29 protein-coding genes (1 of these 29 only partly in view) are annotated in these 57,671 nt (G+C 71.1%); 17 read left to right on the top strand and 12 right to left on the bottom strand.

Annotation, left to right across the window (positions count from 1 at the left end; genetic code table 11):
- Positions 1 to 63 precede the first annotated feature (63 nt).
- From ENSA7_RS19330 to ENSA7_RS19310, 5 genes are all read left to right on the top strand, one after another.
- Positions 64 to 1,152 carry an ABC transporter ATP-binding protein gene (locus ENSA7_RS19330; protein ID WP_106090786.1) on the top strand — a complete coding sequence of 363 codons (1,089 nt, stop codon included), beginning with the start codon at positions 64 to 66 and terminating at the stop codon, positions 1,150 to 1,152.
- Positions 1,146 to 3,320 (top strand): extracellular solute-binding protein, encoded by a 2,175-nt coding sequence (locus ENSA7_RS19325; protein ID WP_106090785.1) that lies wholly within the window; start codon positions 1,146 to 1,148, stop codon positions 3,318 to 3,320. Before ENSA7_RS19330 ends, ENSA7_RS19325 begins: the two co-directional genes overlap by 7 nt.
- Entirely contained in the window at positions 3,320 to 4,183 is an 864-nt protein-coding gene (locus ENSA7_RS19320; RefSeq protein ID WP_106090784.1) for a sugar ABC transporter permease, read from the top strand. Before ENSA7_RS19325 ends, ENSA7_RS19320 begins: the two co-directional genes overlap by 1 nt.
- A gap of 88 nt (positions 4,184 to 4,271) precedes the next feature.
- Positions 4,272 to 5,267: a class I SAM-dependent methyltransferase gene (locus ENSA7_RS19315; RefSeq protein WP_106090783.1), complete on the top strand. Its 996-nt coding sequence runs from the start codon at positions 4,272 to 4,274 to the stop codon at positions 5,265 to 5,267.
- 13 nt (positions 5,268 to 5,280) lie between these two features.
- Entirely contained in the window at positions 5,281 to 6,240 is a 960-nt protein-coding gene (locus ENSA7_RS19310) for a Rieske 2Fe-2S domain-containing protein (RefSeq protein ID WP_106090782.1), read from the top strand.
- On the opposite strand, the gene ENSA7_RS19305 is transcribed toward ENSA7_RS19310, so the two are convergent.
- The 12 genes from ENSA7_RS19305 to ENSA7_RS19250 are packed head-to-tail and all read right to left on the bottom strand — an operon-like array spanning position 6,237 to position 20,012.
- Entirely contained in the window at positions 6,237 to 7,223 is a 987-nt protein-coding gene (locus ENSA7_RS19305) for a Rieske 2Fe-2S domain-containing protein (protein WP_106090781.1), read from the bottom strand. The two genes, ENSA7_RS19310 and ENSA7_RS19305, sit on opposite strands and share 4 nt — an antisense overlap.
- A 32-nt stretch (positions 7,224 to 7,255) precedes the next feature.
- A complete protein-coding gene (locus ENSA7_RS19300; RefSeq protein WP_146157871.1) occupies positions 7,256 to 7,786 on the bottom strand; it encodes a hypothetical protein in 531 nt (176 codons plus the stop codon).
- Positions 7,787 to 7,812: 26 nt separating this feature from the next.
- Positions 7,813 to 8,658, bottom strand: a complete 846-nt coding sequence (locus ENSA7_RS19295) for a lysophospholipid acyltransferase family protein (RefSeq protein WP_106090779.1) — start codon at positions 8,656 to 8,658, stop codon at positions 7,813 to 7,815.
- Between the two features lie 33 nt (positions 8,659 to 8,691).
- Positions 8,692 to 10,017, bottom strand: coding sequence for an acyltransferase (locus tag ENSA7_RS19290; protein WP_106090778.1), 1,326 nt, complete (start codon positions 10,015 to 10,017; stop codon positions 8,692 to 8,694).
- Positions 10,014 to 12,203: a molybdopterin-containing oxidoreductase family protein gene (locus tag ENSA7_RS19285; RefSeq protein WP_106090777.1), complete on the bottom strand. Its 2,190-nt coding sequence runs from the start codon at positions 12,201 to 12,203 to the stop codon at positions 10,014 to 10,016. The genes ENSA7_RS19290 and ENSA7_RS19285 overlap by 4 nt, the downstream gene beginning before the upstream one ends.
- A 2-nt stretch (positions 12,204 to 12,205) precedes the next feature.
- Entirely contained in the window at positions 12,206 to 12,961 is a 756-nt protein-coding gene (locus tag ENSA7_RS19280; RefSeq protein WP_106090776.1) for a thioesterase II family protein, read from the bottom strand.
- Entirely contained in the window at positions 12,958 to 14,313 is a 1,356-nt protein-coding gene (locus ENSA7_RS19275; RefSeq protein WP_181233902.1) for an ABC1 kinase family protein, read from the bottom strand. The genes ENSA7_RS19280 and ENSA7_RS19275 overlap by 4 nt, the downstream gene beginning before the upstream one ends.
- Before the next feature lie 2 nt (positions 14,314 to 14,315).
- Positions 14,316 to 16,151, bottom strand: coding sequence for an AMP-binding protein (locus tag ENSA7_RS19270; RefSeq protein ID WP_106090774.1), 1,836 nt, complete (start codon positions 16,149 to 16,151; stop codon positions 14,316 to 14,318).
- Entirely contained in the window at positions 16,148 to 17,815 is a 1,668-nt protein-coding gene (locus tag ENSA7_RS19265) for an amino acid adenylation domain-containing protein (protein WP_106090773.1), read from the bottom strand. The genes ENSA7_RS19270 and ENSA7_RS19265 overlap by 4 nt, the downstream gene beginning before the upstream one ends.
- The gene (locus tag ENSA7_RS19260; RefSeq protein ID WP_106090772.1) at positions 17,812 to 18,951 is read right to left on the bottom strand and encodes an acyl-CoA dehydrogenase family protein; all 1,140 of its coding nucleotides are present in this window, start codon (positions 18,949 to 18,951) and stop codon (positions 17,812 to 17,814) included. Before ENSA7_RS19260 ends, ENSA7_RS19265 begins: the two co-directional genes overlap by 4 nt.
- 1 nt (position 18,952) lies before the next feature.
- Positions 18,953 to 19,234 (bottom strand): hypothetical protein, encoded by a 282-nt coding sequence (locus ENSA7_RS19255; RefSeq protein ID WP_146157870.1) that lies wholly within the window; start codon positions 19,232 to 19,234, stop codon positions 18,953 to 18,955.
- Positions 19,235 to 19,247: 13 nt separating this feature from the next.
- The gene (locus ENSA7_RS19250) at positions 19,248 to 20,012 is read right to left on the bottom strand and encodes an SDR family NAD(P)-dependent oxidoreductase (RefSeq protein WP_181233901.1); all 765 of its coding nucleotides are present in this window, start codon (positions 20,010 to 20,012) and stop codon (positions 19,248 to 19,250) included.
- A gap of 200 nt (positions 20,013 to 20,212) precedes the next feature.
- Between ENSA7_RS19250 and ENSA7_RS19245 the strand changes: the two genes are divergently transcribed.
- The 12 genes in view from ENSA7_RS19245 to ENSA7_RS19190 are tightly spaced (at most 42 nt apart) and all read left to right on the top strand, a layout consistent with a single transcriptional unit that may run on beyond the window.
- Positions 20,213 to 22,024: a condensation domain-containing protein gene (locus tag ENSA7_RS19245; RefSeq protein WP_106090769.1), complete on the top strand. Its 1,812-nt coding sequence runs from the start codon at positions 20,213 to 20,215 to the stop codon at positions 22,022 to 22,024.
- A gap of 11 nt (positions 22,025 to 22,035) precedes the next feature.
- Positions 22,036 to 23,211, top strand: coding sequence for a zinc-binding dehydrogenase (locus tag ENSA7_RS19240; protein WP_106090768.1), 1,176 nt, complete (start codon positions 22,036 to 22,038; stop codon positions 23,209 to 23,211).
- A gap of 3 nt (positions 23,212 to 23,214) precedes the next feature.
- A complete protein-coding gene (locus tag ENSA7_RS19235) occupies positions 23,215 to 32,211 on the top strand; it encodes a hybrid non-ribosomal peptide synthetase/type I polyketide synthase (protein WP_106090767.1) in 8,997 nt (2,998 codons plus the stop codon).
- Positions 32,208 to 38,759, top strand: a complete 6,552-nt coding sequence (locus ENSA7_RS19230) for an SDR family NAD(P)-dependent oxidoreductase (RefSeq protein WP_106090766.1) — start codon at positions 32,208 to 32,210, stop codon at positions 38,757 to 38,759. The genes ENSA7_RS19235 and ENSA7_RS19230 overlap by 4 nt, the downstream gene beginning before the upstream one ends.
- Positions 38,756 to 44,389 (top strand): type I polyketide synthase, encoded by a 5,634-nt coding sequence (locus tag ENSA7_RS19225; protein ID WP_106090765.1) that lies wholly within the window; start codon positions 38,756 to 38,758, stop codon positions 44,387 to 44,389. The genes ENSA7_RS19230 and ENSA7_RS19225 overlap by 4 nt, the downstream gene beginning before the upstream one ends.
- Entirely contained in the window at positions 44,386 to 49,377 is a 4,992-nt protein-coding gene (locus tag ENSA7_RS19220) for a type I polyketide synthase (protein WP_106090764.1), read from the top strand. The genes ENSA7_RS19225 and ENSA7_RS19220 overlap by 4 nt, the downstream gene beginning before the upstream one ends.
- Complete coding sequence (locus ENSA7_RS19215; RefSeq protein ID WP_106090763.1) at positions 49,374 to 52,112, top strand: condensation domain-containing protein; 2,739 nt, start codon at positions 49,374 to 49,376, stop codon at positions 52,110 to 52,112. Before ENSA7_RS19220 ends, ENSA7_RS19215 begins: the two co-directional genes overlap by 4 nt.
- A complete protein-coding gene (locus ENSA7_RS19210) occupies positions 52,109 to 53,128 on the top strand; it encodes a patatin-like phospholipase family protein (protein ID WP_181233899.1) in 1,020 nt (339 codons plus the stop codon). The genes ENSA7_RS19215 and ENSA7_RS19210 overlap by 4 nt, the downstream gene beginning before the upstream one ends.
- Positions 53,129 to 53,138: 10 nt before the next feature.
- The gene (locus tag ENSA7_RS19205) at positions 53,139 to 55,664 is read left to right on the top strand and encodes a cytochrome P450 (protein ID WP_106090761.1); all 2,526 of its coding nucleotides are present in this window, start codon (positions 53,139 to 53,141) and stop codon (positions 55,662 to 55,664) included.
- Positions 55,665 to 55,687: 23 nt separating this feature from the next.
- Positions 55,688 to 56,626 carry a hypothetical protein gene (locus ENSA7_RS19200; RefSeq protein ID WP_106090760.1) on the top strand — a complete coding sequence of 313 codons (939 nt, stop codon included), beginning with the start codon at positions 55,688 to 55,690 and terminating at the stop codon, positions 56,624 to 56,626.
- 42 nt (positions 56,627 to 56,668) lie between these two features.
- Entirely contained in the window at positions 56,669 to 57,649 is a 981-nt protein-coding gene (locus ENSA7_RS19195; RefSeq protein ID WP_219908016.1) for a class I SAM-dependent methyltransferase, read from the top strand.
- Positions 57,650 to 57,667: 18 nt separating this feature from the next.
- Positions 57,668 to 57,671, top strand: partial view of a Rieske 2Fe-2S domain-containing protein gene (locus ENSA7_RS19190; protein WP_106090759.1) — the 5' end (the start) only. Its footprint extends 995 nt past the window's final position; only the first 4 of its 999 coding nucleotides appear in the window; it begins with the start codon at positions 57,668 to 57,670; its stop codon lies beyond the right edge, outside the window.

Genomic DNA, 57,671 nt, shown 5'->3' with positions numbered 1-57,671 from the left:
AGGATATGTCCGCGACACCCGAGCGGCTCGAGCTTGTGGCACACTCTCCCAGCCCCCCTGCGCATGGTCAGCGTTCAAGCCAAGCAGTTGATCAAGCGCTTCGGCGAGACCACGGTTCTAGCTGGCGTGGACCTCGACATCCCGGATGGCGAGTTCGCGGTGTTGGTGGGGCCCAGCGGCTGCGGCAAGTCGACGTTGCTGCGCTTGCTGGCCGGACTCGAGCGCGTCAGCGCGGGCACGATCCAGTTCGGGGACCGCGACGTCACCACGCTCGAGCCCCGCGAGCGGGACATCGCGATGGTGTTTCAATCCTACGCTCTGTACCCGCACATGAGCGTGCGCAAGAACCTCGAGTTTGGGCTGCGCCTGCGCAAGACCGACGCCGCGACCATGACCGCGCGGGTCGAAGAGGTCGCCAAGATGCTGGACATCTCGCACCTGCTCGAGCGACTGCCCCGCGCGCTCTCGGGTGGCCAGCGCCAGCGCGTGGCCATGGGCCGGGCGATCGTCCGCAGGCCCGCGCTGTTCTTGTTCGACGAGCCGCTGTCCAACCTCGACCCGGCCCTGCGCGCGCAGGTCCGGGTCGAGATCCGCAAGCTCCACGATCAGCTCGGGGTCACGAGCGTGTATGTGACCCACGATCAGGTCGAGGCCATGACCCTCGCCGACGTGCTGTTCGTGCTCGACGGGGGCGAGGTCCAGCAGCGCGGGCGGCCGATCGACATCTACCGCGAGCCCGCCAACTGCTTCGTCGCCAAGTTCTTGGGTAGCCCGGCGATGAACCTGAGCCCGGTCGAGCTGCGCCGCGAGTCGCCCGACCAGCGGTGGTTCGCGGGCCAGTTTCCTGTCGCGACCCCGACCGCGTTCGCGGGCCTCGAGACCGGCCGCCGCGTGGTCGCGGGCGTGCGGCCTCACGATCTGGTGTTGGCGAGCGAGGGCGCGGGGGACCTCGAGCTCGACGTGGAGGTCGTCGAGACGCTCGGGCCCGAGCTCACGGTCCACGGCACGCTGCGAACACAGGCTGGTCCCGGGCAGGCCTACGTGGCTGTGCTCCCGGCCGAGCATCGGGTCACGCGGGGAGACACGCTCGCGCTGAAGCTCGAGCACCTGCACTTGTTCGACGCCGACACCAAGCGGACGCTGCGATGCTGAGGGGCGTCCGCGCGGGCTTGGCCGGCGTGGTCGCGCTGCTCGCTGTGTTGCTGACCAGCGCGATCGCCCACGCCGAGCGGCCGGTCCGACTGTGGCACGCCTACCGCGGCGCCGAGCAGCAAGCCCTCGAAGAAATCATCGCTAGCTTCGACGGCGAGGTCGAGCTGCTCGCGGTGCCGTATGACGCGTTCGCGTCCAAGCTCGAGTCGACCGTCCCGCTCGGCAAGGGGCCGCACGTGTACATCGACGCCCACGAGCGGCTCGGTGACTTCGCCGAGCGGGGGATCGTCGCTGCGGTTCCGTTCGAGCTCGAGCCCGGCGCCTACGCGAGTAAAGCCGTGGCGGCGGTCACGATCGACGGGCAGCTGCTCGCGGTCCCGCTCTCGCAGAAGTGCTTGGCGCTCTACATCAACACGGATCTGAGCACGAGCGCGCCCGCGACCCTCGAGCAGATCGCCGCGCTCGCGCCTTCGCTGCCGTCTGGCTCGTTCGCGCTCGCCTACGAGGCCCGCGGCGCCTACGCCCACGCGGCCGTGCTCGCGGCGTTCGGTGGCGCGCTGCTCGACGTCGAGACCGACGACTTTGGGTTCGAAGGTCCCGCGGCCGCGCGCTCGCTCGAGCTCGTCGCGTCGCTGATCTCGACCGGCGTGGTGCCCGAGGACGCCGACGGTGCGCTGGTCACCAACCTGTTCGCGGCCGGGCAGGCGGCGACCGCGATCAGCGGGCCGTGGCTGGCGGCTGACCTTGGCGACGCGGTCCCCTATCGCGTCACGCTGCTCCCCACGATCGACGCCACGGGCGAGCGCATGCGTCCGCTGCTGACGGTCGAGGCGGTGATGCTCTCACCCAGGGGCGCGGCCGATCCCGACGCGGTGCGCCTGGTCCAACACCTGACCAGCCCCGCGGCCGCGCAGATCCGGGCCCGGGTCGCGCGCAGCGTCAGCGCCCGCGCCGACCTGCCGGTCAGCGAGGATCCAGTGCTCGCCGCCTTCGCTGCCCAGGCCGAGCTGGCCGAGCCCACGCCCTCGACCGCGGCCATGCGCGCGGTGTGGGAGCCAGCCAACCGGGCGATCCGCAAGTTCTTGCGCGGGGACGTCAGCGCCGACGCTGCGCTGGCCGAGGCCCGTCGGCGCTTCGACGATGTCCGCCGCCCGCCGCCGCCCCCCGCAGAGCCAACCCCGGTGTTGATCCTGCTCGGGTCGCTCAGCCTGTTCGGCGCGGGCTTGTTGGTCCACCGCGCGCGGACCCGCGACGGCTTGGCGGCGATTCGCCGCTCGCTGCCAGCGTACCGCTATGTCGCGCTTGGGGTGATCGCGGTCGGCGTCCTCGTGATCCTGCCCATTTTGTTCGGGGCTGGTGCCGCGTTCTTCGCTGGCAAGCCGCACGACATGTACTACGTCGGGCTCGCCAACTTTCGCGAGATCCTGACCGCCCGCGGGGCCCCGCTGCTGTCGAGCGGATCATTTTATGTGGTGCTTGCCGTGACGGTGCTGTGGACCGTCGTCAACGTCGCGTTCCACCTGGGGATCGGCGTGGCGCTGGGCTTGGTACTGTCGCGCCCGGTCATGCGCCTGCGTGGGCTGTATCGAGTGCTGCTGATCGTGCCGTGGGCGGTCCCCAGCTACGTGACCGCCCTGGCCTGGCGCGGCATGTTCCACCGCCAGTTCGGCGCGATCACGGGGCTGATCCACGCGATCAACAATTTGCTCGGCACCAACATCGAGCCGATCGCCTGGTTCGCCCGGTTCTCGACCGCGTTCGCCGCCAATGTTGCGACCAACGTGTGGCTGGGCTTTCCGTTCATGATGGTCGTGACTTTGGGTGCGCTCGCGGCCGTGCCCAAGGACGTGCTCGAGGCCGCCGAGGTCGACGGGGCCTCGCGCTGGCAACGGCTCAGTCGCGTGACCTTGCCGATCATCGCGCCGAGCATGATCCCCGCCGTCACGCTCGGCGCGATCTGGACCTTCAACATGTTCAACGTGGTGTTCTTGGTCTCGGGCGGCGACCCCGACGGCACCACCGACATCTTGGTGTCCGAGGCCTACCGCTGGGCGTTCACCCGTGAGGCCCAGTACGGCTACGCGGCCGCCTATGCCGTGCTCATCTTCTTGCTGCTGCTGGTGACCAGCCGCGTGACCGATCGGCTGATGAATCGAGGCAAGGCGTGATGACGCGCCGCGCGGACCTGCTCGAAGCGATCGCCGCCCACGCGGTGGTGATCCTCGCGGTGTGCTTCTCGCTGTACCCGATCTTGTGGGTCGTGAGCCTGGCGTTCTCGGGCTCGACCAGCCTCGAGCCCCAGGTGCTGCCGATCCCGATCGAGCCCACCCTCGAGCCCATGCGCGAGGTCGTCGGCGCGACCCGGATCGAGCCCGACGGGTCCGAGATCTGGTTATTTGGACGCCAGCTGCTCAACTCCGTGGTGGTCTCGATCGCGACGGCCGTGGTCGGGATCAGCGTCGCGATCCCAACCGCCTACGCGTTCGCCCGCTTCGAGTTCGTGGGCCGCCGCGAGGGCATGCGCTTGCTGCTGGCCACGCAGATGTTCCCGGCCGTGGCCAGCGCGGTGCCGCTGTTCATGATCCTCGAGGCGCTCGAGCTGCTCAACACCCGTACCGGCCTGGTGCTCTGCTACGCGAGCACCTCGGTGCCATTCGCCGTATTTCAGCTGCGCAGCGCGTTCGAGGCGATCCCCATCGACCTCGAGGAGGCCGCGATGGTCGACGGCGCGACCCGGTTCGAGGCGTTCGTGCGCGTGGTGTTGCCCGTGGCCCGACCGGCGATCGCCGTGACGTTTCTGTTCGCGTTCATGACCGCGTACAACGAGTTCATCCTCGCAGCCACGCTGCTCGATGACGAGCGCGCGTTCACGCTGCCGGTCGTTCTCCAGCGCTTCATTGGGGAGTATGACGCGCGCTGGGACCTGTTCGCGGCCGGGGCGATCGTCGTCTCGCTGCCGGTCATGTTGCTGTTCTATCAAGTCCAACGGCACATGGTCGCCGGGCTCGGAGCGGGCGGGGTCAAGGGCTAGCCGTCGGGCCAGGGTTGAACGAGACGCGGCGGGCACGTAGAGTTCGCGCGACCGCGGGCTTTGCCGCCTGCGGGCTCCAGAATCCACCATGAAACTCAGGACGCTGGTCCACAAGTCAATGTTTGGAGGCCCGCCAGCGTGGCGCCGGCCGGTCTCGAAGGTCGCCTACGATCTGGTGTCCCGGGGGCTCAATCGCGCCGTTCGACGACCAGACGCGCGGTGGGCCGCCGACGCGACGCCGCTCGCAACCTCGTTCTTGAACTACGGCTACCTCGACGACGCCCTCGAGCGCGAGCCGCTCGATCTCCCGCCGGACTTCGAGCTGGCCCGCTATTCGATCAACCTCTACCGAGCCCTGCTCGCCGAGGTCGAAGTCGCTGGCAAGCGCGTGCTCGAGGTCGGCTCCGGTCGTGGCGGCGGTTCACGCTATATCGCCGAATTTCTCGACGCCGAGCACGTGACGGGTCTCGACCTCGCCCCCGCATCGGTGGATTTCGCCACCAAGACGCACGGTTCGACGCGTGTCCGGTTCGTCGAAGGCGACGCCCAGAACCTGCCGTTTGCCGACGCGTCCTTCGACGTGGTGCTCAACCTCGAGTCATCACACTGCTATCCATCATTTGACAAATTCCTGGCCGACGTCCGCCGGGTGCTGCGTCCGGGCGGCGTGTTGTGCTGGGCCGACTTTCGCCTCGACGAGGCCATGATCGACACCGAGCGCTCGTTCGCGCACGCCGGCCTCGAGCTCGTCAGCAGCAGCGACGTCGGGCCCAACGTCGTCCGATCGCTGACCGCCGTGGCCGAGCATCGGCGGTCCTCGTTCGACAAGATGCCACAGGCGCTGCGCTCGTTCTTTGGCTCGGGTCTGGCCTTGCCGGGCAGCTGGATGTTCTACGCGTTCGACGTCGGGATGATGCGCTACCCCCTGCGGGTGCTGCGGAAGCCCGCCGCGGGATCCAGCCCCGCACCCTATCCATTCGACTGGGGCGCCGCCGATCGAATCGAGGCCTCCGAAGGCAAGCTCAGTCGCCAGGCGCGGATGCTCAAAGAGTGGCTCGCGTCGCTGCGCCCCACCCACAACTAAGGAGAATTGAGCCGTGATCCCCAACGAATGGTATGCGGTCGTCGAGTCGAGCCGGGTGCGCAACCAGCCGCTCGGGCTCGAGCGCCTCGGTCAGAACATCGTGCTGTTTCGGCGGCCCTCGGGTGAGATCGCGTGCCTCCCCGATCGCTGCCCCCATCGCGGCGCCAAGCTGAGCCCGGGCCGGATCTCGCAAGGCTGCATTCAGTGCCCGTTCCACGGGTTCTTGTACGACGGCGACGGCGTCTGTCGCCACGTGCCGGCCAATGGCGCTGATCGGCCGGTCCCGAAGGGCCTGCGTCTCGATCCGTTTCCGACCCGCGAGGCGCATGGACTGATCTGGATCTGGTGGGGCGAACGACGCGACGTCTACCCAGAGGTGCCGTGGTTCCCGCAAGACGACGAGGCGTCCGCCGTCGAGGGCTCGCGCGTGTACGACTTCAACTATTCACGCTTCATCGAGAACACGATGGACGCGCACCACATCCCCTTCGTCCACGGCGCGCTGCAGTACGTCGGCAAGCTCATCGATCCGTTCGAGGCCTCGTTCGACGGTGACGTCATTCGGGTGCTCACCGGGCTCAAGCGCGATCGCGCCCAGCCGGACGAGGAGGCGATGACCTTTGACATGCGCTTCAAGTTCCCCAACGTGTTCTTCACCACCTACCTGCGGGCCGGTGAGCCCAAGCTCAGGCTCATCCAGGTCTCGACGCCGGTCGACGAGCAGCGAACCTGGCTCTACGTCCGCATGTACCAGCGCCTGTCGAGGCTGCCGATCGTCGGCCGGACCCTGTCGCGCATGATCATGCGGGTCGACGGCAAGATCGCCCAGGAGGTGCAGGACTTCGCGATCTTCCGCACCCAGACCCCCGCGAAGCCGAGCCTCGACTGCGACTACACGCTGATCGTCGCGGATCGCGGTATCTACTATTATCTCGCCGAGCGAGAGCGTCGGATCGCAGCCGCCGCAACTTAGTCAGTCGCGCGCGATTGCTGGATCGGTAGCGAGGACGCGCAATTGCGATCGTAGTAGTCACGATACGCGCGGACCGACTGATCTGGCTTGACCCACACCGGTTGGGTCACGCGGTTGATCGACTTGAGCACGTCGATGTCGGCGTACAGGTTCTTGAGGAAGTACGCGCGCATCACCTGCGCGTAGGCGACGTTGAGGGGCGTGAACAACCGGCGGGACACCAGCTTGCGCAGGACCGCGCGCCAGCCAAACCGGGTCTTGCCGGGGCGGATCGGCGTGGCGCCGAGCACCAGTGACACCAACGGGCTCGCAGGGGTTGCCCCAGCGACGCCGTGGAGCCGAGCCAGGGCCGCGCATGGCCCGGCGTACTCGACGTGGATCTGACCGTCGAACTCCGCGAACAGGACCTTCTTGGTCTCGCTCGAGCGCTGGTTGAACATGAAGTTCGGACCCTCGTTGATCAGCTCTTCGTAAAGCTGCTCGGGCAGGTCGTGGTTGTGCTCGACGTGATAGTTGTCGGCAAGGTGCTCCATGACGGTGCGGGGGTCGCCGCTGCTCTCGAAGCACTCGCCGCGCACGCCGACGTAGGCGTCCGACTCGAGCACGCCCGCGTCGAGGAACGGACGGGGCGAGCCGCGCCCGTACCAGCACCAGATGTTGCCCAGCCGCTCCACGACCTCCAAGCTGGCCTGACGGGCTCGAATCGGGATCTTCTTCACGCGCGGCGCGACGGTGCACTGGCCCGAGCACTCGTACTCCCAGGCATGGTAGGCGCAGCGAAGCCGCTCCCCGACCACCGCACCGGTGGTGCTGAGGTCCGCGCCCAAGTGACAGCAGGTCGACGCCAACAGCCCGACCTTGCCCGTGTCGGTCCTAAACAGCGCCCAGCTCTCGCCAAACAGCTCGACGGGCTTGACCTGGCCCCGGCGCAGCTCCTCACCAAAGGAGACGAAGTACCAGCTATCGGGATAGATCTCGGGCATGGGTTGGGTCCTCCTGGCTGTCGCGCACCCGCTCAGTTGGGGCGCTGGTAGACCTGGATGTGATAGTCACGACGGATCTCGTCGAGCGGCACATCGAGGTAGCGCTCGTAATCACCAATAATCCACTTGCGTCGCATGGCCCGAGCCCTGCGCGCGACCTCGATCACGCCGGGCAAGGTCGCAAACACCAAGAAGGTCATTCGCCCATATCCGACGCCGCCGACGATCTCGCCCATGAGCCGCGATCGCTGATCGGGCCGGGTCCCCTCGGCGATGAAATCGGCCACCTGCCAGTCGGTCCCAAACATGGTCCAGGTGCTCGTCAAGGCCTCTTGCTCGGGCGTGGTGTTGCAACCGAACAGCACGTGGGTGGCGTCGTGCGAGCGGAACCACTGAGCGGACGCCTCCGTCATGTCTCCAGCGTCGTAGACTCCGCCGTCCACGTGATACTCGTCCAAGCCCTCCCGCAGCGTCTGGGTCGTGTCGGTCCGTTGGTAGTCGCAGGTGATCGTGCGCATGTCGACCTGCACGTCACGTAGTGCCCGTCCGATCTTGATCAACATTGTCTTTGCCCTTGGTTATTTGCCCGTCAGTCGGTCAGTAGTTTGCGGAGGAATCCGATGTTCTCGTCGGTTGATCGACGCCGCTCGAGCCGCTCGAACTCGGCCTCGAGCGTGCCTGAGACCTGGTCGCGCAGGGCCATCATGGCGTCGCGATCGTCCACGCGGTCCTTGTACTCGGCGGTCTCGATCGGCGCGCAGATCGAGAAGTAGCAGCGCTCGGGACGAGGGATCGGCGACAGGCCGATGCCGCGAGCGAGCGGCGAGATCGGCAGCTCGTTGATGTCCACACCGTAGGCGTCGGCGACGCGGCCGAGCACGCCCATGCGCGCGAGCATGCGCATGGGCGCCATGTTGAGCATGTCGTTGGCGTCCCACATGATCGTGAACGCGTGCTCGGGGCCGAACACGGCGATCGGGGTGATCGTGCAGCCGTGCTCGACCGCGATCCTGACCCAGCCGACGTGCTCGCCCCACATCAACTTGTAGGCCTCGCCCTTGCGCTTGGCGAGCTCGCGCAGGCCACCTGGGAACGTGAACGGGCTCTCGCCAGCGTTTAGCAGGGCCTCCATGTTTGCCCGCGAGGCCGCGACCGCGCCGAGGTATTGCATGAACTTGCGCCAGCCCGGGATCTGCAGGTGAAAGTCGGCCAGCAGCCCGCGTGGACGCACCCCCGTCTCTTTGAGGATCGCCGAGCCAACCAGCATCTCGAACAATCCGTAGAGCGCATGGTTGGCGACAAACACGGTTGGCCGGTTCGGCGTGATGTGCTCGAGGCCGAGCAGCTCCGGGCTGAAGTAGGCCCGTGCTGGTGCGAGGGCGCGCCAGAACGTGTCGGCGGGAATCAACTGATCCGAGGTTGGGATGGTGACCATCTGTAAATTTCCTACCGCCGCGGCGACGCGGCGTCAATTAGAGGCCTTCGGTTGGCGAGCGCGGCCGGGAGCCAACATGAGCTGACCTTCAGTCGAGCTGAGCCATCGCGCCTGGTCTGGCGGAAGCGAGACTCGCATGTGATAGCGACCAACAGTTGGGCTCGGGGACCAGAGCACGAACCCGGGTATTGGAAAGTCGGGTCGCACGACCCAGACCGGACGGCCGGCGCCGAAGTCCACGTCGTACAGTGGGCTACCGACCTCACTGTTGAAACACACGCCGCCGCGCAGACATTGATCGGAGGTCTTGTCGCGCAGCAGCAGCCCCGTCCCTTGCTTCCAGTCGACGCAGTGCGCGGCGTGGGCCGCCTGAACGCTCTCGGAGTCGAGGCCGCGGCGGACGTCGCGAATGCTGGCCGCGACCTCGGCCACCGAGCGGTCGTGCAGCTCGGCGCGGGTCAGCCGACATACCGCGTGACCAACGGCGTTGCCGACGTAGTCGCGCGATACCAGCGGCGCGAGCCGGCTGCGCAGGTTCAACACCGAGGTGAGCTCGAGCTCGGGCCGCTGATCCGTGGCCGTGAGCGTGCGCCACACGTGCGCGCTGATCAGATCGTGGGCCAGCTTGGGCGCGCCCGCTTCGAGCACCGGGGCGAGATCCTGCTCGTCGATCTCGAACACGTGAGAGCTGACCCGGGGCAACCTGGACAGGACCCGCGCGACGAACCGGACGCTGCGCAGCTCGGCCCGGGCGAGCTGGACCCACGAGCGCGAGAGCCCGCCCGCGGCCTCGCGCTCGAACGCGATCAGGGCCCGACGGTCTTCGCACAGCGGCGGGCACGGCTCGCCGCGATGCAGCAGCGACCACGCGTGCATGAGCCGCGAGAGGGTGCCTGCGTCCGCGAGCAGGTGCGGAGCGGCGAGCCCCACGATGGTTCCGCCCCCCGCGAACACGGTGATCTGCAGTCGCAGCAGCGGCTCGCGCTCGCCGGTCACCGCGTTGGCGCGGCCCCCCGCCCACTCGCTCAGCCGCGAAGAGCCGGTGTCGTCGAGATCGAAGTGGGGCATCGCACCGGGGGCCTCGACGACCATGAGCTCGAGGCCTTGGTCGGCGCAGACGATCCGCAGACCGCCATCTCGCCCGCTGACCAGGCGCCCGGCCAGGCGCGGGAGCCGACGGATCAGCAGTCGCAGCGAGCGCCGCAGCGCCTCGGGATCGAGGGTCGCGTTCCAGGCGTAGGCGCGGCGAGTGATCTGCATGCCGTACTCCTGGTCGAACACGCTCAGCGGCACATCTTCGCCGCACACGCCTGCGTGGATCAGCTGACAGCTGGGCTTGGTCTTGAAGTGAGCGCTCATGAAACCAGCTCCTCGGCCGCCTCACAGCGACGCACGCGAATGGGGATCGCCGTCATGATCGCCTGTCCGCTGACGGGCTCGAGGTGTGACGATCCGCCGGGGATCAGGGTGTTGCTGTTGGCGCCGACCGGCGCGGCGGCGACCGCCTGCCCCGGGGCGCTGCGTGAGTGTCCCCAGCCGTGCGGCACGACCACGACGCCGCGCCGAACGTCTTCGCTGAGGCTCACGGGCAACCTCGCGGTCCCGCTCTCGCTGCGCAGCTCGGCGCGCTGGCCCTCGCACAGACCGAGGCTGGCGGCGTCGCCCGGGTGCAGCAGCGCGACGTTGCTCGGCGGGTGCTGCAGCTGCGAGTTGTTGAGCATCCACGAGTTGTGGGAGCGTCGCTCCCGGCGGCCGATGAGCAGCAGCGCCAGCTCGCCGTCTTCGACCTGGCCCTCGACCGCGATGCGCTCGCGCAGCGCCGGCTCGGCCGCGGCGAGGCGATCGAGGTCGGCGAGCAGCGGCGCGGGAGCCAGGTCCACGCGTCCGTCTTTTGTCGCCACCCGTGAGCCCAAGAAGCTGCCCGGCTCGACCTCCGGCAGCGCCAGCCCGCGCGGGTTGGCGCGAAGCTGACGCAGGCTCGTGGCCCCGAACGCCGCGAGGGCGACCGCGAGCAAGTGGTCGGGGTCGGCGCGACGGCGCGAGACCTTGCCGAGCCAGCGATTGATCTGGGGGACCGACCCACACAGGTTGCCGAGCGGCGGGCGGACGCCACAGGCGGGGAGCAGGTCGCCGAAGATCTGCCACTCTTCGCGCCGCTCGAACGCGGGAGGGACCACCGCCTCGGTGAACTGCACGTGCGCGCCGATCTGCGAGAGCATGGTTCCAAGCGGGAAGTCCGAGCGCTCGAGCATGTCGGTCGCGGGCAGCAGATAGTGGGCCCGGCTGGCGGTCTCGCTGACGAACAGATCAATGCAGACCAGGGTGTCGAGGCGCTCGAGCGCGGGGCGAAGCTGACCGCCGGGGATCGAGTGCGCGGGGTCGCCAGCGCACACGATCAGGTTGCGGATCCCGTCGCGTCGCTCGTCGATCTCCTCACTGAGGGCGCCGGCCGGCAGCGCGTCGAACACCGACCGCCAGCGACCGTCACGCGAGCGCGCAGGTCGACGACCGCGGCGTCCGGCGAACGCCAGCAGATCCAGGGCGCCGCGCGGCACCAGGCTGCCCCCGCGGCGATCGAGGTTCCCCGTCGCGAAATTGAGGACCTGCGTGATCCAGTAGGCCAGCGAGCCGAACGGGCCCATGTTCACGCCGGTCGACATGTAGACGGCCGCGCCATCGGCCTTCGCTAGATCCCGCGCGAGCGCGACGATGCTGGCCGCTGGGACGCCCGTGAGCGCGGCCGCCCGCGCGGGCGTCCACGTGACCAGGGCCGCCCGCAGCGACTCGAGGCCGTGCCCGTGACGCCGCAACAGCGCCTCGTCGGCCAGACCCTCGGCGAACAGCACGTGCGCGAGCGCCAGCAGCAGCCACGCGTCGGTGCCCGGGCGAATGAACAGGTGCTCACCGACCCGGGCCGCGGTCTCGGTCCGACGCGGGTCGATCGTCACGACCCGGCCGCCGCGCTCGACCACGCCGCGCAGGCGCGCGAGCGCGTTGGGGGCCCGCACGAAGCTCATCTGGCTGATCGCGGGGTTCGAGCCCAGACACACCAGCAGCTGGGTGTGGTCGAGGTCGGGCACCGGGTTGATCATGCCGAGCCCGTACATGTGCTCGGCGACGAACAGCTTGTTGTTGCAGTCGATCGAGTGCGAGGCGAACAGGTTGGGCGAGCCGAGCGCGGCCATGAAGTCCTGCGCGAACAGCATGGCCTTGTAGTTGAAGAAGGTCGGGTTGCCCAAGTACATGGCCACCGAGCGCGGGCCTCGGCGCCGAAGATCGCCGCCGATCCGCGCCCCGATCTCGCGCAGCGCCCGGTCCCACGAGATCCGCCGCCAGCCGGTTGGCGTCCGCCGCATCGGGTAGTTGATGCGATCGGCGGCCGCGTGAATGCCCGCGTAGCGCGTGCCCTTGACGCACGCGTATCCACGCGAGATCGGGTGCAGCTCGTCGGGCCGAATCGCGGTCACCCGGCCGCCCTCCGTCTCGACCTCGAGGCCGCACAGGGCCTCGCAGATGCGACAGAAGGTCTGAACGCGCTCGGCCATGGTCAGGGGTGCGGCCGGTCCAGCGCGGCGCCGATCCGCTCGAGCACGGCTGCCCGCTCGGGGTGGATGAAGAAGTGATCGCCGGGTAGCTCGCACAGCTCGAACGCCCCGGTCGTCAGCTCGCGCCAGCGCGCGACGTCGGTCGCGGGCGCGTGCGGATCACTGCGGCCCGCGAACGCGAGGATCGGGCAGTCGAGCGCCAGCTCGGGGGTATAGGCCCAGGTCTCGAGCATCTCGAAGTCGGCCCGCAGCGCCCCGAGCACGAAGCTCGCCATCGCCGGATCATCGAGGACCTCGCGCGGCGTGCCGCCGAGCCGCCGCAGGTACGCGACGAGCTCGACGTCGGGTCGATCGTGGAGCCGCGTCGGCTGGACCTCGTAGACGGTTGGCCCGCGCCGAGCCGAGACCACCAGCAGCTCGGGGCCGCGGCCGCCGACCCGCCGCAGCCCGCGGGCGAACTCGAAGGCCAACACCGCGCCCATGCTGTGGCCAAACAGCGCGTAGGGACGATCGAGGTGGCCGCTGAGGGCCTCGACCAGCGCGTCGACGAGCGCGGGGATCCGTCGGAACGGGGCCTCCGCGACTCGGCTCTCGCGCCCAGGCAGCTCGATCGGCCAGACCCCCACGTGCGCGGGCAAGCCCTGCGACCAGCTGCGATAGCCGAGCCCGCCGCCGCCTGCGTGGGGAAAGCACAGCAACGGCAGGCGCGCGGCGGTCATCGAGTCGGCGCGGACCCAGGCGTCCAATTGTTTGCTCATCGGCTGACCTCGGCCTGGTCTTGCATCGCGCGAAAGAACTCGACGTCCGGCACCAGGCGATTGAGCTCGACCTCGGCCTTCATGGCTCGCAGCGTGCGGAACAGCCCGACGAAGGCCCGGGTCACGAACATGACACCAGGCATGCTGCGCTTGAACGCCGGACTCAGCGCCATCGCGGCCTCGCGCATCTTGCTCAGGATCTCCTGGCACGCGCCGAAGTCGACGCGCTGCGGACCGAGCGTCAGCGCGACCCACTCGCGCGAGCACTCCAGGCGCCCGTGGATGTCGGCTCGGGTCGCGGCGTCCATGTCGGTCTCCAACAGCCCGAAGCGCTGGTACTGGGCGATGACCCCGTCGAGATCGCCGACCATGTAGGCGCGCATGCACAGGCCGAAGAAGCTCGCGACCGCGAGCGAGACCTCGTCGGTGCAGCCAAAGTCGATCAGCCCGATCCGACCGTCGGGCAGCAGCAGGTAGTTGCCCGGGTTGGGATCGGTGTGGATCCGACGCACGTGGAACATGCTGGAGAAGAACAGCTCGGCGAAGATCTGCCCGCGGCGATCGACCTCGGCCTTGCTGGGGCCCGAGGCCAGCCACTCGTCGAGGTGTTGGCCGTGGAGCAGCTCGGTCGTCAAGACCCGCCTGCTGCTGAACTCGGGCACGACCTCGGGCACCACGACCTGCTCGTGGATCGGGTTGGCGCGAAACCACTGGCCGACCTCAGCCTCGTGGCGATAGTCGAGCTCTTCGTAGAGACGCTGCTCGACCTCGGCCAGCGCTGGCTCGATGGCCTCGAACTCGGGCCGATGTGACGACAGCGGCCGGAGCCCACGGATCAGCACCCGAACCAGATCGACGTCGCTGGCGATCGACTCGTCGATGCCGGGATACTGAACCTTGACCGCGAGCTCGCGGCCGGTGCCGTGCTCGATCGCGCGATGGACCTGGCCGAGGCTGGCGGCCGCGAACGGGGTGGTCTCGAACTTGGCGAACAGCCGCTCGGGCGCCTTGCCGAGCTCGGCCTGCACGGCCCGGCGGGCGACGGCGCGGTTGAGCGGTGGAGCTTGATAGGCCGCCCGCGCGAGCTCGCGGCGCGCAGCCTCCGGCACCAGGTCCTGCTCGGTCGCGAGGAACTGCGAGATCTTGAGGGCGGTGCCGCGCAGCTGGCCCATGGCCGCGAACATGCGGCGCGCGATCTCTTCGTCGCGCTGCTGCTCGAGCGCCTGCTGGTCACCTCCGGCCAGGCCACGGACGGCGTAGCGCAGCCGCGTGAACCCAGACTCGAGCGCGACGCCGCCCACGATCTGGGCGCGCTGAAGCTTTTTTGTGGGTGGTTGATCGTATTTCGCCACGTTCACTCTGTTTCTTGCGGCCTCGTATCGAGCCCGTGGGTGCGCAGCCGAGCGCTGCGCTCCGCGGTGAGCTCGAGCCAGCGATTCTCGACGAGCAGCCACATGGGATCGTCGACCTTGCCTGGGTCCCAGCCCTGGTCGCGGTAGATCCGTGTGAGCCGGCGGTGGGTCGCGGTGGTTGCGAAGCTGGAGGTCTTGCGCAGCAACAGCGGGCGCTGATGCGGGGCCAGCTCGCGCGCCACGAATGCCGCGAACGCGTCGAGGTTGAACTCTGGCTCGGTGATCACACACGCCATGCCCGCGCGGCCGTCGGCGCGGGGGATCTCGACGCCGTAGACCATCGCCTCGCGGACGCCCGGGGCGCGCTCGAGGGTCGTCTCGACCTCGGTCGTCGACACGTTCTCGCCCTTCCAGCGAAACGTGTCACCAACGCGATCGACGAACGAGACCCAGCCCTGCTCGTGGAGCCGCAGCAGGTCGCCGGAGTCGAACCAGCGATCGCTGGGATCGCTGGGATCGAGCACCCCCCGCAGGATTTTGCGCTCGCTCGCCTTGCGATCGCGGTAGCCCTCGAACGCCGCGGTTGGTGTGATCGCGGCGATCAGCAGCCCGACCTGTCCGACCGCGACCGGTCGGCAGCGTCCGCTCGCGTCGCGGATCGGCGCGCCAGCTTCGGGATCCCACTGAACGATCAGCTGCTTGCTCGCGAGCCGGCCCAGCATGCCGGGGCGCCCCTCGTAGTTGGCGATCGCGACGTTGCCCTCGGTCGCCCCGTACATCTCGCGGATCATGGGGATCCCGAACCGGGCCTGAAACTCAGTCCACAGCTCGGCGCGCAGACCCAGGCCAACCGCGACCCGCAGCGCGTGATCACGATCGTGATCCGTGGGCGGCTGAGCCAGCCAGTAGCGGCACAGCTCGCCGATATACAAGAAGATCGTGGCCCCCGTGGCGCGGACATCATCGAGACACTCGCTCGCCGAGAACCGCTCGCGCAGGGCCAGGCGCGCGCCCGTGACGACAGCGGTCGCCCAGCCGCCAGTGAGCGCGGTCCCGTGATAGAGCGGCAGCGCGCAGTAGATGACGTCGCCGGGGCCAGCGTCGGCCAGCGAGCGGCCCATGAACGCCGCGCCGGTCAGCCAGCGCGCGTTGGTGATGATCGCGGCCTTGGGCAGCCCGCTCGTGCCCGAGGTGTAGACGTAGCACATGATCGCGTCGGTCCGCGGCCACGCGAGGTTGCGCGGCGCGACGCTGGGGAGCTCGGCGAGCTTGGCGTCGACAGGCTCTTCGCCGGCCTCGAGCTCGCTCGCGTCGCCACCCGTGATCCAGCGCAGCGGCGCGGGCGTCGAGTCGGAGGTGTCGGACTGGCGCGCGAGGGCCTGACCCAAGCGATCGCGCAGGCGCGTGTCGACGACGACGCCGACGACGGGGACGGCGGCCAGGCAGCCGGCGAGGCCAGCGGGCGCGAGGCTGGGGTTGAGCAGCGCCGCGCGAGCGCCCAGTCGGTTGAGGGCCGTGAGCGCGGCCAGGAACGTTGGCCCGTTCTCGAGCAGCAGGGCCACACACGTGCCCGCCCGGACCCCGCGCGCGTGAAACAGGTGCGCCCAGCGGTTGGCCAGGGCGGCCATCTCGGAGCAGCTGAACGCGCGCCCTCGAAACAGCAGGAGCTCGGCGTTGGGTGTCTCGCGGGCGCGCTCATCGAGGACCCGCGCGCTGCTCCAGTGGCCGCCGGGCTGCAGCCGACGAAACTCGCGAGCCATGCGCATGAAGCCCGCGGCCGCGTGGGCGCGACTGCGTAGCGGACCCGACGGGATCCGGGAGATCAGGCGGTCGATCATGGGCTTGCCTCCGTCCCGGGCTCGGGCTCGGGCTCGAGCAGCGCTCGACGATCGACCTTTCCGGTGGATGTTCGTGGGACCTCGTCCACGATCCGCACCCGGGCAGGCACCATCCAGCGAGGCAGCGCGCGGGCGCAGTGCAGCTGCAGCGCCCGATCATCGAGCGCGGTGTCCAGCGCCGCGACGACCACGGCCTCGAGCTGGGTGCCCAGCTGCGGGTGCGGGCGCGCGAGCACGTAAGCCTGAGCGACGCCGGGGTGCTCGAGCAAGCGGTGCTCGACCTCGCCGGGCTCGATCCGATAGCCCGCGATCTTGACGGTCTGGCTGGCCCGGCCGACCCACGAGTAGCAGCCGTCGGCGTCGACGCTGACCAGGTCACCGGTCCGGTAGATCGACGCGCCTCGGCCCTCGACCTCGACCCCGACCCCGCTCTCGGCCTCGCGCGGGTCGGGCACCAACCCTGCGCCACGTGCTGGCTCGCCGCCGGCGATCGGGCTGGGGCTCCAGTAGCCGAGCATGAGCACCGGGCCGCCGACACACAGCTCGCCGATCTGTCCGGGCGCGAGCGCCTGGCCCTGCGCGTCGAGGGCGAACAGCTGGGCGCCCGCGCAGACCTTGCCGATCGGCGTGGGTGGATCGCTCTCGGCCGGGACCTGGGTGACCTCGTGGTAGCTGACGACGTTGGTCTCGGTTGGCCCGTACAAGTTGAGGTAGCGCCGGCCTGGCAGCGCCAGCATCATCGCGCGCAGGTGCTTGATCGGGAGCGGCTCGCCCGCGAACATCACGACGCGAAGATCGGGCTGCGCATCCGCGCTGAGCATGTTGCGGGAGATCAGCGAGATCAGCACCGTGGGCACGGTGTAGAGCACGGTGACCCGCTGCGCGGCCAAGTACTGGGCGAGCTCGGTCGCAAACCCGACGATCCGGCGTGGGACCACGACCATGGTCGCGCCACCGGCCACGCTGGCGTAGAGGTCGAACACCGAGAGGTCGAAGTGCAGGGGCGTCAGCGCACCGACGCGATCGCCAGACCCGAGCTCGACGCAGGCCTGCGACCAGTCGACGAAGCAACGCGCGGCCCGATGGCTGATCGCCACGCCCTTGGGCCGGCCGGTCGAGCCCGAGGTGAACAGCACGTAGGCGAGGTCCGAGGGATCGATGGTGACCGCCGGTGGCGAGCTCGGGTACGCGGCGAGCCCGGCCCCGTCGCTGCCCAGGTACATGACAGGCACACCCGCGATCTGCTCGGGGCCGTTGGCGCAAGCCAGGATCACCAGCCGCGGGCGCCCGGTGAGTCCCGGCTCGGCGAACAGCCGCTCGGCCAGCGCGACGGTGGCGACGACGATCACCGCCGGATCCGCGTCGGCGCAGACCAGCGCCGTGCGTGGCGTGGGCGAGGCGGGATCCAGGGGTACGTAGGCGGCGCCCGTGGCCAGCGTCGCGAACGCGAACATGGCCTGCTCGACGCTGTTGTGCAGACACATGGCGACGCGCTGACCGGACATGACCCCGTGCTCGCGCAGCAAGTTGGCGGCCCGGTAGCTCTCGCGCGCCAGCTCGGACCACGAGCGCTCGCGCGCACCATCGACGACGCCCCCACCCGATGCCGACGACTCGTCAGCGGCGCGAGCGATGAGCTCGACGAGGGTGCCCGTGACGGTCATCGCCGGACCCCCATCAGCTGCGCGATGATCCGCCGCTGGATCTCGCTGGTACCGGAGAAGATCCGGCCCCCGACGGCGTCGCGGAGCTCGCGTTCGAGCCCCAGCTCGCGGGTGAAGCCGCGGGCCCCGTGCAGCTGCACCGCGTCGACGCAGGTCTGTTGCCAGGCCTCGCTGATGTGCAGCTTGAGCATGGACGCGAGCTCATGAAACGCCCGACCCGTGGCCGCCTGCGCCGCGACCTTGTCGAGCAAGGCCCGGCCAAGCTCGACGCGCATGCGCATCTCGACGATCAGGTTGGAGACCGAGTCGAACTCGCCGATCGCCTGACCAAATTGCCGCCGACGGCGAGCCTGCTCGACGCAGCGCCGCATGACCCGGGTCATGGACCCGAGCATTGGCGCGAGCAAGAAGGCCCGCTCCCAGGCCATGCAGTGCTGGAGGATCGTGAAGCCTTGGCCTTCCTCGCCGAGCCGGTTGCGGCTCGGGACCTCGACCTCGCGCAGCTCGATGCTGCCCATCTGCGCGGTGCACAGACCCATCTTCTCGATGGTCGTCACGCGCACGCCCGAGCTCGCGGCGGGGACGACGAAGGCCGAGAGCCCGCGGCTGCCCGCGCTCGGGTCGGTGCTTGCGAACACGACGTGGAGCCCCGCGATCGGAGCGTTGGTCACCCAGGTCTTGTCGCCGTCCAGCACGTAGCCCGACGCCGTTGTCCGGGCCCGCGTCGCCATGTTGGAGACGTCGGAGCCCGCGCCTGGCTCGGAGACGGCGTGGCTGGCGATGACGTGCCCGCGCGCCAGGCCGGGCAGGACCGCCGCCTTGAGGTCGTCGCTGGCGTAGTCGAGCAGCGCGGACTGGCACGCCCACACATGCGCGCCGAGTGCCAAGATCAGCCCGTTGTCCTCGCAGCCCTCACCGAAGCCCAGCAGGATCTCGAGCTGCTCGCCGAGTGGTCGCGCGGTCCCGCCGAGGGCCACGGGCACGCGCATGCCGAGCAGGCCGTGCTCGGCGGCGGCGGTCCAGCCCGCGCGGTTGAAGGCCTGCTCGCGATCGAGCTGCTCGAGGCCACTGTTACAGCGCGCCGCCGCGAACCGCCGCGCGTCGGCTTGCAACTGACTGCGGACGGAGACTGTCATGTCAGCTCTCGGCGGGGCGATCGGCCTGGCCCCGCGAACTGGCGGCGACGATCACCGCGACGATGGTGCCAAGGTCACGGAAATTTTCGCTGATGAGATCGCTGGGCCCGAGCACCACGCTGAACGCATCTTCGATGAACGCGGTCACGCGAAGAATCCCAATTGAGTCGAGGATGCCCTCACCGAGCAGATCGAGCTGATCATCGAGCACGAGGTCCGGCCGCATGAACATGAACTCATCGTCGAGGTGCTGGCGCACCACAGCCTGTATTTCAGCGCTCACGTGGTTCCTCGTTTCAGGTTCCGTCGCCGCTGGCGGTGAAGCGACCGAGCTCGTTGGCGAGCCGGCGCGGAAGCATGCGCATCATGTGCGGCACGAGCCGGTCGCCAACTCGGGGCACGCACACGACCTGATTGCGGGTCAGGGCCCGCAGTGACGCGGTGACCACCTCGTCGGGCGAGGCCCAGGCCGCGTCGGGCAAGTCGTGGGTCCGGACCCCGGCCTGGGCCGGGAAGTCGGTGCGGGTCAGGCCTGCGCGCAGGTCCTGAATCCGAATATTGGTGCCCACGCACTCTCCGGCAATGCACGCGGTCAAGGTCGAGAGCATTGCCTTGGTCGCACAATAAGAGGCGCCGTGAGGCGTGGCCATGGTCGCAGCAATAGATGACACGTTTATGATGGCCGCCGGGCCGTCCCCGCCGAACCGCCGCAGCGCCGCGTGGGTCAGGCGTGCGGGCGCCATGGCATTGAGGCGCACATGCGACTCCACGCAATCGACGTCGAGTCGGGCGAATGCGCCCATCCGACACATGCCCGCGCAATTGATGAGAAGCACAAAATGCTCACTGGCCAGCAGTTGGGCCTCGGTCTCAGCCAGCTGCTCGGGATCCGTGAGGTCCGCGACGTGAACGCCCACGCTCACGCGGTGCTGGCTCTCGAGCTGCTCGGCGAGCGAGCGCAGCCGCGGCTCCCTGCGAGCGACCAAGATCAGATTGAAGCCCTCGGACGCGAGCCGCCGCGCAAACGCGGCGCCGATGCCCGAAGATGCCCCTGTGACCATGGCCGTCCCTAACAGACGGCCACCGCGTAAATTCCAACGTAGTCCTGCTGTCATAGCGAGTGGGTGTGCTCCCTGCCCTTGGAGGTCAAGGTCAAGCGCCGCTACTGTTACCACACCAGTTCTGTACGCGACAATGATTCCTGGCTCGCGAATGCAGACCACCCCATCTCCTGCACATACCTATAGACGTGGAAACACCGATGGCCTTGACACCTTGGAGTCGAGCGAGCTATGTGTTTCGAGTTTACAAGGGGCGACGAATGCGCTTCAGGGGGTTACAAAAATTACTAGCGATTCGCGAAGAATCGGCCAAAGCGAGCGAAGCCAGCAATGGGTCCGCGAATTCGCTGTTAACGAGCTCGCAGCAGCGACTGGTGAGCCTCGGGGCCGTCGGATTGGGCGGCTCTGGGCTTCACCTGGAAGACACGTTCTCGATCTTGGGGCCGCTCGACGTAGACGCCCTCGAACGAGCACTAGCCGCCCTCTGCATGCGGCACGCGGTGCTGCGCTCCACTTTTACCATCGCTGCAGGTGTAGCGAGTCAGACACCATCAACTGCAGCCGACTTTCGGATTGAGCGGCTCGAGCTGACTTCGGAGCAGGCTGTCCCCGAGGTAGGTGAGCCGCTCGCCGTCGAGTGGGCGCGGGCACTGATCCATCGATCATTTGACCTCGCAAACGAAGCGCCATGGCGGGTTGGATTGATTCGGTTCGATGACGAGCGACACTGGCTGGTGCTCGTCGTTCACCACATTGCCCACGATCGTTGGTCACGCGACCTCATTCGGCGTGAGCTGGGGCTCCTCTATGCACGCTATGTCTCGCCAAGCCACGCCCCAACCCGGCAGCTGGCGGCGTTGCCAGTCGCGTTGACCGACGTCGCCCGCTGGCAGCGAGATCTCCTGGCTAGCCCGACTGGCCGCTCACTCGCGGACTGGTGGGCCCGCGCGCTCGACGGTGTTTCCACGGCAGGAGGCCTGCGTCGAACCGCCGAGGGGCCTGCGGCGCGGACCCGGGCCCGAGTCCAACGTCAGCTCTCGCCGGCGCGCACTCGCGAGCTTCGCCAGCTCGCCAACCGGCTCGACGTCGGCCTGTTCGTGCCGCTGCTGGCCGCTCACGCGCTGTTGCTGCGCGAGCAGGGGTCGGGCGACGACTTCATGATCTGCACACCCATGGCCGGCCGCGAAGACGGCCGGGTCCACGGGCTGGTCGGGTACCTCGCCAACATCGTGCCCGTGCGCGTGAGCTTGGCCGGGCTCGACAGCGGCGTCGCAGCGCTCACGGAGCGAGTTCGCGCCACTGTCGAAGACGCGTACGTCCATCAGGATCTGCCGATCCAGAAGCTCGCCTGCCTCGCAGATCCACGCCTGCGCCCGCGCAGCCTGTTCGCGCTACAAAACACGCCGAATTTCCCGTTGCGGCTGCTGGACTGTGAGACCCAGACCCTCGAGCTCGCGGGCGGGCAGACCGACTTCGAGAGCTTCTTGGAGATCACACCCGATGGACCGGGGCTTCGTCTCGACCTCACGCATGACAGCTCGGTCATCAGTGCCGACGCGGCCGAGGCCGCGCTCGAGCGCTACGAGGCGTGGATCAGCGCGATCATCACAGATCAGCTCCCAGACGACTCACCCGCGATCGAGCGTGGCTCGGGTGCACCAGCCAAGCCGCCCCGGCCGATCGGCGTGGGCGCGACCGCGCCGGTCTCCAGCCTCGCCAGCCTCGCGCGTGTCGATCGTGAGCGACAGATCGGCGCCCGGTTCAGCGCGCTGCTCGACGGCGCCGAGCTCGAGGCGTCACTGCAGGCGCTCGGGGTCGGCTCGCTCGCGCTGCTGCAGTTGCTCGCGGCGATCGAGCGTGAGTACGGCGTCTCGCTGCCGCTGTCGCGCGATCTCACCACCGTCCCGCTGCGCGACCTGGCCGGGCGCACCCTCGACCACGTCGAGCTCGACACGATGTTGCGACGACCCAACGAGCTGAGCGGGCGCGGCTCCGACGTGATGGTTCTCTAGAGAAAACAGCAATGACCGAGCAGCAGACCAGCCCCCGAGGCGAGTGTGATGCGTGGGTGCTCCACGCCGGAAAGACCCGCAACGACGGGCCCACGAGCTTGGTTCGCGCCGCGCTCCCGGTCGTCGCGCCCGGACCTGGCGAGGTCCTGGTCGCGCCGCTGTTTGGCTCGTGGGAGGGCAACATGGGCCACGCGCTCGCCCGCGAGCCGGTCGACGTCGCGCGGCTCCGACGTGAGAAGGCGATCGTGATCGGCAACGCCGGGGTCGTGCGCGTGCTCGAGCTCGGGCCTGGGGTCGAGCAGCTCGCGGTCGGCGACCTCGCCATGACGTTTCCGAGCGGCCTGCAAGACGAGGTCGGGTACATGGTCAAGGCTCGGGGCTTCGACGCGCCGCACCAGCCCGGGCTGCTGGCCACGCGGGTGACCATGCAGGTCGACCAGCTAATTCGGATCCCACCCGACTCGCGGCTGACCCCGACCCAGTGGGCGGCGTTCTCGGTTCGGTTCGTCACCGCGTGGTCGAATTGGGAGCTGGCCAAGGCCGTGTTTCGGCTGCAGATGAACGAGGCCGATCGCCCGGTCATTCGCGCGTGGGGTTGGGGCGGCGGCACGACCCTCGCCGAGCTCGACCTCGCCCGTCGCGAGGGCTGTGAGGTCGTCATGATCTCGGGCAGCGAGCGCAACCTCGCTGTGATCGAGCGCGCGTCGATCCAGCCCCTCGATCGGCGCCGGTTTCCCGGCCTGCTGTATGACGCCGAGCGGGCCGAGGCGGACGCCGAGTATCGCCGCGCGCACGGCAAGGCCACCCGTGAATTCCTCGCAACGGTCCGCGAGCTCACCCACGACTGCGGCGTCGACATCTTCTTGGACTACGTCGGTGAGCCCGTCTACGCGCTCACGCTCAAGGCGCTCGCGCGCCAGGGGGTGATCGCAACGGCGGGCTGGAAGTCGCCGACCCAGGTCAGCCACTCGCGCGCGCAAGAGTGCATTCTTCGCCACCAGCACATCTACACCCACTACGCCCGCCGCAGTCAGGGCCTCGCGGCCATGGCGTTCGCCGAGCGCACCGGGTGGGCCCCCGAGGTCGCAACTAAAGTCTACACATTCGACGAGATCCCCGAGCTCGCGCGCGCCTACGCCGAGGGCGACACCCACTACTTCACCTGCTTCTCGATCAATCAGGATTGACCCATGGGATCGAGCATCGCCCGCGAGCTTCTGCGCACGCTCTACGATCGTGGCGCCGGCCTGACGCTGGTCGGCGACCGGCTGCAGATCCGCGCGCCGAGCGGGGCGATCGACGCCGAGCTCGCCACCCAGATCCAGGCCGAGCGCGAGCAGATCTTGGCGTTGGTGCACGCCCACCAGGGTCAGACCGAGGCCCTCGAGCTGCCGACCTTGGCGCCGGATCCGGCCCGCCGCCACGAGCCGTTTCCGCTCACGGACATCCAGCAGGCCTACTGGGTCGGGCGCGGCGGCGAGGTCGAGCTCGCGGTCGCCATTCACGTCTACGTGGAGATCGACGGCGCGATCGACCTCGACACGCTCTCGCGTGCGTGGCTGGTGCTGGTCGAGCGCCACGAGATGTTGCGGGCGGTCGCGCTGCCCGACGGGCGCCAGCGGATCCTCCCGCTCGCCGAGCTGCCGCCCTGGCGGATCGAGGTCGAGGATCTGTCCGCGCTCGCCGAGCCCGCCCGCGCGGCCAGGCTCGCCGCCCTGCGCTCCGAGCTCGCGCAGCAGGTCCTGGACATCTCGTCGTGGCCGCCGTTCGAGATCCGCGCGGCCGCCCTCGGTGGCGGGCGAAGCCGGCTGTACTTCGACATCGACTGCACCTTCGTCGACTCGTGGGCGGTGCAGCTGTTGTTCCGCGAGTGGGTCGCTGTGTATCGCGCGGGCGCCAGCGTGAGCGCGGCCGCGCTGACCCCCGCTCGGTTCGAGCTCTCGTTTCGCGACTACGTGCTGGCCACGAACAACCCGGATCTCCCCGCGTTTCGTCGGTCCGCGGCCTACTGGGACGCCCGCCTCGACACCCTGCCGCCCGCGCCCGCGCTGCCGCTGGCCCAAGATCCGCGCGCGCTCGGCCGGCCGCAATTTCGTCGCTGGGTCGACAAGCTGCCCCGGCCCGAGTGGGACGCGCTCGCGGCTCGCGGCCGCGATCACGGTCTGACCACGCCGGTCCTGTTGATCGCGGCCTGGGCCGAGGTCATCGCGCTGTGGGCCGAGGCGCCCGAGTTCACCCTCAACATCCCGCTGTTCAACCGGCACCCGATCCACCCGGAGGTCGTGCGGGTCGCGGGCAACTTCTCGTCGTTCACGCTGCTGGCCGTCGACGCCCGCGTGGGCTCGAGCTTCGCCGAGCGGGCCCAGCGACTGCGCGAGCAGCTGTGGCGCGACCTCGAGCACCGCTTCGTCAGCGGCGTCGAGCTGCTGCGCCAGCTGTTTCGACGCAAGGGTGGGATCTCGCAGGCGATCATGCCCGTGGTCTTCACCAGCTTCGCGAGCGACGTGGACGGGGTCGAGGGATCGTGGGTCGAGTACCTGGGCGCCGAGCTCGGTGAGTTTGTCTACTCGCTGACCCAGACCCCGCAGGTCTGGCTCGACCACCAGGTCATCGAGCAGCCTGACGGCGGCTTCTTCAACTGGGACGCGGCGGCCGAGCTGTTTCCAGCCGGAATGATCGACGAGATGTTCCGCTGCTACTGCTCGCTGCTCGCGAGCTTGGCTGCCAGCGACGAAGCTTGGACCCGCCAGACGCCCTCGCTCGCGGCCCAGCTGCACGCCCAGCTGCAGGCCGTGGACCAGCCGGGCGTTGAGCCGTCGGGGCTGGGCCCGAGCCCGAGGTTGGAGGCGCGGGTGTTTGCGCAGGCGAGCGAGCACCCCGACGCGGTCGCGGTCGTGTCGGGTTCGGTTCGCCTGCGCTACGCCGAGCTCGCCGACCGGGCCCGGTCCCTCGCGGCCGCGCTCGCAGCCCGTGGCGCGAGCGCCGACCAGCCGGTTGCGATCGTGCTCGACAAGGGCTGGCGGCAGATCGTCGCGGTGCTCGGCGTGCTCACAGCTGGCGCGCCGTGGCTCCCCCTCGACGCCGAGCTCCCGCCCGCGCGGCTGGCCGAGCTACTGCTCGCGGCCCGCGTCGAGCTGGTGGTCACCCGCGCGGGCCTGCGCCCCGCCGAGGACTGGCCGGCCGGGATCGTCTGCGTCGAGATCGGCGAGGCCGACGAGCCCGCCACGCCGGACGTCGAGGTCGCCCCGATCCTCGCCGCCGAAGCCGGCCCGACCCTGGCCGCCGCGATCTACACCTCGGGCTCGACCGGCGCGCCCAAGGCCGCGCTGCTCAGCCACGAGGGGCTGCGCAATTGCATCGACGCGACAATTCAGCGGTTTGCGATCGGCCCCGAAGATCGCTGCCTGGCGCTGACGGCCCTCCACCACGACATGTCGATCTTCGACATCTTTGGGCCGCTGTCGGTCGGGGCGTGCGTGGTCGTGCCCGAGCCCGAGGCCCGCCGCGACCCCGGTCGCTGGGCCGAGCTGATCCTCGCCGAGTCGGTGACCGTGTGGAACTCGGTCCCGGCGATGATGGAGATGCAGGTCGCGTGGCTCGAGGCGCGCCCGAACGCCCCGCGCCCGACCAGCTTGCGCGTCGCGTTCATGGGCGGCGACTGGATCCCCGTGGAGCTGCCCGATCGGCTCCGCGCGGTGTTCGGGGCCAGCTGTCAGCCGGTCAGCGTCGGCGGCCCGACCGAGACCACGCTGTGGAACATCTGGTTTCCGATCGCCGAGGTCGACCCGAGCTGGACCAGCATCCCCTACGGCACGCCCCTGCCCAACACCCGCTACTGGGTCATGCGCGAGGCCGCCAACAGCGAAGATCTGGTCGAGCGCCCGACCTGGGTAGCCGGCGAGCTGTGCTGCACGGGCGTCGGGGTCGGGCTCGGCTACCTCGGCGATGACGACGACAGCCGGGCCCGGACCGCGGCCAAGTTCGTGCGCCACCCGATCACGGGTGAGCCGATGGTCCGGACCGGGGATCGCGGGCGACGGCTGCCCGACGGGACCATCGAGTTCTTGGGTCGCGTCGACGATCAGGTCTCGATCGGCGGCTATCGGATCGAGCCCGCCGAGATCGAGGCCGCGCTCACCCGCCACCCCCAGGTCCGAACCTGCGCCGTCGTGGCCGCGGGCTCGCGCCACGCCAAGCAGCTCGTCGCCCACGTCGTGCCCGAGCCGGGGGCCACGCCAGTCGCGGCCGAGCTGCGCGCGCAGCTGCTGACCCGGCTGCCCGAGCACATGGTCCCGCACACCTTCATCGTGCGCGCCGAGCTACCGGTCACGGCCAACGGCAAGATCGATCGGCGCCAGCTCGCCGAGCAGCCCGTCGACGCGGCTGCGAGTCCCCGCCGTGATGCCCAGGCGAGCGGGGTGGCGGACCGACCCGCGATCGCGTCGGTGCTCGCGACGATCATCCGCGAGATCGTGGGGGTCGAGCAGGTCGATCCCGAAGCCAACTTCTTCGAGCTCGGGGCCCACTCGGTCCACCTCGTGCGGATCCACGCCGAGCTCCACCGCCAGCTCGGGCTCGAGCTCCCGCTCGTCGATCTGTTCAAGCACCCGACGGTCGGGTTCTTGGCCGACCACGTCGCGCGCCACCTCGAGACCGACGACGGCGAGGCCGCCCGCGCGCACGAGCGCCAGGCGCTCGAGGCCACGCTGCGCGCCCGGCCCGATCAAGCGGACCACGCCATCGCGATCGTCGGCATGGCGGGCCGGTTCCCGGGCGCAAGCAACGTCGACGAGCTGTGGGCCAACGTGCTCGCCGGCCGCGAGAGTGTTCGGCGGCTGAGCGAGGACGAGCTGCGCGCCGCCGGGGTCGACGAGGCCACGTTCCAGCGACCCGACTACGTGCCCGTCGCCGCCGTGCTCGACGACATCGACACCTTCGACGCGGGGTTCTTCGGGATCAGCGAGGCCGAGGCCCGGCTCAGCGATCCACAGAATCGGCTGTTGCTCGAGCACGCCTTCGAGGCCCTCGAGGACGCGGGCTGGGGCGGTGATCGAGGCTCGCTGCGGGTCGGCGTCTACGCCGGCAAGAGCGTCAGCAACTACCTGTTCCCGGCGCTCGATCTGTCCGAGCCGATCGACTACTTCAAGCGGCTGTTTGGCAACGACAAGGACTTCATCGCCAGCAGCATCTCGTACCAGCTCGACCTCACGGGCCCGAGCGTGGCGATCCATACCGCGTGCTCGACCTCGCTGGTCGCGGTCGCGCTGGCCTGTCAGGCGCTGTGCGCTGGCGACTGCGACATGGCCCTGGCCGGGGGCGTGTCGGTCAAGCTTCCCCACCACGCTGGCTACCGCTCGGTCCCGGGCGACGGCATGTTCGCGCCCGACGGCCACTGTCGCCCGTTCGACGCCGAGGGCCGCGGGATCGTGCCGGGCAGCGGCTCGGGCGTGGTCGCGCTGCGTCGCCTCGACGAGGCGCTGCGCGACGGTGACCACATCTACGCGGTGATCCGCGGCTGGGCGACCAACAACGACGGCGGCCACAAGGTCGGGTTCTCGGCCCCCGACGTCGCCGGCCAGGCGGCGGTGATCGCCGCCGCCCATCAGCTCGCGGGGATCAGCGCCGACGAAATCTCCTACGTCGAAGCCCACGGCACCGGCACGCCAATGGGTGACCCGATCGAGGTCGAGGCGCTGCGCCAGGCGTTTCGGCTGGGCTCGACGCGGCGGGGCTACTGCACGCTCGGGTCGATCAAGGCCAACGTCGGTCACCTCGACGCGGCAGCTGGCGTCGCCGGGCTGATCAAGACCGCCCAGGCGCTCGCGCACGAGACCTTGCCGCCAGCCGTCAACTTCACCACGGCCAACCCCCACATCGACTTCGCGGCCACGCCCTTCGTCGTGGGCCAGGCGGCGCGACCGTGGCCGGGTCCGCGCCGCGTGGCCGGGCTCAGCTCGTTTGGGGTCGGGGGCACCAACGCGCACCTCGTGCTCGAGCAGGCGCCGGCGCGTCCCCAGCCAGCGCCGCTGTCAGCGGGGGCCTGCGCGCGCGTGGTGGCGGTGTCGGCCAAGACCGACGCCGCGCTGGCGACCAAGCTCGAGCAGCTCGCGGCGGTCCTTGGCGACGATCCCGGTCACGCGCTCGCCGACGTCGCGTGGACCTGCAACCTGGGCCGCCAGCAGTTCGAGCGCCGCGTGGGCTTCGTCGGCGAGACCCGCGAGGAGCTCCGCCGCGCGCTCGAGCAGGGCAAGGGCCTGATCCGCCCACGCCGGGCAACCCGGCCCGATCGCCGGGTCGCGTGGCTGTTCTCGGGGTTCGGCGATCAGCGGGTCGGCATGGGCCGCGAGCTTCATGAGCACGAGCCCGCGTTTCGGTTGGCGCTGGATCAATGCGCGGCGATCGCCGGCGAGACCCTCGAGCTGCCCAACCTGATCGAGGCCCTGTACCCGGCCGATTCGGCCCCAGCCAGCGCGACACTCGACGGCGATCTCGTCCTCGCCCAGGTCGGCCTGTTCTGCGTCGAGTGGTCGCTGGCGTGCCTGTGGCGTTCGTGGGGCTTCGAGCCCGACGCGGTGCTCGGACACAGCCTCGGCGAGTACGTCGCGGCCTGCGTCGCCGGGGTGTTCGAGCTGCCCGACGCGCTGCGCCTGGTCGCCGCGCGGGCCCACCTGGTCGAGACCCTCGCCGCGCCCGGCCAGACTCGCCAGGTCAACGGCTCGCTCGAGCTGGTCGAACAGCTGCTCACGCCGTGGCGCGGCCAGCTGCAGGTCGCGTCGCACAACGGGCCGCGCAGCGTGGTCGTGTCGGGTCACGCCGAGGCCATGAACGGGTTCGAGCTCGCCGCTCGCGAGCGCGAGCTCGAGACCAAGCTGATCTCGTCGACGCGGGCCGCCCACTCGCCGCTGATGCTGCCGGTCCTCGAAGCCCTGCGTGAGGTCGCGACGACGGTTCGCTACGCCGCGCCGCGCCTCGACGTGGTCAGCAACCTCAGCGGCGCGGTCGCGGGTGACGAGATCGCCAGCCCAGACTACTGGGTTCGGCAGCTTCACTCGCCCGTGCGGCTCGCCGAGTGCTTTGCGACCCTGCACGACGATCTCGGCGTCGAGACCTTCGTCGAGCTGGGGCCCGCGCCCGCGCTGCTGTGGAGCGGCATGCAGTGCGTGGCCCGGCGTACCGGTCTGTGGCTGCCCACCCTGCGCCCGCCTCGGCCCGAGCGCGCGCAGCTGCTCACCGCGGTCGCCAGTCTGTATGTCGATGGTGCGAGCGTCGACTGGGCCCGCGTCCACGCCGAGCACGGCGGGCGTCGGATCAGCCTGCCCCGCTATCCGTTCGAGCGTCGGCGGTTTTGGATCGACGAGCCCACGCCTGCGATCTGGCCAGCTCGGTTGGGGTCGGCGGTTCAGCGGCGTCCACATCAACCCCGAGATCCGGGCGGGCACCCGCTGCTGGGATCGCGGCTGCGATCGCCCGCGATCCCAGACACGGTCCACGTGTGGGAGAGCCTGCTCGATCAGGCATGGCTGGCGGACCACCGCGCCGAGGGCCAGGCGCTGCTGCCGGGCGCGGCGATCATCGAGCTCGCCGCCGCCGCGCTCGCGGCCGCGGGCGCCCACGACCACGAGCTGAACGACCTGCGCTTCGAACGACCGGTGGTTGTCGCCGCGCCGACGCGGGTCCAGGTCCTGGTCAGGCGCGGCGAGGGTGAGTTGCAAGTCGAGCTGCACACGCTCGATCCCAGCGCAGACAGCTACACGCGCTGCGCCTGGGCCAGCGCCCGCCCCTGCCCTGCGGCCCCGCGCGGGTTCTCGCTCGCGGCTGCACGCCTCGAGCTCGGCGCGCCGCTCGACGCCTCCGATCGCTACGAGGCCCTCGCCGCCCGCGGCTACCAGTTTGGGCCGAGCTTCCGTGGCGTCGCGCAGCTGTGGCCAACACCCACGGGCGCGCTGGCGCAGATCGTCGCGCCCGCGCCGATCATCGCGAGCTCGCAGGGCTACACCTGGCACCCCGCCCTGCTCGACGCCTGCTTGCAAGCGGTCGGCATCGACGTGCTCGAGCGGACCGACGGCCGCACCTCGATCCCCGCCCACGTCGAGTCCGTGCGGTTCGGCGGCGCGCCCGGCTCGTCGCTGTGGGTGCGGGCGATCCGACGCGAGCCGACGGTCCCATCGCTCGACGCGAGCTTCGACGTCGACGTGATCGACGAGGACGGCCGCGCGCTGCTCGAGGTTCGAGGTCTGGGCCTGCGCGCGGTCGAGCGCAGTCAGCTGCGTGAGACGCTGACGAGCTCGGCGGGCGCGTCGGGGGCTGGCGACGCCGAGGGCATCCCCGCGCTCGCGCTCGAGTGGATCGCCAAACCGCGTGCCCAGGTGAGCGCGGTGGCACCCGGCCGGTGGTTGCTGATCGGCGCCGACCTGGCCGACGAGCTCGCGGCCCAGCTGACCGCCGCCGGCCACCAGGGCACGGTCGTGGCGGATCCAAATCAGGCGCTGGCGTGGCTCGATCGCGCGGACGAGGCCCGCCCCAGCGCGGTGGTCTACGTGGCCCCGACCTGGGCCGCCCCAGATCAGGCCGCGACCACGGGCGCGCAGCTGCTCGCGGCCCAGGCCGAGATCTGTGGTCCGCTGCTCGAGCTCGTCGCCGGGTTCGAGCGGCGCGGCCTGACGGCGCTGGCCAGCGGGCTGTGGGTGATCACCGCAGGGGCCCGACGGGTCGACGCCAGCGAGCCGCTGGCGGGCATCGTCCAGGCTCCCGTGTGGGGTCTGAGCGCGGGCGTGTCCCTGGAGCTGCCAGGGCTCGGGTGTCGCAGCGTCGATCTCGATCCGCGCGCGAGCACGGCCGACGCCGCGCGCTCGCTCGCGGCCGAGCTGCTCGCGGGCGATCCAGAGCCGCAGCTGGCCCTGCGCGGTGACGATCGGTTGGTCCCACGCTTGCGGCCCACGAGCCCACCAACCTCGACTGGGCTCGCGCTGAAGGGCGCGTGGGTGCTGGCAGGTGCGACCGGACGGGTGGGTCGACTGCTGGCCCGCTGGCTGGCCAGCGCCGGGGTCACCGAGCTCTCGATCCTGTCGCGGCGCGAGCCGGACGCGATCCTGTGCGAAGAGCTGGTGGCGCTCGGCTGCGCCGCCCGCTGGCACCGACTCGACCTACGCGACGACGCGGGCGTCGACGCGCTCGCGGCCGAGCTGGGCGCGGGCGTCGAAGGCATCGTTCACGCGGCCGGGGCGATCGCAGATCGGCCGGTCGCCCAGATCGACCGGGCGCAGCTCGCCATACCGATCGCCAGCAAGATCGCGGGGTCCTGGAACCTTGCCCGCCTCGCCGACGCGCTCGACTGTCCGCGGCTGGTGCTGCTGTCGTCGAGCGCCGCGGTCGTGCCCGAGCCCGGGCAGGCCAACTATGCGGCCGCCAACGTGTTCGTCGACGAGCTCGCGCGGCGCCGCGGTCCGGGCGTCGTGGCCCTGGCGTTCGGTCCCTGGGGCGGTGAAGGCCTGGCCCTCGCCGATCCCCAGCTGCTGGCCAAGGCCCACCAGCGCGGGCTTCGGCCGATGTCCGTCGACCAGGGCCTGGCCGCGTTCGCGCGCGCGGTCCAGGGCGAGCCTCAGCAAAGCGGCGCGGTCATGGTCGCCGACATCGACTGGGCCCAGCGCGCGAGCTGGCTGGGGACCAACCCGCTGACGCGGCTGCTGCCCAGCGCGCGCAGTGAGGTCGCCGAGGCTCGCGCTGGCGAGCGCGAGCGGCCGGGCGCGATGCTGCAGCGCGAGCTCGCTCGGCTGCCGCCGACGCGACGACGGGCCAGGCTCGCGACGTGGGTGCAGGCCGAGGCCGCGGCGGTGCTCGGGCTCTCGGACCCGAGCACGCTCGAGCTTCACCGTGGGTTCGTCGAGTTCGGTCTCGACTCGCTCGCGGGGTTGCAGCTGCGCAATCGCATCCAGGAGCTGGTCGGCCGCGAGCTGCCTGTGGGCTTGATCTACCAGCACACCAACGTGGCGGCGATGAGCGAGTGGTTGGCCGAGCTGCTCGGCGTCGCAGACCCCGAGCCCGCCCCGGCCGCGCTCGACGAGCTCGGCGGCGCCGAGCTGGCCGCGCGACTGACCGACATGCTGGATCACCTGGATCACCTCGAGCACCTCGAGCACCACGAGCACCTCGAGCACCTCGAGCATGGACAGGAGCGTGAGCAGCGATGAGCGAGGTCGAGTACGCCGAGCTGATGCGCCGAGCGATGCGGCGGATCGCCGAGACCGAGGCTGAGCTCGCCCGGCTTCGCGCTGCGCCCCGCCAGGTCGGTGAGCCGCTCGCGATCGTGTCCATGGCCTGCCGCCTGCCCGGCGCCGACAACCCCGAGCAGCTGTGGCGCCTGCTCGAGGCCGGACACTCGCCCGTCCGCGAGGTCCCGGCCACGCGCTGGAACGTCGAGCGCTGGTACGACGAGGATCCAGAGCGCGTCGGGCGGAGCTACTCGCGCTGGGGCTGCTTCCTCGACGACGTCACCGGGTTCGACGCTGGCCTGTTTGGGATCAGCCGCCGCGAGGCCCAGTGGATGGATCCACAGCAGCGGATCTTGCTCGAGGTCGTGTGGGAGGCGCTCGAGCGCGGCGGCCACTCGCCCCGGTCCACGCAGCCGCGCGAGTTCGGCGTGTTCGTGGGCGCGTCGAGCTTCGACTACATGCGCTTGGCCACGGCCGCGCGCGAGCGAGTCGACGCGCACACTGGCTCGGGCGTGGCCCCCAGCGCCCTCGCCGGCCGCGTCGCGTTTTGTTTTGGGCTGAGCGGGCCGACCTTGACGATCGACAGCGCGTGCTCCTCGTCGCTCGTCGCCGTCCACCTCGCGTGCCAGGCCCTGCGCAGCGGTGAGTGCGAGGCCGCGATCGCGGCCGGGACCAGCTTGATGCTGGCCCCGGACATGAGCCTGATCGAGGCCCGCACGCGCATGCTCGCGCCCGATGGCAAGTGCAAGAGCTTCGACGCGCGCGCCGACGGGGTCGTGCGGGGCGAAGGGGTCGGCGTAGTCTTGCTGCGTCGCCTGTCCGACGCGCTGCGCGACGGTGATCCGATCGTCGCGATCATCCGCGGCAGCGCGGTCAATCAAAATGGCCACGGCGGCAGCCTGACGACGCCGCACGCCGGGGCCCAGCGCGAGCTGCTGCGCCGGGCCTGCGCCAACGCGGGCGTCGACGGGGCCGAGCTCGATGTCGTCGAGGCTCACGGCACCGGGACCGCCGTCGGCGATCCGATTGAAGCCGAGGCCCTGAGCGCTGCGCTGTGCGTCGGCCGGGGCCCCGATCAACCGCTGTGGATCGGCACGCTCAAGCCCAACCTGGGCCACCTCGAGGCGACCGCCGGGATCGCCGGGCTGATCAAGCTCGCCTTGATGATCGAGCGCGGCACGCTGCTGCCGACCGCGAACCTCGACCAGCCCAACCCGAAGATCGACTGGCGCGGCGACAAGCTGGCGATCTCGACCACCGCGCGAGCGTGGCCGGAGCGACCGGACGGCGCGCGGCTCGGGGGCGTGAGCGCGTTTGGGTTCGCGGGCACGAATTGCCACGTGATCGTCGGCCGCGCGGCTCGGGCTCAGGCTCAGGCTCAGGCTCAACAGGCTCAGACAGGGCTGTTGACGCTCTCGGCCCAGACCCCGACGGCCCTCGTCGGCTTGGCGCAGCGGTGGCGCGACCGGCTCGCGGTTGGTCACGATCACGAGGTCGCGGATCTGTGCTGGACCGCGGCGGTCGGACGCGCGCAGCTGCGTGAGCGGCTGGCGGTGGTCGGCGATCGCCGCCAGTTGATCGCGGCGCTCGACAGCTTCGTCGCCGGGCTCGGCAGCCCGAGCGTGCACCGGGACCAGGCCCGCGAGCCCGCGACCTGCGGATGGCTGGTCGCCGAGCTCGACGCGACCTCCGGTGGTTCGGACGCTGCGTTGACAACGGACGAGCCCGCCGCGGTCCGGCTGCTCGCGGTGCTCGAGCGCGCGGACACGGTGCTCACGGCGAGCGACCCCGCGGCGCGGATCCGGTTCGTCCGTCGCGTGGCCCGGCTGGTCGAGCTGCGCCCGAACCTGATCTGCCTCGACGAGATCGTGGGCGTCGGCAGCAGCGCGGCGCTGGCCGCCTGGCTCGCGGGCGCGCTCGAGCTCGACGTGGCCGCGCGCCTGAGCTGGCTGTGGACTCTACACCGACGAGCCGCCCCGGCGGAGCGCGATCCGATCGAGCGAATGTACGAGGCCGAGCTCGATCGGCTGGTCTGGGTCGCGCCGACCTGCGGCCTCGTCGACACCCGCGGCGCTCGGATCCACGACTCGTACGACGCGCGCCGAGCTCTGACGCTCGCGCCCGTCAGCGACCGAGATCCAGGTGTAGCTGAAGCTCAAGCTGCACTCGAGGCCGCGGGCGCGACCTCGATCCTGAGCTTGGTCGGCGGCGCTGCGGACCCGGGCCGCGACTCGCTCGTCCAGCTCGCTATCGATCTCGATCGCGACCTCGACACCCGCGCGCTGCTGGAGCTCGACGCCGCCGCGTGGGTCCGCGGCCACGCCCGCCGGCTCGGCCCACCGGCTCGACGCGTCCAGGCGCCCGTGTATCCGTTCGAGCACGCCCCAGCCTGGCTGCCGCACCTGCGCCCCGGCGAGCACCCCGAGACTGAAGCGCAGACCTTCGCGGGCCAGCGCCCCGAGCACCCGCTGCTGGGCCGCGCCATCGAGCTGGTGGGTGGCGAGCCGAAGCGCCGCTTCGAAGCGCGGATCAGCAGCGAGTCGCCCGCGTGGCTCGGCGATCACCGCGTGTTTGGCGAGGTCGTGTTCCCCGGCGCCGGGTGGATCGAGATCGCGCTGGCGGCCGGCCGCGAGCTGTTCGGCCGCGACGCGATTGAGCTCGAGGAGGTCGAGTTTCTGCGCCCGCTCACGCTCGCGTCTGGTCGCGGCGTCGCGCTGCAGACCGTGCTCGAAGCCGAGGATGGGCCGCACGGCTGGCGGATCGAGATCCACGCGCGGGCGCTCGACGGGGCTGACGCGACCGCCGAGTGGACACTGCACGCCAGCGCGCGGGTCCGGCCGCTCGAGCACGCGCGCGGGCCCGCGGAGCCACGCCCCGCCACGCTCGTCGCGACCCCCGATCAGGTCCCCGGCCAGCCAGGCGCGCTCGAGGCCCGCGCGCTCGAGCTGGGCGTGAGCTTCGGCCCCGACTTTTGCGTGCTCGAGGCGCACGGCTCAAACGCACCCGCGGGCCCCGACCAGCACGGCGCGATCGTGCTGCACGAACACCTCGCAGCCCGTGACCACACCATGCTCGCGCACCCGATCGTGGTCGACGCGTGCCTGCGGGTGATCGGGGCCGAGCCCGAGTTTGCTGAAGGTCGAGACCCGTGGCTGCCGGCTCGGGTCGCGCGGGTCCGGTGTTGGCGACGCACGCCCGCGCGCAGCTGGTGTCGCGCCCGGAGTGAGCAGCTGGACGCGCGGCGCCGCTCGGCGACGGCCCGCTGCTTCACCGAGGCTGGCGAGCCCTGCTTCGAGCTCGACGGGCTCGAGCTGACGCGACATCGCCCCCAACGCGACGCGCTCGGATCAGCGGCGAGCTGGATCTACAAGCTCGACTGGCGGCGGCTCGGCGCCCTCGGCCCGGCCTGCTCGCCAGCGATCGACGTCTCGCAGCTCACGGCCGCCGCCGCGGCCGAGCCAGTCCCGCCTGAGCTGCTCGCGCGCATTCAGGACTACGCGAGCGGACTCGACGAGCTCGAGCTGCTCGCGGGCGACTGCGTGTCCGCGGGCCTCGGCAGCCTCGGCGGCCTCGACCACGGCGCGACCGTCGACGTCGCCCAGCTGCGCGCGCGCTGGGGCGTCGGCGAGGCGTTCGACGGCGCGCTCACCCGGATGCTCGACATCCTCGTCGAGCGTGGTGAGCTGGCCCGGGTCGGCGCCAACGGGCGCTCGCGCTGGCAGGTCACCCGGTCGGGTCCGCACGCCGAGTTCGAGCCGCCCGATCAGCTCCGCGCGCGGCTCAGCGAGCTCGCGGATCGCCGCCAGGCGCTGACCCACGAGGTCGACACGCTGACACGCTGCGGGACCCGGCTGCCCGCGATCTTGCGGGGCCAGGCCGATCCTCTCGAGCTGCTGATGGGCGCCGACGCACGGGCGGTCGAGCGGCTGTATCGGGCGCCGATGATCGAGCTCAAGAACCGCCGCATCGCCGGCGTCGTCCGGGCGCTGATCGACGCGCGCGAGTCCGACCCCGGCCTGCGCCTGCTCGAGGTCGGCGCCGGCACCGGGGAGACCGCCGCTGCGATCTTCACGATGTACGACGCGATCGGCCGCGAGCCGGCCGAGTACTGCCTGACCGACGTGTCGCCGGCGTTCCTCGACCGCGCCCGCGAGCGCTTCGCTGGGCGCCGCTGGCTGCGAACCGAGCGGCTCGATCTCGACGACCCGCCGCCGCTCGGCGCCGCGAGCCTCGGGCGCTTCGATGTGATCGTCGCCAGCAACGTCCTGCACGTGACCCGAGATCTGCGGCGCAGCCTCGCCCACCTGCGGCGGCTGCTCGCGCCCGGCGGCGTGCTGGTGATCATGGAGGGCGCCGCGGCGCTGCGCTGGGTCGACCTGAGCTTCGGCTTGACCGCCGGATGGTGGCGGTTTGGCGATCGTGATCTTCGCCCCGACTACCCGCTGTTGCCCGCGCCAGCGTGGCAGCGCTTGCTCGAGGCCCAGGGCTTCGCCAGCGTCAGCTGCCTGGCGCCGGCTCGACCCGAGCTGGCGATCCTCGCCCAGCAGTCGGTGATCGTCGCGCAGGTCGACGGCGCCGCCGCGACCGCGGACCCCCGGGCGCGGTGGTTGATCGTGGGCGGCGGTCAGCTCGGTGCGGCGTTGAGCGCCCGCCTGCGCGAGATCGGAGAGGCCGCGGTCCAGCTGGTCGAATCCAACGGGGGTGTGGCCCCAAGTGTGGCCCCGAGTGTAGCGGAGCTACGCGGCGGGCCACACTCGCTGACTGGGCGCCGCGTCGACGTCTGCGATCGCGCCGCGCTGGCCGAGCTGTGGCGCGAGCTCGCGGCCGCCGACGCCGCGCCGACCCACGTCGTGCACCTGTGGCGCCTCGATGGATCCAAGATCGACGCGCACACCACCGGCGCCGAGCTGCGTGCGCGCGGCGAGGCGCAGGCCCGTTCGGCGCTCGCCCTGGTCCAGGCCACCCTCGATGCGCTCGCCGATCACCCGCCCACCCTGTGGTTCCTGACCCGCGGCGCCGTCGCGATCAGCGAGGGCCACCCGCGCGTCGACGGTCTGGCCGGCGCTCCGCTGTGGGGCCTGGGCCGGGTCGTCGACAGCGAGCACCCCGAGCTCGCGTGTCGGCGGCTGGATCTCGACGACGACGCGAGCCCGGCCGAGATCGTCGAGCTGCTGCGCGCGTCACCGGTCGAGGACGAGCTCGCGCTGCGCGAGGGCGCACGCTGGGCGCCGCGCCTGAACCCGGCCGAGCTGCGCGCGAGCGAGGGCCCGAGCTTCGACCCGACCGGCGGCTACGTGATCACCGGTGGCCTCGGCGGGGTCGGCCTCGCGACAGCCCAATGGCTGGTCACCCACGGCGCCCGGCGCTTGGCCCTGCTCGGTCGCCGCCCACCCAGCGCCAGCGCGCGCGCGAGCGTGGCTGCGCTCGCCCGCGAAGGCGTGACGGTCGTCGTCGCCGAGGTCGACGTCAGCGACGAGACCGCGCTCACCCACACCCTGAGCTCGGTCCGCGCAGAGCTCGGTCCGCTGCGCGGCGTCTTCCACTCGGCCGGGGTCATCGCCGACGGGACCGTGCACAAGCTCGACTGGGATCGCTTCGCGCAGGTGCTCGCGCCCAAGGTCGAGGGCGCCTGGAACCTGCACCGCGCCACCGCTGGCGATCCCCTCGATCACTTCGTGCTGTACTCGTCGGCCGTCGCGTTGCTGCGCGCGTGGGGTCAGGCCAACCACTGCGCCGCGAACAGCTTCTTGCCAGCCCTCGCCGCCCACCGACGCGCGCGCGGGCTCCCGGCGACCGTCGTCGACTGGGGCGCCTGGGCAGACGTCGGCGCCGCGGATCGGCCCGAGGCTGGCGCCCGCATGCACGCGCTGGGCATGGGCACGATGCCGGCCGCGCAGGCGCTCGACGCCATGGCGGCGGTGCTCGGCGCGAGCTTGGGCCACGCAGCGATCATGCCGATCGACTGGCGCCGGTTCACCGGTCGCCTGCGCGCGACGCCGCTGTTGCGGGAGCTCGCCGAGCTCGACGACCTCGGCTCGCCTGGCTTGCTTGGTATGGGACGCGCGGGCGAGACCAGCCGACTGCTGACCCAGCTGCGCGAGTCCTCGCCGCCAGATCGCCCCGAGCTGCTGCTCGGCCACCTGCGCGAGCGCGTCGCCAAGCTCATGGGCCTGCGCAGGCCCGAGACCCTCGACGCTGGCCAGCCGCTGTTCGAGCTCGGGCTCGACTCGCTGATGGCGATCGAGCTCAAGAACGGGCTCGGGCGCGACCTGGGCCTGCGCTTGCGCTCGACCTTGCTGTTCGACTTCCCGACCGTGGCGTCGCTGGCCGAGCACCTGCTCGCCGAGCTCGACGCCCGGCTCGACCACCGTGACCAGCTGCGCGCGCCGAGGCCAGCCGCGCCCGCGCCAGCCCGCGAGCCCGCGCGCGACGACACCCTCGCCGAGGAGATCCGCGGGCTCGATGAGCTCGCCCTCGGCGCCCTGATCGACGCCGAGTTCGAGACCTTCGCAGGAGAGCTGCCATGACCGGCGACGAACTCACCCCCCTTCAGCGGGCCGCGTTCGCGCTCAAGCGCATGCGCGCTCGGCTCGACCGCCACCGCGAGCCGATAGCGATCGTCGGCATGGCCTGCCGGTTCCCCGGCGGCGCCAACGATCTCGACGCCTACTGGGCCATGCTCGACGAGGGCCGCGACGCGATGACGCCGGTCCCCGAGCGGCGCTGGGACGCCGCGTCGTTGTACCGCGAGCACCCCGATCCCAGCAGCTTCTGGCAGACCTACATGCGCAGCGGCAACTTCCTCGATCATGACATCGAGGGCTTCGACGCCGACTTCTTCCGAATCTCACCGCGGGAGGCCGCGGCCATGGATCCCCAGCAGCGGCTGCTGCTCGAGGTCGCCTGGGAGGCGCTCGAGCACGCCGGGGTCGCGCCCACGAGCCTGCGCGAGACCGAGACCGGGGTCTACGTCGGGCTGATCACCGGTGACTACGGACGCGTGCCGTTCGAGGAGGTCGTGCCCGCGGACCTGCCCTACTACGGCACCGGCAACGCGATCAGCTTCCCCGCCGGTCGCCTGTCCTACTTCTTGGGCTTGCAGGGTCCGTGCATGGTCGTCGCCACGGCCTGCTCGTCGACGCTGGTCTCGACCCACCTGGCCATGCACGCGCTGCGCCGCGGCGAGTGCAGCGTGGCCCTGTCCGGCGGCGTGAGCCTCATGGTTCACCCGGACACCAGCACGGTGTTGTCGCACATGGGCGCGCTGGCCCGCGACGGTCGCTCGAAGACCTTCGACGCGAGCGCCGACGGGTTCGGCCGGGGTGAGGGCTGCGGCGTGCTCGTGCTCAAGCGCCTGTCCGACGCCCAGCGCGACGGCGATCGGATCTACGCGCTGCTGCGCGGGTCGGCGGTCAACCACGACGGACCCAGCGGCGGGCTGACGGTGCCCCACGGCCCGGCCCAGGAGCGGCTGCTGGTATCCGCGCTGGCCTCGGCCGAGCTGAGCGCGGCCGACGTCGACTACATCGAGGCCCACGGGACCGGCACGCCGCTCGGCGATCCGATCGAGGTTCAGGCGATCGACGCGATCATGGGCGCGCAGCGTCCCGCTGATCTGCCGCTGTGGATCGGATCGGCCAAGACCAACATCGGTCACCTCGAGGCCGCCGCTGGCGTGGCGGGGATCATCAAGATCGCGCTGGCCCTCGACCACGAGCGGCTCCCGGCCAGCCTCCACTTCAACACCCCCAACCCCGCGATCGACTGGGCCAGCTGCCGTCCGCAGGTCGTCGCCCAGGCCCGCGCGTGGGCCCGTGGCGAGCGTCCGCGCGTGGCCGGAGTCAGCAGCTTCGGGCTCTCGGGCATCAACGCGCACGTGTTGGTGTCGGAAGCCCCGACCGCGACGGTCGAGCGCGGGGGTCGTCCGCGGCCGTGGCAGGTCCTGCCGCTGTCAGCCAAGTCGCCCGCGGCCCTCGCCGAGCTCGCGCGCCGCTGGGCGAGCGCGCTCGAGCGGGCGCCACACGACGAGCACGCCGTCGCGGATCTGTGCCACACCGCCCGGGTCGCGCGCAGCCACCTGAGCGTCCGCGCGGCGGTGACCGGCAGCTCGGCGAGCCAGCTGTGTGAGCGCCTCGCGACCCTCGCCAGCTCGGCGCCCGCGCGTGAGGCCAAGCTCGCGCTGCTGTTCACCGGGCAGGGGGCCCAGGCCGTCGACATGGGCCGCGAGCTGTTCGCCAGCGAGCCGAGGTTTCGGGCCAGCGTCGAGCGCTGCGCGGCGCTGCTCGACGGACAGCTCGAGCGCCCGCTGCTCGAGGTCCTGTACCCGACCCACGCACCGGAGTCCCCGGACGCCAGCCCGAGCGAAACCCTGATCGACGAGACCCGCTGGGCCCACGTCACGCTGTTCACCCTCGAGTACGCGCTCGGCCGCACGCTCATGGACTGGGGGGTTCGCCCGGCGTACCTGTTCGGCCACTCGCTCGGGGAGTTCGCGGCTGCGTGTCTGGCCGGTGTGTTCGAGCTCGAGGACGCGCTGCGGATCGTCGAGGCCCGCGGCCGACTGATGCAGGCGCTGCCCAGCGGCGGAACCATGTACGCCGTCGCGGCCAGCGTCGAGGAGGTCGCGCCGCTCGTCGAGCTGTTCCCGGATCGGGTCGCGATCGCCGGCCACAACGGCCCCGCCAGCTTGACGCTCTCGGGCGAGGCCAGCGTGCTCGCCGGCGTCGTCGCGCAGCTCGAGGGTCGGGGGCTGCGCTGCCGTCGACTCCGGGTCTCGCACGCCTTCCACTCGCCGCTCATGGATCCGATGCTCGACGCGTTCGAGGCCGTGGTCGCCAGCGCGACTCGGCGCCGACCCTCGATCGCGCTGGTGTCCAGCGTCCACGGACGGGCGATCGACGAGGAGGTCCTCGACCCTCGCTACTGGCGTCGGCACGTACGCGAGACCGTTGCGTTCTCGGCAGGCCTGCGCTGGCTCGACGCCCGCGGGGTCGACTGCTTCCTCGAGCTCGGTCCGGGCCCGGTCCTGGCTGGGCTGGGGCCGCTCACGATCGACAAGCCGGCGACGCGCTGGCTGTCGGTGCTCGGGCGCGTCGGCGACGACGAGGGCCTCGCCAACGCCTGCGCCGCGCTGCACGAGGCCGGCCAGACCCTCGACTGGCGCGCCTACGACGACGACGCGCCCGGGGCCGCGGACCGACGCCGGGTCCCCGCGCCCTGCTACCCGTGGCAGCGCCGACGTCACTGGCTCGAGCTGCCCCGCGACTACCTGACCCGACGGCGGCGCGAGGCCGATGCCAGTCAGGCCAGCCATCCCCTGCTCGGTCGCGCGCTCGAGCTCGCAACCCGGACCCGCGTGTTCGAGGCCCAGATCGGCGTCGCCGCGCCCAGCTGGCTCGGCGACCACCGGGTGTTTGGGGCGTCGGTGCTGCCGGGCGCCGCGTTGCTCGAGGCGTTCCTGGCCGCCGCCGACCAGCTGCTCGACGGCGCGCCCAGCCGGCTCGAGCAGGTCGAGTTCGTGCGCGCGCTGGTCCTGCCCGACGAGGGCGTCGTCAGCTTGCAGATCATCGCCGAGCCCTCGGCTGCCGGTGACGACTGGTCGCTCACGGCTCACTCCCGCCTGGGCACCGGACCGTGGACGCTGCGGGCCCGCGCTCTCCTGCGTCCGGGCCCAGCCAGTCCGAGCGAGGCGGTCGCGCCCGCGCCGGGATCGGTGATCCGCGATCGCGCCCGGGCGACCAGCTTCTACGCCGAGGCGGCCGCGCTCGGGCTCGACTACGGCCCCGCGTTTCGCCCGATCCAGGAGCTCGGCGGGCGCGACGGGCAGTGCAGCGGGACCCTCGAGCTCGCGCCCGAGCTCGGCGATGACGGCGTCGCGTGGCGGCTCCACCCGGTGTTGGGCGATGGCTGCCTGCAGGTGCTCGGCGCGATCTTCAGCGATCACGCCGACGGGGCCGTCCACTTGCCGGTCTCGATCGATCGCGTGCAGCTTCGCCGATCCGCGCCGAGTCGCGTGCGGGTCGAGGCGGCGATGCGCGGCGCCGCCGAGGGTGAGGCGGGCGAGCGCTGGGCCGACTTTGCGATCTACACGAGCAACACCACGAGCGACGCCGAACCGGCGCTCGTCGCCCAGGTCGAGGGCGTGCGGTTCCGGGCTGCGAGCGTCGCCGCGCTGCGAGCGGAGCTGCGCCCGAGCCTCGACGACTGGTGGTACGCCGAGCGCTGGGTCGAGCGCCCGCTCGACCCGACGCCACAGCCCACGACGCCCGCACCCGGCAAGTGGCTGCTGATCGCGGCCGAGCACGACCTCGCCTCGCGGCTGGCCCAGGCTCTGCGTGCGGGCGCCGGGACCGAAGAGATCGAGGTCGAGCTCGTCACCGCCAGCGACGACCTCGACGCGCGCCTGGCCGGGCTGATCGCTGGCTCGCCCGCGCTGCTCGGCGTCGTGGATCTGCGTCCGCTGGCGCTGGCCGAGCCCGACAACGACCAGCTCCGCACCAGCGCCCACGGCCCCTGCCTGGAGTCGCTCGCGCTGATCCGCGGCTTGCTCGCTCACCCGGCCGCGCCGCTGCTCGCGTCCGTCAGCGCGGGCGCGATCGATCTCGGCGAGCCCGAGCGCACGGTTGCGAGCCCGCTCGCCGCGACCGTGCACGGGCTGCTGCGGGTCGCGGCGCGCGAGCATCGCGAGCTGCGAGCGGTCGCGATCGACCTCGCGATCCCCGACGTCGACGTCGCGCCGCTCGCCGCCGAGCTGTGGGCGCGCGTCTCCGCGACGGCGCCAGCTCGAGCCGAGCTCCGCGTGGCCCTGCGCGGCGATCGACGTCACGTCGCGCGTCTCACTCGCGCGCCGGTCGAGATCCGCCAGATGAACCCGCTCGACAGCGCCGCGACCTACCTGGTGACCGGCGGGACTCGGGGCATCGGCGCGCAGATCCTCGCGCCGCTGGCCGACGCGGGCGCGCGCACGCTGGTCGCCGTCGGACGCAGCGGCGAGCTGGGCGACCCCGAAGCCGAGGCCCTCGTCGCCCAGCTGCGCGAGCGCGGCGTCCGGGTCGAGCTGCGGGCCGTCGACGTGTCGGACCCGACCGCGATCACCCAGCTGCTCACCTGGATCGACGCCGAGCTCGGGCCGCTGCGTGGCGTCGTCCACTCCGCCGGGCTGATCGACGACGGCGCGGTGGCCAACCTGACCGCGGCGCAGTTCGAGCGGGTGTTCGGTCCCAAGCTGCTCGGCGCCCACCACCTCGACCGCGCCACCCGTGCGCGCGAGCTCGACTTCTTCGTGCTGTTCTCGTCGGCTGCCGCGGCGCTGGCCAGCGCCGGCCAGGCCAACTACGTGGCCGCCAACGCGTACCTCGACGCCCTGGCCGAGGACCGCCGCCGCGCCGGATGCCCGGCGACCTCGATCGCCTGGGGAGCCTGGGCAGACGTCGGCGCGGCCGCGCGGTTCGGCGTCGCCGAGCGGCTGCAGCGTCGCGGCATGTACGGGATCACGTCCGAGCGCGGGCGCGACTGCTTCGCGCAGATCCTCGCGTCAGCGTCGGCAGCGAGCAACGGACCCGCGCGGATCATCGTGGCCCCGGTCGACTGGCGGGTGATGCTCGAGGCCCACGGCGATCCCTACTTCGAGGCGCTAGTTGGCGCGTCCGCGGCCGGCGGCTCGACGAGCTCGGGCGGCGCCCTGCTCGAGCGCCTGCGCGCCGCCCCGGCGCTGCGTCGTCACGCGCTGCTCACGGCTCACGTCAGCGCCGCGGTGGCCAGCGTGCTCGGACGTCCAGACGACGAGATCGGCGGCGACCAGGCGTTCTTCGAGCTCGGCATGGACTCACTGATGACCGTCGAGCTCCGCGACCGGCTGCAGCGCGAGCTCGGCCACCCGATGCCCGCCACCGTCGCCGTCGAGCACGCCACGGTCACGGCCCTGAGCGCCTGGATCGAGGCCAACATTCCCGGCGTCCACGAGCCCGGCGTCCGCGAGCCCGGCGACCGCGAGCGCCCGGACCCACAGCCCGCGCGCGAGACCAATACGAGCGGGCCGGTCACCGCCACGTCCGACGAGCCCAGCCCCCCAGCCGAAGCCGGGGCGTTGGTCGACGCCGCGCAGACGCTGTCCGACGCGGAGATCCGCGCGCGCTTGCGCGGCAGGGGGCGCGCGTGAGCCAGGACCTGCAGCGGCGCGCGGCCGGCATGTCGGCGCTGCAGCTGGCGTTCGCGGCCGAGCAGGCCCGCGACTCGCTCGCGCTCGCCCACGCCGAGCCGATCGCCATCGTCGGAATTGGCTGTCGGTTTCCCGGCGGTGTCTGCTCGCCGGCGACCCTCGAGCAGCTGCTGTTCGCCGGCCGCGACGCCGTCGGCCCGATCCCGCCCGAGCGCTGGAACCTGGCCGACTACTACGATCCCGAGCCCGGCGTGCCCGGTCGCATGTACGTGCGCGACGGCGGGTTCCTCGACGACGTCGCCGAGTTCGACGCGCTGTTCTTCGGCATTTCCCCGCGCGAGGCCGAGACCATGGATCCGCAGCAACGCCTGCTGCTCGAGGTCGCCTGGGAGGCGCTCGAGCACGCTGGGATCCGGCCGTCGAGCTTGCGGGGCTCGAGCACCGGGGTGTTCGTCGGGGCCATGCACCACGACTACGCCGACTTGATGGCCGCCGGTCGCAGCCCCGACGCCAGCGTGGGGACCGGCGGCGGCGCCAGCGTGCTCGCCGGTCGCGTGGCCCACTGCCTGGGCCTGCGCGGGCCGTGCATGTCGATCGACACCGCCTGCTCGTCGTCGTTGGTCGCCACCCACCTCGCGATGACCGCCCTGCGCAACGGCGAGTGCGACCGGGCGATCGTCGGCGGGGTCAACCTCGATCTCTCGCCGATGACGACCGTCGTCGAGTGTCAGATGCGAATGCTGTCGCCCACCGGTCGCTGCCGCAGCTTCGACGCGGCCGCCGATGGGTTCATCCGCGGCGAGGGCTGCGGGTTGATCGTGCTCGAGCGCCTCGTCGACGCGGTCGCCAACGACGATCGCGTGCTCGCGGTCCTGCGTGGATCGGCCGTCAACCACGACGGCTCGAGCGGGGGCCTGACCGTGCCCAACGGCGCCGCGCAGCAGGCCGTGATCGAGGCGGCGCTGCGCAACGCGTGCGTGCTGCCCGAGCAGCTCGGCTACGTCGAGGCCCACGGGACCGGCACCGCCCTCGGCGACCCGATCGAGCTCGCGGCGCTCGGCCGGGTGCTCGGTGGGTCGTCCGAGCGCGGGTCCGAGCCGCTGTGGGTCGGGTCGATCAAGACCAACGTTGGCCACACCGAGGGCGCCGCCGGGATCGCTGGGTTGATCAAGGTCGTGCTCGCGCTCGCGCGTCGGCAGCTGCCGCCCAGCCTCCACTTCGAGACCCCCAACCCCCACGTCGACTGGGACGCGCTGCCGGTCCGCGTGGTCGACGACGTGCGACCGCTGCCGAGCCGCGGGGGCCGGTGGTTCGCGGGCGTCAGCTCGTTCGGCTACTCCGGGACCAACGCCCACGTGATCGTCGAGGCGGCCGTCGGGCTCGACGCCACGTCCCCGGCCACCACCCGCCGGCCGGCTCCAATGCTGCTCTCGGCCGCGAGCGCGGCGGGCCTGAGCGCGACGGTGAGCGCGACCGCAGCGTGGCTCACCAGCGAGCCAGCGCTGGGAGATCTCGTGGGTACGGCCGCGTGCCGACGCGACAGCCAGCGCGAGCGGCTGGTGGTCCTCGCGGACACCCTGCCGGAGCTGCGGGCCGCGCTCGCCAGCGACGCCGCGTCCGCCACCGACCGCTGGTTTCGGGGCCGCGCCGGTCGGGCGCCCAAGCTCGCGTGGGTCCTGGGTCGCGACGTCGCGCCGACCCTGGCGCGCTGGTCCGACCCTGGCTCGAGCCACGCCGACGCGCTCGCCCGGCTCACCCAGCTCGCCGACTCGGCGGGAGCCAACCCGAGCGGCGAGACCCGGCCGACGCTCGAGCTCGTGGCTGATCTCCAGACGCTCTCGGCGTGGGGGCTCGAGCCGGCCGTCATCGTCGCCTTCGGGGGTGCCGAGCCGCTCGCGGCCACCCTCGCCGAGCGGCTCGACGTCCCTGGTCTGCTCGCGCTCGCGCGCGCTGACCACCGCGCCGCGAGTTCGGGGCTGCGCAGCCCCGGCCGAGCGCCGCTGGTGTTCGGCGACGGCCGCGAGCGCGGACCGGAGCAGCTGCTCGCCGCGCTGACCCAACCCAGCGCGCTCGAGCTGTCGGCGGTACGATCCGCGCTGGCCGACTGCGACGCGGTCGTGGTGCTCGGTGAGGTCCCGGCCGAGCTGCTCACCGGGCTCGAGCGCGTCGACCCCAGCAGCTGGGTCGCGCTGGTCCCCGGGCTCGCTCGCTTGCACTGCGCGGGCGCGAGCTTGGACTGGGAGCGGATCCTCGGCGGCCGCGGCCAGCTCGTCGACCTCCCCACCCACCGGTTCGAGCGCAGCCGACACTGGTTCGAGGCGTCCGCGGCCGAGACCCGCGGCGCTGCGCCGAGCGGCGGTCCGCTGCTGGGTCACCCGATCGAGCTCCCCGGTCTGCCGCAGCGCCGCTTCCACGCCAAGCTGCACGCTGACGTCGCGGCGTGGTGGAGCGATCGAAGCGTGGCGACCGGCGGCATCCAGCTGCCACGCTCGGCCCTGATCCCGGGGCTGTGGTCGCTCCTCGCCAGCCTCGGCCGCGCAGCCGACCTCCACGAGCTCACCCTCGCCGCGCTCGCGCCCGTGCGCATGGGCGCGACCCTCGAGCTGCACACCGTCATCGAGGCGAACACCGTCGAGATCCTCGCGCGCGCGACTGGTGATGCGCAGTGGCAGCCCCTCGCGACCGCGCAGCTGGTCGAGACCGAGGATCGAGCGATACCCTCGATCGCCGCGCCGACCGAGCTCGCCGCGCCGACCGAGCTCGCCGCGCTCACCGCTAGCCTGGGTCCCGCCGTCCCCGTCGACGAGGTCCTGGCCCCGAGCGCGGCCCTCGGGATCGAGCTCGGTCCGCGCCTGCGCAGCCTCGAGCTGGTGTGGTCGCTGCAGCCTGGCGAGCCCGAGTCTCCACGTCGGGCCTGGCTCGCGCGCCTGCGCCTGCCCCCGCGCCTGGTCCCGCCAACCTCGACCGCGACGGCTGAGACGCCGCTGCACCCGACCTTGCTCGAGGCCGCCGCGCAGCTGCTGAGCTTCGCCCACGGCGGCGGCGAGCTCACACGCATCCGTCGCGCGACGCGGCTCGGGGCGCCCCACGACAACCCGTGGGTCCACGTCTGCCTGGACCCCGAACACGACGGCGCGCTCGTCGAGCTGTTCGACCCCGAGGGCCGCCGGTTCGCGGTGCTCGAGGGCGTCATGCTCGAGCCACCCGCCGAGCAAGACGGGCTGGTCGAGCTGCGCTGGCGCCCACGCCCGCCGCTCGAGCCCGCGCCGAGCAGCCCGGGCCACACTCCGGGTCACACACTCATCGTCAACGACACCAGCGCGAGTGAGCTCGGGCCTGCGCTCGCGGCCGGGCTCGCGCGCGCGGGTCGTCGGGCCAGCCTCGCCAGCCTCGCAACCCTCGAGTCGTGCTTGACCGGATCCAACGCTCAGCCGATCGACGAGCTGGTGATCCTCGCTGGGCTCGCGCTCGCGCCCGCGACCGCCGGCACCCCCACGACCATGCGCGCGAGCGAGGTCCTGGCCGCCGACGAGCTGCTCCCCGCGATCGCGCTGGTGGCCAAGCTCAGCTCGGGTCCGCTGCGCCTGCGCGTGATCACCCACGGCGCGGTCGCGGTCGGCGACGGGCCGGTCCCCGGTCTGGCCGCCGCCGTCGCGCGTGGCCTCGTCGACGTCGCCCGCGTCGAGCTGCCGGGCATGAGCGCGACGCTCGTCGACCTCGATCCTGCTCAATCCGCCCTCGCCCAGCGAGACGCGGTGCTCGCCGAGCTCGCCCGCCTGCGCGGGCCGGACCCCGAGACCACGATCGCCCTGCGCGGTGGCCAGGCTCGGGTCCCGCGTCTCGTCACCCGTGGCGCGCCGCGGGTGAACCCATGGGCCCCGCGCGACGACGGCTGGTACCTGGTCAGCGGTGCGCTCGGCGGGCTCGGCTGGGAGATCGTCACCTGGCTGGTCGAGCACGGCGCCTCGAAGGTGGCGCTGCTCGGGCGCCGAGCGCCCAGCCCCGCGCGCGCGGCCGAGCTCGAGGCGCTGCGCTCGAGCGCGGTCACGCTCGCGTGCGTTGGCGTCGACGTGTCCGACGCCGCTGCGCTCGACCGCGTGCTCGTCGAGCTGCGCCTCTCCGCGCCGATCCGCGGGGTCATCCACTGCGCGGGCGCGCTCGCGGACGCGCTGCTCAGCAACTGCACGCGCGAGCGCTTCGTCGTGCCCTTCGCCGCCAAGGTCCACGGCAGCTGGGCTCTGCACCAAGCCACGCTGCAAGACCCGCTGGAGCGATTCGTGATGTTTGGATCCGCCGCTGCCTGGCTCGCCAACCCTGGCCAGGCCAACTACGCCGCCGCCAACGGGTTCCAGGACGCGCTCGCGGTCCACCGCCGCGCGCTCGGCCTGCCTGCGCTCACGATCGCCTGGGGTCCATGGTCCGACGTTGGGGTCGCCCACTCCGAGCAGCGCGTCGCTCAGTTCGAGCAGCGCGGGCTCCGGGCGATCACGCGCGCGCGCGGGCTCGAGCTGTTCGCGGCCCTGACCGCCGACGACGTCGCCCAGGTCGGGGTGATCCCGCTCGACCGGGCGCGGCTGCGCGACCTGGCCGGCGCCCAGGTGCCCAGCTTGCTCAGTGAGCTGGTGCCGAGCGGGTCCGAGCCAGCTGGACTCGACGCCGCGGCGATCGACGCGATCTTGACGCTGCCGGTCGCCGAGGGTCGCGCTCGGATCGAGCGCGGCGTCACGAAGCTGCTCGTCGAGCTGCTGCGCTGGCCCGCCGAGCGCGAGCTCGACCCCCGCGCCCAGCTCGTGACCCTTGGCCTCGACTCGCTCACCGCGATCGAGCTGCGCAACCAACTCGGCCGCACCTACGGGGTCGAGCTCGCGACCGAGGGTCTGGTCGCCGACGCCGATCTCGCCAGCGTCGCCGCCGAGGTGCACGAGCGCCTCGCGATCGCCCGGCTCCGCCCGGTGACCGCCGTCGACGTCGAGGAGGTGGTGCTGTGACGCTGACGGAGCTGCTGCTCGAGCTCGGACGCCGGGGCGTCACCGTGCAGCTCGACGCGGGCGAGCTCAAGGTCTCCGCGCCGCGCGGGGTCCTGACCGGCGAGCTGCTCGCGGCGCTGCGCGAGCACAAGCCCGCGCTCATCGAGCGGCTCGGCGGCGGGCGAGCCTCGGTCGTCGAGGTCACCTCACGCGATCGGCCGATCCCGCTGTCGGCGGCGCAAGAGCGGATGTGGTTCCTCAAGCAGCTCGAGACCGAGCTCGGCCGCTTCAACGTACCGATCGCGGCGCGGCTGCGGGGGCCCTTCGATCGCCAGGCGTTCGCCGCCAGCCTCGACCTACTCGTCGCCCGTCACGAGATCCTGCGGACCCGCTACGAGCTGCGCGGCAGCGCGGCCGTCCAGGTGATCGACGCGCAGGCCGACTCGCCCCTGGTCGTCATTGACGGACGCGAGCTCGGCGAGACCGAGCGCGCCGCCGCGATCGAAGCGCTGATCACCACGCCGGCCGGACCCGGACGCGGGGCGATCGAAGTTCGCTTGCTCGAGCTCGACGACGAGCACCACGCGATCGCGGTCAGCCTGCGCGACGTGGCGCTCGACGGCTGGTCACGCGGGGTGTTCGTGACCGAGCTTGGCCGGCTGTATGCGGCCCTCTCCGGAAGTGGCGACGGGGGTCGCGACGTCGACAGCGTGATCGCCCAGCTCCCCCGCCTGCCGATCCAGTACGCCGACTGGTGCGCCTGGCAGCAGCGCTGGCTCGCGGGGCCCGAGGCCGCCGCGCAGCTGAGCTGGTGGACGCAGACCCTCGCCGGGCTCCCGCGCGACGCCGGACTCCGCCCCGATCACCCGCGCCCACGGGTCCGACGCATGCAGGCTCGCCTGCACCCGATCACCTTCGCGCCCGAGCTTGTCGCTGCGCTGCGCAGCTGGACCTCGGCCAGCGGCGCGACCCTCTACGCGGCCTTGCTCGCGAGCTTCGCGGTTGTCGCGAGTCGGCGCTCCGAAGCCGCCGAGATCGTCGTAGGCGCGCCGGTGGCCAACCGCGAGCAGCGTGAGACCGCCTCGGTCCTGGGCTTGTTCGCCAACAACGTCGTGCTGCGGCTGCACCCCACGCCCAGCGCCGAGCCGACCGCGCTGCTGCTCGCGATCCGCACCACGATTCAGGAAGCGGTGCGCCGCCAGGCCATACCATTCGAGGTCGTCGTCAACGCCCTCGACACCGCCCACGAGCACGACCGCACCCCCCTGTTTCAGGTCATCGTCGCGCTCAACGTCGCCACCCCCGACGCCGCGCTCGGCGGCGCGACGCTCGAGCCGTTGGTCGTCGACGAGCAGCTGTCGCGCTTCGACCTCGAGCTCGCCGTCGAGGAGTCGCGCGGGCAGCTCTCGGGCTACATCAAGTACGACGTTCAGCTCTACGAGCCCGCCACGATCGCCGCGGTCGCCCACGATCTAGTCGCCGTCACCGAGCAGCTCACCAGCGCGCCGACAGTCGCGGCAATCCATTGTCCGGCGATCGCCGAGCTGCCTCCGCCTCGCTCCAACGCCGCCGCCAGCCCCGCCGCGCGGGTGATCCCCCACCCCAACGCGCCCAAGCTGCGCGCCAGCGGGACTGAAGGTCGCGCCCCCGAGAGCGAGCTCGAGCGTCGGGTCGCGGCGCTGTTCGCCGAGCTGCTCGCGGTCGAGGTCGAGTCCGCGACCGCCGACTTCTTCGCCCTCGGTGGTCACTCGCTCGCGGCCACACGGCTCGCGCTCGAGGTCCGGCGCCGGTTCGCCGTCGAGCTCCCGGTCCACTGCGTGTTCGAGCACTCGAGCGTGGCCGAGCTCGCCGCCTGGATCGAGGCCCGCGGGGAGTCGCCCACCGCCGCGGACTGCATGGTGCTGCTGCGTCACAGCCCCGGCGGTCAGCCCGTGTTCGTGCTGCCCCCCGGGATCGGCAGCCCCGCGTGCTACTCGGACATGCACTGGCCCGACGGCGTCACGGTCTGGGGCGCCCAGATCCCCGGGTTGTTCGAGGCCGCCGACAAGCCCGACTTCGACGCGATCATTCGTGGCTGGGCCGCAGCGATCCGCGAGCTGCAGCCCGACGGACCCCACTCGATCGTCGGCTGGTCGCTCGGCGCCCAGCTCGGGCCCGAGCTCGCCGCCGAGCTCGAGGGTCGCGGCAGCGTCGTCAACTTCCTGTGTCTGATCGATGGCGGCCCGCTGCCTGGCGACGACGCCCCTGGCTGGCGGCCCCTGGCCCGGGCGCCGGGTCGCCCGACCGACGCCATACGGATCTGGGCGGCCGTGCGCATGCCCGAGCGCGACGAGCTCGCCCGATGGTTGGCCTGGTGTGGCCTCGCGCTGCCGCCCGCCGCGGGTCCACGCCCCAGCTTCGCCAGCTTGCGCAGCTTCGCGACCCAGACCGGCCGCACCATCGCCGTGTTCACCCGCAACGTGATGGCAGCGGCGCGGGTTCGCGCCCGCTCGTGCCAAGCACCCATTCTCCTGATCCGAGCCGAGGAGCACCGCGGGCGACCCGACGCGCTGCTCGGACGGGTCCGAGCCCGAACCGCGGGCTCGGTCGAGACAATCTACGCAGCGGGAAATCATATGAGTATGATGCTCGAGCCAGAGCATCGCAGGGCGCTGTCGCAGATCATTGCGACAGCGTGGTCCCGACGAGCGAGCGTGGACGGGGCCGAACGACTCCACGACTCAACACAATCAAGCAAGGCGCGAACCGGGACATGAAATACAGCAAGATCATCAGCTTCGACGGCACCTCTCCCAGCGGGGGATTCGGCTATGTCAGCGCGGGGCTCCTCGCTGAGATCCAGACCCGAATCTCGGCGATCAAGCCCGAGGTCGGGGTACTCGACAACGTGGAGGCGTTCGTCGGCAACTCGGCGGGATCCTGGAATGCCCTGTACCTGGCCTCGCAAAAAGACCCCAGCGCAGGCCTGGCTGGCATCGTTGACTTTTGGACCGAGCTCAACCAGGCCCTGAGCAAGATGGTCTCGGTGGTCGGTGGGGTCGGGGCGCTCGCGGGGGCCGGCTCGCTGCTGCAGTCCAAGCCGCTGTGCGGGTTCTTCTGCGACTACTTTGGCAGCCGCACCAAGCTCGGCGATCTCCCCCACCCCGTGATGATCACGGCGTTCCAGCTCGACGCGCCCGACGCCACGCCACGCAGCTGGCGGGCGCGGGTGTTCGACAGCGGCGATCCCGACGGCAACGACGCCGAGGAGCTCGTCGCCGACATCGCGATCCGCAGCAGCTCGCCCCCGGTGCTCGAGCCGATCTTTCAGTCGATCACGGGCAAGGGCCCCGGCTATGTGGATGGGGGCGTCTTCGCCAATAACCCGTCGCTGGTCGCCTACACCCAAATGCTGCATCGCCGCAAGCTCGGCAAGACCGCGTTCGACGACGTCTTGCTGCTCTCCTGTGGCAACGGCGAGGTCCCCAGGTACCTCGCCCCTCGCTACCGCGACGGTGAAGCCAGCTGGGGGTATTCGCAGTGGCTGCTCGATCTGTGCAAGCCGCTCGTTGCGATCGACATGATGATCGAAGCGTCCATGATGTTGACCTCGTTTCAGTGCGAGCAGATCATGGGCGACGACTATCATCGCCTCGATCCTTTCCTTGGCGACGGCGTCCACTCATTCGCCATGAACAACGCGCTCGCCAAGATCCTGGCCGAGCCCAGCACCCAATTGCAGCTCGACGCGACCGTCGCGTGGATGCACGAGTCGGGCTGGCTCGAGGCCTGAGCTCATCATCATGACCACGCTCACCTTCCCCCTGCGGCTTGGCACCCGGACCCTCGCGGCGGCCGCGGTGCCGTTCTTGACCGGCTCCCGAGATCAGCTCAGCCACTACGAAAAAGAGGGGCTCGTGACCCCGTTCGAGTCGCTCGGCGAATTCCTCGTCGGCTTGATCGAAGACCAGGGCATCGGCGATCGGGTCGAGGAGATCCAGCGCTTCCTGGAGCTGTGCATTGGCTCGACCTCGCACCTCTACGGCGGTCGGGCGTGGTTGCAGCTGTCGCTGACCACCCACGAGCCCGGCCTGGGCTTGGCGATCTTCAACGACAAGCGCACGATCAGCCAGCGCTTCTTCTCGTTCCTCGACGCCGGCAACATCGCGGGCCCGGCCGTCGACCTCGCCCGCGAGCTGTGCCGGCCGTTCGCCGACAGCGCCTACGGGCAGCTGCGCGCCGAGTTTCGTAGCGGCCAGCCCACGCGGCTGTCCGTGTACCCGGGCTGGGTGCTCGAGCCGTTCCGCGGCCACGACGGGTTCGCCAAGCTGTTCGACAAGCTGCCCCCGGCGCTGCGCGACCAGCCGATCATCGAGCACGCCCGCGCGCTCGCAGCAATTCAGAGCCCCGAGCTCTACCCTTACGGCGTCGGCGTGAGCCTCACGCCCGACGCCGAGGCGCCCGAGCTCAAGATCTACACGACCCGCTTCGATCGACGCAGCTCGCCGCTGCGCGGTGAGGGCTGCCTGCAGAGCCTGCTGCGCCAGCTCGGCATGGCCCACGACCAGCTGCTCGAGGTCCACGATCTCCACGATCGCCTGTGGCAAGCCAGCGCGACCAAGGCCATCCAGGTCGCAACCTCGATCAGCGCCGAGCACCCCGAGCCCGACCGGGTCTCGCTGCTCTACTGCGGCGTCGACTCGTCCGCCGCGCTCGAGGCCTTCGCCGACGCAGGCATCAGCGCCGACGCCGAGCGATGCTACGAGCAGGTCGACCGCCACCTCGGCAGCCAGCGCCCGATGTACGTCGGCGTTGGCATCGGTCAGGGCGGGCTGAACCAGCGGATCAAGCTGTACGAGGCCGCGTTCTTCCGCGACACCGACGTCAGCGCGCTCGAGCGGCTGCGCCCGCGCACGCGCAGCAAGGCCGCCGCCCCCCAGCCACCGCTGCTGCTGCCCGCGCGCCAGCAGGTCCCCGGTCCCGGCCTCATGGCCGCGCCGGGCTTCATCTACAACATGGCCCGCGACGTGTTTCCCACCATGCTCGATCTGCGCGCCCGCTACGGCGACGTAATTGATCTCAGCGGCGTGGGTGCCCGCAATGTGTTCTTCGTGTTCGGGCCCGAGGGCGTCCAGCGCATGTTCCGGGACAACAGCGCCAACTTCGTGCGCGGGGCCAACTTTCGCAACGTCGCCAACGTGGTCGGCAACGGCATCGTCGTCAGCGAGGGCGAGTTTTGGGTGCGTCAGCGCAAGCAGGTCTCGGCCGCGCTCACGCGCTCCGTCGTCCACACCCAGGTCGATCGCATGGTCGAGGTCATCGCCCAGATGATCGAGGTCCTCGACGGCTTCGCCGTGCGCGGTGAGTGGTTTGACGTCGCCCACCAGATGCGTGAGGTCACCCGTCGCATCACCCTCAAGGTCATGTTGGGGATCGACGAGGACGAGGAGACGACGAACATCTCCAAGACCTGGGAGCAGGTCTACGACGCGCTCACCTACTTCACCACGCGGCCATGGCAGCCGCCGCTGTCGCTGCCGATCCCACGCTACCGGGCGTTTCGCCAGGCCATGGACGCGTTCGACGAGCGCATCTTCCAGAAGATCGCCGAGCACCGGATCAACCCCAAGGCCAAGGGCGACCTCGTGCGGTTCTTGCTCAACGCCCACGACCCCGCCAGCGGCCGGCCCATGACCGAGCGGCAGCTGCGGGACGAGCTCGTCACGGTCACCAGCGCGGGGTTCGACACCGCGGCCGTGACCTTGGCGTGGACCTGCATGCTGCTCGCCCAGAATCCGTGGGCGGGCCACCGGATCGCGCAAGAGGCCAACGAGGTGCTCGGCGACCGGCTCCCGACCCGCGAAGACATCAGCAAGCTGACCTTCACGCGCCTCGTGATCCACGAGTCCATGCGCATGTACCCGGCCGCGTGGGTCCTGACCCGCACCTGCGTGGAAGAGGACGAGCTGTGTGGCTACCGGATCCCGGCCGGAGCGATGACCATCACCAGCGCGTGGGTCGTCCACCGGCACCCCGGTCACTGGGAACGACCCGATCAATTTTGGCCTGAGCGCTTCACCAAAGAAAACTCGAAGGGCCGCCCGCGCGCGTCGTTCTTCCCGTTTGGTGACGGGCCTCGCAAGTGTCCGGGCGAGCCGTTCGCCCTGGCTGAGATCACCGCCGCGATCGCACTCATGTGTCAGCGGTTTGTGCTACGGTTGAAGCCCGATCATCCGATCGAGCTCGAGCCAAGCTTTACTCTGCGACCTCGCCACGGCCTCATCATGCAGCTCGAGCGTCGCGCCAACCCCGGTCCCAACCGACGATAGCCAGAGCGCCCAGGAGTCGAATCATGTCGAGCACCAGCAAACGATCATCCACCACCAAGAAGCGCTCAGCAGCAACCCAGACCAAGGCCAAGGCCAAGACCAAGGCCAAGACCAAGGCCCCATCCAACGGCTCGGACGCGCAGGCCAGCCAGGCCGCCAGCTCGAACGGGACGAACGGCTCAACCAGCTCGACCAGCTCGAACGGCTCAAACGGGACCAACGGCTCGAACGGCTCGCGGCTGCACGGACAAGACGGCGTCGATCCAATCTACGTGGTCGTGCTCGAGCTCGTTCACACCTACGGACCCAGGGTCTCGCTGTCCGCTGTCGCCAACTCCGCCAATGTCCCATTGACGCAATTGGAGTCTCGGTTCTCACGCAGCGAAGACATCGTCGTCTCGTTCATCTGCGACGTGTTCGATCGTGCCCACTGTGACGTACAGCAGGTCGATGGCATCGAGTCCTTCACCGTCGCCGAGAAAATTCACGCGCTGCTCGAGGCCATCCTCGAGCGGCTCGAGCCCCACCGCGACCTGCTCCCGCGGGTCTCGCTGCAGATCGGCGCCAGCTCGCTGCTCCGGTCGGCCAACACCAAGCAGCTGCGCCAGCGCTACGTCGCGATCGTGTCCGAGTTCTTCCGCCACGCGATCGAGGCCAACGAGCTCCCGCAGATCGACCTCGACGGCCCGATCATCGGCTCCTTCGCCGACCACGCCAGCACGGTCGTCGCGTTCTGGCTGCGCGACAACTCGCCCAATCACCAGGCCACGACCGAGTACATCGATCAGTCGCTCAGCGTCGTGATTCCAGCCGCGGTCAGCACCGCTCGGCTGGCTCAGCTCGGCACCTTCTTTCGCCGACAGCTGCAAGGCTTCGTCCGCTCGGGCCCCCGAGACACCGGCTCGGGGTTTCGTCCGCTCGGGTTTCATCCAACCGCGATCCGTCACCGTTTTTCCCGCTGAGCGACCATGCGAGAGCTAGAATTTGCCATCTATAAGCGGGCCATGAACGCGCCCAAGCCGCTGCGCAAGCTCGGCTCGCGCCTGGCCTACAACGCCATCTCGCTCGGGATCAAGCGCGCGCTGCCAGAGCTGCGCGACGGCTACGAGCCATTCAAGGACGCCGACGTCCTCAACTCCTCGTACATGAACTACGGCTACCTCGACGCCCAGTTCGAGGCCGAGCCGCTCGAGCTGCCGGAGATCATCGATCCGTCGCGCACCTGCATTCAGCTGTACCACCACGTCGCAACCCAGACCGACCTGGTCGGCAAAGACGTGCTCGAGGTCGGCTGCGGCCGCGGCGGTGGGGCCAGCTGGGTGGCCGGCCTCGGCCCGCGGCGCATGGTCGGGGTCGATCTCTCGCCGGTCGCCATCGACTTCTGTCGGCGGGTTCACGCGCGCGAGAACCTCGGCTTCATGGTCGGCGACGCCTGCGATCTCCCGCTCGACGACAACGAGTTCGACGTCGTCGTCAACGTCGAGTCGTCGCACTGCTATCCGTCCATGCCCGGGTTCTTGTCCGAGGTCCGGCGGGTCTTGCGACCGGGCGGCATGTTCGCCTGGGCCGACGTGCGCTTCGACGATCAGCGCGTCGAGCTCGAGCAGGCCTTCGCGACCTCGGGCTTCGAGTTCGTCAGCCACCACGAGATCACCGACAACGTCGTCGCGGCCCTCGACGAGGTCGCGCCCATGCGCCAGCCCTACATCAAGGACATGGTCCCGGCGCCGCTGCGGCCGATGGTGCGCAGCGCCCTCGCGCTGCCGGGCACGCCCGTGTACGACGCCCTCGCGTCCGGGCGACTGCGCTACTTCTGCAAGCTAGTGCGACGACCCCCAGACGATCAGGTCTGGATCGACTACCCGTTCGACTTCAGCGCCGAGGACCAATTCGACCCCAACCGGGGTAAAGAAATGCGGCGTCAGCGACGAACGTGGCAATGGGTCGATCGCTACTTCCGCTGGCGCTTCGAACAACCCCGCTAGACAGCATCTGGAGCATCCATGA

The organism is Enhygromyxa salina, from assembly GCF_002994635.1.
GTDB lineage: Bacteria > Myxococcota_A > Polyangia > Nannocystales > Nannocystaceae > Plesiocystis > Plesiocystis salina_B.
Note: the sequence above shows the minus strand (reverse complement) of the source record. Positions and strands in the feature narration are given on the sequence as shown.

Coding starts and splice junctions, on each gene's coding strand:
- ENSA7_RS19330 (WP_106090786.1), top strand. CDS start 64: ATGGTCAGCGTTCAAGCCAAGCAGTTGATCAAGCGCTTCGGCGAGACC.
- ENSA7_RS19280 (WP_106090776.1), bottom strand. CDS start 12,961: ATGAGCAAACAATTGGACGCCTGGGTCCGCGCCGACTCGATGACCGCC.
- ENSA7_RS19325 (WP_106090785.1), top strand. CDS start 1,146: ATGCTGAGGGGCGTCCGCGCGGGCTTGGCCGGCGTGGTCGCGCTGCTC.
- ENSA7_RS19300 (WP_146157871.1), bottom strand. CDS start 7,786: ATGTTGATCAAGATCGGACGGGCACTACGTGACGTGCAGGTCGACATG.
- ENSA7_RS19195 (WP_219908016.1), top strand. CDS start 56,669: ATGAACGCGCCCAAGCCGCTGCGCAAGCTCGGCTCGCGCCTGGCCTAC.
- ENSA7_RS19230 (WP_106090766.1), top strand. CDS start 32,208: ATGAGCGAGGTCGAGTACGCCGAGCTGATGCGCCGAGCGATGCGGCGG.
- ENSA7_RS19245 (WP_106090769.1), top strand. CDS start 20,213: ATGGCCTTGACACCTTGGAGTCGAGCGAGCTATGTGTTTCGAGTTTAC.
- ENSA7_RS19305 (WP_106090781.1), bottom strand. CDS start 7,223: ATGCCCGAGATCTATCCCGATAGCTGGTACTTCGTCTCCTTTGGTGAG.
- ENSA7_RS19315 (WP_106090783.1), top strand. CDS start 4,272: ATGAAACTCAGGACGCTGGTCCACAAGTCAATGTTTGGAGGCCCGCCA.
- ENSA7_RS19290 (WP_106090778.1), bottom strand. CDS start 10,017: ATGAGCGCTCACTTCAAGACCAAGCCCAGCTGTCAGCTGATCCACGCA.
- ENSA7_RS19205 (WP_106090761.1), top strand. CDS start 53,139: ATGACCACGCTCACCTTCCCCCTGCGGCTTGGCACCCGGACCCTCGCG.
- ENSA7_RS19260 (WP_106090772.1), bottom strand. CDS start 18,951: ATGACAGTCTCCGTCCGCAGTCAGTTGCAAGCCGACGCGCGGCGGTTC.
- ENSA7_RS19295 (WP_106090779.1), bottom strand. CDS start 8,658: ATGGTCACCATCCCAACCTCGGATCAGTTGATTCCCGCCGACACGTTC.
- ENSA7_RS19265 (WP_106090773.1), bottom strand. CDS start 17,815: ATGACCGTCACGGGCACCCTCGTCGAGCTCATCGCTCGCGCCGCTGAC.
- ENSA7_RS19200 (WP_106090760.1), top strand. CDS start 55,688: ATGTCGAGCACCAGCAAACGATCATCCACCACCAAGAAGCGCTCAGCA.
- ENSA7_RS19320 (WP_106090784.1), top strand. CDS start 3,320: ATGACGCGCCGCGCGGACCTGCTCGAAGCGATCGCCGCCCACGCGGTG.
- ENSA7_RS19285 (WP_106090777.1), bottom strand. CDS start 12,203: ATGGCCGAGCGCGTTCAGACCTTCTGTCGCATCTGCGAGGCCCTGTGC.
- ENSA7_RS19250 (WP_181233901.1), bottom strand. CDS start 20,012: ATGGTCACAGGGGCATCTTCGGGCATCGGCGCCGCGTTTGCGCGGCGG.
- ENSA7_RS19210 (WP_181233899.1), top strand. CDS start 52,109: ATGAAATACAGCAAGATCATCAGCTTCGACGGCACCTCTCCCAGCGGG.
- ENSA7_RS19225 (WP_106090765.1), top strand. CDS start 38,756: ATGACCGGCGACGAACTCACCCCCCTTCAGCGGGCCGCGTTCGCGCTC.
- ENSA7_RS19270 (WP_106090774.1), bottom strand. CDS start 16,151: ATGATCGACCGCCTGATCTCCCGGATCCCGTCGGGTCCGCTACGCAGT.
- ENSA7_RS19240 (WP_106090768.1), top strand. CDS start 22,036: ATGACCGAGCAGCAGACCAGCCCCCGAGGCGAGTGTGATGCGTGGGTG.
- ENSA7_RS19235 (WP_106090767.1), top strand. CDS start 23,215: ATGGGATCGAGCATCGCCCGCGAGCTTCTGCGCACGCTCTACGATCGT.